We start from the raw sequence: 56270 nt of genomic DNA on the forward strand, positions 1-56270 counted from the left end.
ACTATCGCAAAGTGGCTGAGCTGCACGTCGATTCGGGTTGGGTGCCACGCGACACCAATGTTGATGATTTTGAGTTCGCGATTCGCATGGTATGTGAGCCGATCTTCGCTAAACCGTTGGGTGAGATCTCGTTTGGCCATGTATTGCTAAACTTATTTAATACAGCAAGGCGTTTTGATATGGAGGTTCAGCCACAGCTGGTCCTGCTACAGAAGACCTTGTTGTACATTGAAGGATTGGGGCGTCAGCTCTACCCGCAGCTGGATCTGTGGGAGACGGCGAAGCCTTTCCTAGAAACTTGGATGATGAACCAAGTGGGTCCACAGGCAGTGATTAACGCTGTTAAAGACCGAGCGCCTTTCTGGGCAGAGAAACTGCCGGAATTGCCTGAGCTACTCTACGACAGCTTGCGCCAAGGTAAAGCGATGAACCATCGAATGGACCAGCTTTATCAAGGTTATAGAGAAAGTAAGCGTCAGCAAGCCACAGGTAAATTTTTGTTTGGCGTTGGAGCAACTTTAGTCGTATGCTCCGCAATATTAGTTTCAAGCCCTTACGAGCAGCTATCTATGGGCTGTGGCATCGCAGGTGTCACATTTTGGCTGCTAAGTTGGCGAGCTTACCGTCGTTAAGCGGTAGACTTCCTTAATAATTTTTTTGTAGACAGACCCGAGGACAATGACAATGGGTGGAATCAGTATTTGGCAACTTCTAATCATTGCTGTAATCGTAATCTTGCTGTTTGGAACGAAGAAACTACGCGGTATGGGTGGTGACCTAGGTTCAGCAGTAAAAGGCTTCAAGAAAGCAATGAATGATGAAGAGCCTGCAAAGAAAGATGCAGACTTTGAACAAAAAAACATTGAACAGCAGAAGACTGACGCAACTGCTGAAACTAAGAAAGACAAAGAGCAGGCGTAAGTCGTGTTTGATATCGGTTTTTGGGAACTGGTATTAATATCTGTCGTCGGGTTAGTTGTTTTAGGACCTGAGCGTTTGCCTGTGGCAATTCGTAGTGTCTCCAAGTTTATTGGGTCGGCGAAGAGCATGGCGAACAGTGTGAAAGATGAGCTTTCACATGAACTTAAGGTGCAAGAACTGCAAGAAAACCTGCGTAAGGCTGAGCAAATGGGGATGGAAGATCTCTCTCCTGAGCTGAAAAAGTCGGTGGATGAATTGAAGCAGGCAGCTGCTGAAGTTCAACGTCCATACGCTAAGCCTGAGTCTGATAAGCCAAGTGAGGCTCAAACGAGTCACACTGAGACTGCGGATCATGAATCACTTCAGATCAACAGTGAGGCATCAGCTACGCCAGATAAAAAAGCCGAATAGTCTCGCAAGGAGGAGTCGCGAAGTACTTGAACTGATAAGTATACGTGCGGCTCCTTTTCGATCGTCCTTATTAAGAGGTTTGACATGTCTTCGACTGAGCAGACACAGCCTTTAATCAGTCACTTACTAGAGCTTCGTAATCGCCTATTGCGTGCCATTGTTGCCGTATTGGTGGTGTTTCTAGGGCTGATTTATTTTGCCAATGACATCTATGAGTTTGTCTCGGCTCCTTTAGTAGAGCGTCTACCGGAAGGGGCTACTATGATCGCAACCGATGTTGCTTCGCCGTTTTTTACGCCGTTGAAGCTAACGCTTGTTGCCTCTATTTTTGTCGCCGTTCCATTTATCTTGTATCAGGTTTGGGCCTTTGTTGCGCCGGGCTTGTATAAGCATGAGAAGCGACTGATCATGCCGCTAATGGCATCGAGCTCACTGCTGTTCTACTGCGGTGTTGCCTTTGCGTACTTTGTGGTATTTCCGTTGGTATTTACCTTCTTCACCACTATCTCTTTGGGGCAGGTCGAGTTCGCAACGGATATCTCTAGCTATCTAGATTTCGTACTGGCGTTATTCTTAGCCTTTGGTATCGCTTTTGAGGTACCTGTAGCGATCATCTTATTGTGTTGGACTGGAGCGACGAATCCAAAATCTCTCTCAGAGAAACGTCCATACATTGTGGTTGGTGCGTTTGTTATCGGTATGATGCTGACACCACCAGATATGATTTCTCAGACTCTACTAGCGATTCCGATGTGTATTCTGTTCGAAGTGGGCTTATTCTTTGCTCGTTTCTATGTACGCAAAGATGAAGAAGACGAAGTAGAGTCGTGAGCTTTTTACGCAATTAGTGTTTAAAGACTCGATTGTCGAATCTTTAAGCAAAAAAAGCGGCCTGATGGCCGCTTTTTTTGTTTTATTATTATCGAATTTTTAGCTGGTAGCCACATTTCTGACAGACGTAAATCTCTTTGATACCAATAAGTTTATGCCAAAAGGTTCGATGTTGACGTTGTAAGCTTTGTGCATGGTCACACATAATCAACCACCTCCATATGCAGACGGGTGATATTAGATCGATTGAGCTGCTAACTCAAATAGAAATTGTAACTTTATATCATTTTTTAACAGTATGTTAGGCTATAATTTAAACAGCTGTTTGGCATTCTTTGTTGTGATCGCATCGACTTCTTCAAATGTAATACCTCGCAAATCGGCAATTCGTTTTGCGACAAGTTCTGTATAAGCTGGTTCATTGCGCTTGCCGCGGTTTGGCGTTGGTGCTAGGTAAGGGCAATCAGTTTCTAGGATCACTAGATCCATATCTAGATGTGGAATCACCTTGTCCATCCCAGAGTTCTTGAATGTCGAAACGCCACCCAAACCTAAGTGGAAACCGAGCGCATTGATCGCTTGAGCTTCTTCTAAACTGCTACCAAAGCAGTGGAACACGCCACGAAGGCTGCCATCTTGCTGTTGCTTTAACAGGGCCAAGGTCTCTTCAATTGAATCTCGGGTATGGATAACAACCGGTAGGTCTAGTTCTTTGGCCCACTGCAGCTGAGTCACAAAGGCGTACTCTTGTTCTGCTTTGTAGGTCTTATCCCAATAAAGGTCGATGCCAATTTCACCCACGGCGATAAAGTTGTGTTTGTCGAACCAAGCGCGGATAGTCTTCAGTGTTTCTTCAATATTTCCATCAACATAGCAAGGGTGAAGCCCCATCATTGAACGGCAAACCTCTGGGAATTGACGTTCTGTTGCGAGCATAGGTTCGATTGAATCGAGGTCGATATTAGGCAGTAAAATACGATCAATGCCTTGGGCTAGCGCACGTTGGACTACTTGCTCGCGGTCGTTATCAAATTCACTAGCGTAGATATGGGCATGAGTATCGATCATGGTGGTGTCCTGAAAAGCTGAAGAAACGAGTTGCCAAGAGTATACGGCAGTGTGAGGAGAAGGTCATTTTTTGCCATTTATCCCGGTTTTTACGGGGGATTTAGGTTTTACTGCTAGCGTCTTTAGCTAGCGGTGATATGCTTTTGCCAACTATTTTGCACTTTTTATAATCTAGGTAGTTGTTTACCTAGGCTAGGCAAGGAGAATCACGTGTCTGTATCTATTCAAGGTCAGTTCCCAGGTCGTCGCATGCGTCGTATGCGTAAACACGACTTCAGCCGCCGCTTAATGGCAGAAAACCAGTTATCAGTTAATGACTTAATCTACCCAATGTTCATTCTTATGGGTAAGGACCGTCGTGAAACGGTTGAGTCTATGCCGGGCATTGAGCGCCTTTCAATTGACTTGATGTTGGAAGAAGCAGAATACCTTTCTCAACTTGGGGTGCCTGCGATTGCACTGTTCCCCGTTGTTAACCAAGACGCGAAAAGCCTATGTGCAGCAGAAGCGCACAACTCAGAAGGTTTGGTTCAGCGTGCTGTACGCGCATTGAAAGAGCATGTGCCAAACATTGGTGTGATTACCGACGTAGCACTAGACCCATTCACGACTCATGGCCAAGACGGCATCATTGATGAAGATGGTTATGTGATGAACGACGAAACAACCGAAGTTCTGATCAAGCAAGCTCTGTCACATGCAGAAGCGGGTGCTGATGTTGTCGCACCATCAGATATGATGGACGGTCGTATCGGTAAGATCCGTGAAGCTTTAGAAGAAGCGGGTCACATTCATACTCAAATCATGGCGTATTCAGCTAAGTATGCATCGTGCTACTACGGCCCATTCCGTGATGCCGTCGGCAGTGCATCTAACCTGAAAGGTGGTGATAAGAAAAACTACCAGATGGATCCGGCTAACAGTGATGAAGCGATTCACGAAGTGGCTATGGACCTGAACGAAGGTGCAGATATGGTGATGGTGAAACCAGGTATGCCTTATCTAGACATTGTTCGTCGTGTGAAGCATGAACTGCAAGCACCAACATTTGCATATCAAGTGTCTGGTGAGTACGCGATGCACAAAGCTGCGATTCAAAATGGCTGGCTAAAAGAGCGCGAAACAGTACTAGAATCTCTGTTGTGCTTTAAGCGCGCTGGTGCTGATGGCATCCTAACTTACTTCGCTAAAGATGTGGCTGAGTGGCTAGCAGAAGACGATGCTCAAGCAGCACAGTTTCTAAGAAACAAATAGTCGTCGAGACAAATCTTAAAAGGCCAGCCATTACGCTGGCCTTTATTCGTTTTTAGGAGATTTAAAATGACCGTTGTGGTTCGTGAGGGGACGCTGGAAGAGTGTGTAGCTGTTGTGGAACAGATCGATGAGTTCAGCCACAAAGAGAGTGTTGAATCTCTTTCAGCGCGCCTACAAGACAAAAAACAGCTAGTACTCGTTGCTGAAGAGGATGGGCAACTGCTCGGCTTTAAAATTGGTTATCAGTTAGATGAGCAAACTTTTTACAGCTGGTTTGGCGGAGTCTCTCCTTTGGCTCGAAACAAAGGCGTCGCGCAGCTTCAATTAGATGTTCAGGAGCAATGGGTACGAGATCAGGGCTATAAACAGCTAAAAGTGAAGTCCAGGAACCAGTTTTCTTCGATGTTGAGATTGTTATTGAGAAATGACTACATGATAGAAAATTTCGAACAAAAAGAAGACATTAAAGAGAATAGACTGCACTTTGTGAAGCAGATGTGAGATGAAGGTTTGATGACAATTACAATTAAATGAGATTTATTATCATTTAATTGTTGACTATCAAATGAGAATCATTATTATTAACTGCGTCTTAGGGAATGAGGAAATGTTCACAAGGATGTTTAGTAACTAAGCGCTCCGCTGAGTTACCAACAGAATTCTCGCGAACTTAAACTAAGTTCTTTTTGACACGACATTGCTCACATTGCTTCCAGTGTAATTTATAGCTTTTTGGTTAAGCTGTGGTATTCAATTGAATAGCTTCACCGCTTTTTGCTAGGCGACATCCTCGGGTGTCGCTTTTTTTCTATCTCAATTTCAACAAGATGCATATATAGCACCATAAAGGTGCATGCATAAATCCTCATCAATATTCTTTTCCACAACGCAAGATCGAAAAAAGATCGTTGATCATATGTTCGATCTCTATTTTTATTTAGTTATTTCAATAGTTTATGGTGTATTTTTGTTTCATTTTACCAACTTCTCAACAGGGTGGATAAATAATATAAACAGAGTTATCCACAGATGGAGCGGCTTGTGGAACAAAAAATAACAAGATTCTGTTTATAACAAACACAACCCATTCTACGGATACAGATCGACAACGTGGAATCCCGTCACTATACGTGGCATGCTTACCTCATCATTTCTGTACTTATTACTGGATACACAAACATTATGGCTCGTATTCCTGATAATCCATTGATTCTGATTGATGGCTCTTCTTACTTATATCGCGCGTTCCATGCTTACCCGGGCACCATGAGTAATGGTGATATTCCTACCAATGCCATCTATGGTGTGGTGAACATGTTGCGTAGCATGATGCGTCAATTCGCCTCAGATCGTATTGCCGTTATTTTCGATGCAAAAGGCAAAACGTTCCGTGATGATATGTATCCAGAATATAAGGCGAACCGTCCTCCAATGCCGGATGATCTGCGTTGCCAGATTGAGCCTCTACACAATGTGATTCGTGCAATGGGTCTGCCATTGATCTCGATCCCGGGCGTGGAAGCGGATGATGTTATCGGTACGCTTGCGTCACAAGCATCAAAAGCAGGTATGCCTGTGTTGATCAGTACTGGTGATAAAGATATGGCTCAGCTGGTTGATGATAACGTTACGTTGATCAATACCATGACGAATGTTGTGATGGATCGTGAAGGTGTTATTGAGAAGTTTGGTATTCCACCTGAGCTGATCATCGATTACTTGGCACTGATGGGCGATAAAGTGGATAACATCCCAGGCGTACCGGGTGTTGGTGATAAAACGGCGACTGCACTACTTCAGGGCATCGGTAGTATCGAAAAGCTGTACCAAAACCTAGACGATATTGCAGCACTTGGATTCCGTGGCTCGAAAACCATGGCCAAAAAGCTGGTTGATAACGAAGAAAATGCCAAACTTTCTTATGAACTAGCGACCATCAAGCTGGATGTCGAACTAGAAGAGACACCGGAGTCCTTAGTTAAAGCAACGCCAAACACAGACGAGCTGATCAAGCTTTACGGCCAGTTAGTCTTCAAATCATGGCTCAATGAGCTGCTAGAAGGCGGCACAGGTGTGGTTGAAGCCGATGAAAATTCTGGCGCAGCGGGTGCTACGCGCTCTGCGGCTGCATCGACATCATCAAGCGTTGAGATGGACACCTCTGCAGTGACCATTGATCGCAGCAAGTACGAAACGATTCTGAACGAAGAAGACTTCAATGCGTGGCTAGAAAAGCTAAAAGCAGCGGAAGTGTTTGCCTTTGATACAGAAACTGACAGCCTTGACTACATGGTGGCGAACCTAGTTGGTTTATCATTCGCGACAGAAGAGGGTGTTGCCGCTTACGTACCTGTGGCACATGACTACCTAGACGCGCCAGCGCAGCTGGATCGTGACTGGGTACTAGAACAGCTGAAGCCGATTTTAGAAGACGATAGTCAAGCCAAAGTCGGTCAGAACCTTAAGTACGATGCGTCTGTGCTTGCGCGCTACGGCATTGAGATGAAGGGCATTAAGCATGACACCATGCTGGCATCTTACGTATTTAACAGCGTAGGTGGTAAGCATGATATGGATAGTCTTGCGCTGCGTTTCCTACAACACAGCTGCATCTCATTCGAGCAGATTGCAGGCAAGGGCAAGAAGCAACTGACGTTCAACCAGATCGAACTAGGTGAGGCGTCTCCATACGCTGCTGAAGATGCGGATGTAACCTTGCGTCTGCATAACCGTTTGGTGCAAAACATTGAGCAAGATGAAAAGCTAAAAGCGATTTACGAAGAGATTGAAGTGCCATTGGTGCCGGTGATCTCTCGCATCGAACGCACTGGTGTATTTGTCGATGACATGCTGCTAGGCGCACAGTCGCAAGAAATTGCTGCACGCCTTGATGAGCTTGAACAGAAGGCTTACGAAATTGCTGAGCAAGAGTTCAACATGAACTCACCAAAACAGCTGCAAGCGATTCTATTCGAGAAGATGGGTCTACCTGTGGTGAAGAAGACGCCATCGGGTGCACCATCAACCAATGAAGAAGTACTTCAAGAGCTGGCTCTGGACTACCCACTGCCGAAGTTGATTCTGGAATACCGTGGCTTAGCTAAACTGAAGTCGACTTACACAGACAAGCTACCGAAGATGATTAATGCAGAGACAGGTCGCGTACATACCTCTTACCACCAAGCGGTAACGGCGACAGGTCGTCTATCTTCGACAGATCCAAACCTACAGAACATTCCAATTCGTAACGAAGAAGGCCGTCGTATTCGTCAGGCATTTGTTGCACCTCACGGTTGGAAGATTCTTGCTGTCGATTACTCTCAGATTGAACTGCGTATCATGGCGCATCTATCTGGCGATAAAGCGCTACTTGAAGCCTTCCAACAAGGCAAAGATATCCACGCAGCAACGGCAGCTGAGATCATCGGCGTGAGCATTGATGATGTGACTTCAGAGCAGCGTCGTCGCGCGAAAGCGGTTAACTTTGGTCTTATCTACGGTATGAGTGCCTTTGGCCTTGCGAAGCAGCTAGGTATTCCTCGTGGCGAAGCACAGCACTACATGGACACTTACTTTGAGCGTTACCCTGGCGTAATGCAGTACATGGAAGACACCCGCAGTGCCGCTTCTGAGCAGGGCTTTGTTGAGACGATTTACGGTCGTCGTCTACATCTACCAGAAATCAAATCTCGTAACGGTATGCGTCGTAAGGCAGCGGAGCGTGCGGCGATCAACGCACCAATGCAAGGTACTGCGGCAGACATTATCAAGAAAGCGATGCTATTGGTGGACGAGTGGATTCAAGCTGAAGGCGCAGGTCGCGTGAAACTACTGATGCAAGTACACGATGAACTGGTGTTTGAAGTAGAAGAGTCAGCATTAGCTGAAATTGAAAGTAAAGTACAAGAATTGATGGAATCAGCCGCTGAGCTAGATGTCCCACTGGTTGCGGAAGCTGGCCATGGTGACAACTGGGATCAGGCCCACTAATCACTTTTTAACCTTATTTGCGAAATTAGTATGAGCCAGTGCACAAACACTGGCTTTTTTTTGTCATGAATAAAGCTAGCTACTTCAAGCGTTCGAAGTGTTTTAATAAAACATTCATGAAAAAAAACTACAAAAATTGTTTTCATTTCTGAGCAATTGTTGTACATTAAATCTCGTAGGGTACAGAGGTAAGATGTTCTATCTTTCAGACCTTTTGTTTCACGTTATTGGATTAGGCTGATTCAGCCGCCCCAGTCAGTATTTGACTGGGGCGTTTTTTCTTGTACGGAAGAAAATTTTCTAACCTCTCCTTTCTCGCCGATATTTCGTGTCCTAACTCACCTTTCGCTTATCTATCTGATCTAGAACAGTCTCATCGACAAATACGCAATGATTTGATGTTTGTGGAATAAAGCGATCAAAATGTAACTTTTCATCAAAGCTTCTCAGCCTTGTTTTACCTGAGAAAATAACCTTGTTAAATCTAGGGTGTGCAGCGATTTCGTTATTGTTGCTGTTTTATTTGTTCTGCTCTTCAGTCGTTAACTCTTCCTTAGTATCGCTTTTCTGATCAATGGCTTTCATTAAGTACTGTTGTTTGTCGGTGCTGTATTTCAATGCTTCTGCGGTGATCTGGATGGATTGCGCCATCGCCGAGATATTGCTGGTGGCTTGGACGAGGGTGTGTTGCATCGGTTTCAGAATCAGTAAATAGATAGCAATCAAAGCCAAGATGATGACGCCAACGATAGCGATTAAGGCAATCAAGATTTTGCTTTGGATATCGTCAAGTAGGGTTTGGCTGGTCTGTTGGAAGGTCATTCGTGAGTGTTCAAACACTTCGGGAAGGTGATTGATCGATTGGGTTGTGGATGCGCTCAATTGGTTAATGCTGGCGATTGTTTCATTGAGCGCCTGTTGCTGGTCTTCACTCAGATTAGGGTTATTAACGATCGACTGCAATGACTCTGAGATGACCTGTAGCGACTGGCTGGCTTCCTTTGCATATTTCTCCATACCATCGAGGTCGAGTGTCATGTCGACATTCATTAGAGCTGGCGGCGGAGCCTGGGTCTCTTCAGCATGCAGCGATAGTGGCATTAACAGCAACGGTATCAGCAAACTGACAAGGGCCAAAATTCGCACAGGTACGCATTTTTTTAACATGAGTCTTCCTTTCCCATCATTAAGTTAGATAACAGCGATCTAACCATTGTTATCATCTATTTATTCTATTTCTGACTTTCAGTATGGCTCACTTCAGAGCGCTAACCGATTAAAATTAGGTAAAAAAATACCCCGCTTATATAAGCAGGGTAAGTCTTTTATTCATCAAAGCTAACGAATGTGTCTATTTTAAGCTTCGTCGTTGCGGTCTTCTTCTGCAAGCTCATCGATCATTTGTTCAGCAAGCGCAGGTGCGAACCATTCGTCCATCTTGCTGCGCAGTTGGTCAACGCCGATGCCTTTTAGCGAAGAGAACACGTCAACAGCAACATCACCACCAAAAGATTGCGCATCTTTACGAATCTTGAGTAGTTGTGCTTTACGTGCGCCTTGTTTTAGCTTGTCGGCCTTAGTTAGCAGAACTTGTACTGGGATGCGGCTATCGATAGCCCAGTAGATCATCTGTTGGTCAAGGTCCTTCATTGGGTGGCGGATATCCATCAATACCACCAAACCTTTTAGCGATTCACGCTTTTGAAGGTATTCACCCAGTGACTTCTGCCACTTTTTCTTCATTTCTAGTGGTACTTGCGCGAAGCCGTACCCTGGTAAATCGACAATATGACAACCGTCAGTTACCTTGAACAGGTTGATCAGTTGAGTACGACCTGGGGTCTTACTGGTTTTCGCTAGACTTTTTTGGTTTGTCACGCGATTTAGTGCGCTAGATTTACCAGCATTGGAGCGTCCTGCGAACGCAATTTCGATCCCTTCGTCTTCTGGCAAGTGACGAATATCAGGTGCACTGGTAATGAAATGCGTGTTTTGATAATGAATTTTTACGCTCACTGTTAACTCCATCTCGACTTTGTGTAGTCGATTGATTACTTTTTTGTGAATTTGTGTAAAATAACCGTGCTCGGCATAAGGTCGCCTATTGTACCATGAGTGGCAACATAGAGTGGTACTGGAAGCTTGATAATTATAATGGAATGTCATGAAGAAATTAGCGCTAATTTTGAGTCTATTAGCCAGCTGCTCAGTATGGGCTCAAGGTAGTATTGAAGCTGGTAAAGCCAAATCACAAACATGTGTTGCCTGCCACGGTGCTGACGGCAACAGTCTGATCACACAGTACCCTAAACTGGCTGGTCAACATGAGAAATACCTTGAGAAGCAGTTAAAAGATCTCAAGTTAGGTATGACTAGTGGTGGTAAACAAGGTCGTAATGAACCTGTAATGGGTGCAATGGCGATGCCTCTGTCTGAACAAGACATGGCTGACCTAGCTGCATATTACGCATCTCTGCCTATCTCTAACAACTCTACGCCAGAAAACGTAGTAGAAGAGGGTAAGGTTCTATACACAGCGGGTGACGCTGAACGTGGCGTAACGGCGTGTATTGCTTGTCACGGCCCTCGTGGTAACGGTACAGAGCTATCTGGTTTCCCTAAGATTTCTGGTCAGCATGCAGAATACATCAAGGCACAGCTTGAGAAATTCCGCGATGGTAGCCGTAACAACGACATGAACGCGATGATGCGTGATGTAGCTAAAAAGCTAACAGACGCAGATATTGAAACCTTATCGAAGTACGTTGGTGGTCTACACTAATTTGTCGGTTTCTCGCTCTTAATTAAGAGCAAAGAAATGTACGTTCGAGCAAGATTTAGGATGCGCCCTGGCCATGATTGGCTGGGGCGTTGTCTTTTATATAGCCTTACATTATGTGTGGTGTGATCAAATCAGCATTCTTTATGGGTGTTCAATAGCTGTACAAAAAGTGTGAAGTCGCGCTCTTGTCGTTTTTTGATAAGTGAGTAAAGTATGCGCCATCAGCTTGGAGCTGAAATCGATATGGATGATCGTCTAGTCTAACGGTATAGACAGAAAAGGATCAGGCTAGGATAGCCCAGCGACAAGGTGTTAGAAACGGATAGCCAAAATTCATCAGGGTGATGAACAAAAAACAAATTTGGCAAGGAAAGCACCAATAACAAATGGAGATTTGTGTACCAAGTTGAGTATGCAAATTTTGGCCAATATAGGCAGATTTAGAGAGCGATAGGTTTTCCTATCGCTTTTTTTATTGATTTGATGAAAAAACACCCAATATCTCTCCACTCTAAACGCACTTTCTGGTATGTTTCGCATCCCTGTTTAAGGATGTGCTATGTATACTTGTCCCTTATGCCATCATCTCGATGTGCATCACTACTTTGAAGACAAACGCAGAGAGTATCTGCAGTGTCAGCAATGTGAGTTGGTATTTGTAAAACCTAACCAAAGGTTAGAAGCAAGCGAAGAGAAAGCACACTACGATCTGCATGAGAATGATCCCAGTGATGCTGGCTATCGTAAGTTCTTGTCGCGCATTGCCGACCCATTAACAGACAGAATTTCATCTAACTCACACGGGTTAGATTTTGGTTGTGGCCCAGGCCCTACGCTATCTATCATGTTAGAAGAAGCTGGACACACCATGGAGTTGTACGACATCTACTATCATCCAGAACGCGCCGTTCTCGATAAGACGTACGACTTTATGACTGCCACCGAGGTGATTGAACATCTTTATGAACCCGATAAGGTGTGGCAGCAATGGTTGAATTTAGTTAAGCCAGAGGGCTGGATTGGTCTTATGACCAAGCTAGTAATTGACGTGGACGCGTTTGCTGGTTGGCACTATAAGAATGATCCGACGCATGTGGTCTTTTTTAGCCGCCAAACATTCCAGTTTTTGGCTGAGCGGGATAAGCTCGAACTCGAATTTGTTGGAAATGATGTAATTTTACTGAGGAAGACCCAGTAATGAGCCGTAGCAAAAAATCAAGAAAGCCAGGAGCTTACGGTGCTCCTGAAGTGATCGTAACTCGCAACCGTAGCGAATCGGATGTTGAGGGACGTGAGCGTAAGCGCCTGAAGAAACGTAAAGGTTTAAAATCAGGTAGCCGTCACTCAGACGGTGGCGAAGCGAAACAGCGTAAAGCTGCACAGAACCGCGACCCACGTCTAGGCAGCAAGAAAAAGATTCCATTGGTGATCGAACCGGTTAAGAAGCCGACCAAACAAGAGCGTAAGTTGTCGTTTGAACAAGAGCTAGAGATGCTTGAGAACGATGCACAGCTTAACACCTTGCTTGACCGTCTAGAAGCGGGCGAAAACTTGGGTGCAGGTCTACAGAAACTGGTAGACGAGAAGCTAGATCGCATTGAGTTCCTAATGGATCGTCTAGGACTACTTGAGCCAGAAGAGGAAGAAGTGTTTGATGACCTTCCTGAGTCTGTATCTAAGAAAGCCTCTTCAGATGAAGACCTACTGTCGCAGTTTGAAGACATCGATCTCGATAACTTTAAAGGCTAAGAACCTATGAATGTAACCTTATTAGCAATTGCTGGCGGAATTATCGTTCTCGGCTTGGGCTGTTACGCAGGTTACCTTCTACTTCAAGTGAAGAAGCAGACGGAGTTGCAAAAGCAGCATAAAGCTCTAGCCATCGAGAAGCGTAACGCGAACATCTTCGACAACGTGAACACTCTATGTCTTGCCGGCATTCAAGGTCAGTGTGATTTGTCAGAGATTAGTATCCGCGTGTACAACATCATGGACTTTGTTCAGGGCGATGAACGTGTCGATTTCGACGCCGAATACCCTGCGACCTCTGAGTTGTATCATGTGGTTAAGGACATGGCGCGTGGTGAAGATCGACAAAATCTTCCGAAGCGAGAGCGTATGAAGCAGAACCTGGCTCGACAAAAAGCCGAGTCACGCTTGAACGAATCCATCATTGAAGAGTTGAAGCAGTTACAGAAGAAAGTAAAACCGCTTAATAACCAAATCAACATTCAGATGATCTAATAAAAAGGGCTTATGTGGTGTGGTGTCACATCAAATAAGCCCTCTTACCTTTGTGTTATCTTACATCCCCTAAGTCGGTTAGTGATCAAGCTATCAATTTTGAGCATTGGTGTTCAAAAAGCGAATAGCTGTCAAACGTCCTTACAAGTCGTGTGGCAAAATAACCCGTCTATATTTTAATGTATGTAAAATGATTTGAGAGTACATCAGTATTCGCGGATCTAAATTGGAAATACCATCATGTCGAGCAAGCCAGCAGTAACGAGCCAGCAAATCGTTTGGGATCAAGCCATCTTAGACAAGTACAACTATTCTGGTCCGCGTTACACCTCTTATCCAACTGCGTTGGAGTTCCATGAAGCTTTCACGGTCTCTGATTATGACATGGCGTGTACTCAGTACCCTGAACGCCCGCTTTCTCTTTACGTACATATCCCGTTCTGTCACAAGCTTTGTTACTACTGTGGTTGTAACAAGGTGATCACTCGTCACTCACATAAGGCTGATGAGTATTTGGATGTCATTGAACATGAGATCCGCCAACGCGCTGCACTACTGCAAGGGCGTGAAGTGACACAGCTGCACTTTGGTGGTGGTACACCAACCTTCTTGAGCAAAGCACAAATCACTCGCTTGATGATTATTCTGCGCGATGAGTTCAACTTTACTCAAGATGCTGAGATCAGTATTGAAGTTGACCCGCGTGAGATTGAGCTAGATATGCTTGACCACCTGCGCAGTGAAGGCTTTAACCGTCTGAGTATTGGTGTTCAGGACTTCAACAAAGAAGTACAGAAGCTGGTTAACCGTGAGCAAGATGAAGAGTTCATTATTGCTATGGTGCAGCGTGCCAAAGACCTTGGTTTCCGCTCAACCAACCTTGACCTTATCTACGGCCTGCCAAAGCAGACTCAGGCGTTATTTGCCGAAACATTGAAGCAAGTGCTAGACATGAAGCCGGGTCGTCTATCGGTATTTAACTATGCTCACATGCCTCAACTGTTTGCGGCTCAGCGTAAGATTAAAGATGAAGATCTACCAAAAGCAGAAGAGAAGATGGCGATTCTGCAAGACACCATCGCGACGCTAACAGGCGCAGGCTACCAGTTTATCGGTATGGACCACTTCGCGCTGCCTGAAGATGAGCTAGCGGTAGCACAGCGTGAGGGTATCCTTCACCGTAACTTCCAAGGCTACACCACACAAGGTGAGTGTGACCTGATTGGCTTTGGTGTATCGGCTATCTCTATGGTGGGTGACGCTTACGCTCAGAACCAGAAAGAGTTGAAGAAGTACTACGCTCAAGTGAACGAACTTCGTCATGCTCTATGGAAGGGTGTGGCACTGGATAACGATGACCTATTGCGTCGTGAAGTGATTAAGCAGCTGATCTGTAACTTTAAACTGGATAAGACCCAGATTGAGTCTGAATTCTCAGTGAACTTTAATCGCTACTTCAAAGAAGACTTAGAGCTACTGCAAACCTTCATTAACGATGAGTTAGTTGAAGTGGATGACAAAGAGATCCGTGTAACCCTGCGTGGTCGACTATTGATTCGTAACATCTGTATGTGCTTCGATAAGTACCTGCGTGCCAAAGCGCGTCAGCAGCAGTTCTCTCGCGTTATCTAAGCGAACTCTGCTTTTACACTATCTGTTTTCCCAATAAAAATGCCAGCATTGCGATGCTGGCATTTTTTTATTCTATCAAGAGCAATATTGCTGTTAATTCCTCTGATGTGGCCACTCATCAAATGGCACTGGGCGACTGTAAAGGAAGCCTTGTGCTTGTGGGCATTTCAGCTGTTTAAGCAAATCAGCCTGCTGCTGGGTTTCAACACCTTCAGCCACTAAGTTCACCTTAAAGCCGCGCGTAATATTCACAATCGCAGCCACGATTGAACTATCAAGGTTCTCTTTCTCTAGCTTGTTGACGAAGCTGCGATCGATCTTCAAGCAATCAAATGGCAGCTTTTGCAGGTAGGCTAGCGAAGAGTAGCCGGTACCAAAGTCATCAATTGCAATTGAGATCCCCAGAGCCTTAAGAGCCAACATATTCTCAATGATGGTTGGGTCGTTATCGACGATGCGTGATTCGGTGATCTCCAAGGTGAGGTTACGAGCAGGGAGCTTAGTATCGCGCAGCGTGGTTTTAACCTGCTCAACAAAGCCTGCTTGGCTTAGCTGATCAACGGCTAAGTTAACGTGAATTGAGAAATCAGGCGCCCACATACAGGTTTCAATCGCGATCGCGGTATCACGACAGGATTTGTGCAGAATCTGTTGGCCGATATCACTGATAAGTCCGGTCTCTTCCGCTAATGGGATAAACTCCAACGGTGCGATGACACCTTGCTCCGTTACCCAACGAGCCAGTGCTTCTGCACCAATGGTTGTGCCTGTTTCTAGGTCGATGATTGGCTGGTAGAAGGGTTCAAACTGCTTCTTCTCAATCGCTTTATTGATACGAGCCAACATCTTTGTACGATGTCTTGAGGCATTAGCCATTTCAGGGCTGTAGATGCTAAAGCGCGCCTTGTCCTGTTTTGCGTTGCTCAAAGCGATACTGCTGTTACGCAGCCACAGGGTCATATCGCTGTCTTCACACTGCTGAACAATACCAATTGAAATATTAATCACCACATTTTCTGACTCCATACAGAAAGGGGAGGCGAAGGTTTGTAGCAGCCGGTTTGCCAATAGACCCACTTCCTCTTGGCCTGTCACGTCCGGTGCGTAGATAGCGAATTCATCACCACCTGTGCGAGCCAGTAAGTAGTGCTCTGGCAGGATACCTCGCAGGCGAGCCGCTGCAATGATCAACAGTTGGTCACCATTGTAGTGTCCAAGGCTGTCGTTGATGTCGCGGAAGCGGTCAATACCCACTAGATACAGGGTGCCAGTATTGGCGATGTTGAGCTTTTTCGCAGCATCCACTATACCTTCACGGCTATACAGCTTAGTTAGTGAGTCATAGGTAAGCTGGGTTTGTAGCGCATTGAATGAGGACTTGAGATTGTTGGTCATCTCATTGAACGCCTCAACCAACATACTGGTTTCGTAGATGTTGCCCGGTCGCGGCATAGTACTTTCCCAATCGCCTTTCGCGAGTTGCTTGGCTGCATCCGCGGTTGAGGTGATTGGTCGGGTAACGCGATTAAATGCCAGTAGTCCTAAAGTGATGCCCACAAAGCTCAGCAGTAAGCCTAGAAGCCAACTATTGCGTTGATTCTCTGGCAGCTTACCCAGTAGGTCGGTTTTGGGAATCGACATACCAATGAACCATGTAATACCGTGTTCATCAGAATAAGGGGTGATCTGGTTGTAGAAGCGTTCGCCGTCGAGATCGAAACTAAAACGGTGTACTTGCTGATCATCTGTTAGGTGGAATTGGTCGACGTGGGAGGCACTTTCGCGAATGATTGGGTTCGGGCTTTCCGATGCCAGCAGTCTTTCACCACGATCTGAGTGACGGGTATTACCCCAAGAGACCACGCTGCCACCATCAGAGTGCGCCACCATACGCTGCTCTTTGTCCATGATGTAAACCGAGGCGTTTGTCTTGTCTTTCAGTTGCTTGAGAAAGGCATTGAAGGTGTCGATTTTAATGTCGCTAACGATGACCGCTTTAAACTCACCTTGGTCGTAAATTGGTGCAAGTGCAGAGAGCGTGATCTCCTGTCTTTCATCAGCATTGGTGTAAATCGTTGACCACGCAGGCTTGGTTTTGTGCGCAACAGGTGTGTACCAAGGACGAACGCGTGGGTCGTAATTCGAGATAACAGAGCGAATGTCGTCACTGATTTTTCCGCCACGATAGATGACCAACTGATTCTGAGTGCGGTCATCTTGAACCATCAGCGTATAGCCGTTATTGGCCTCTTTGCGAAAGCCAACGTAATTACTGTCTTCAGAACCAAAGCCGATCACATCCAATTGTTCAATGGTTGAGAAATGCCCAGAGAAGCTCTGCAGAATATAGTCTTGAACCTCACGCAGGTTACCCGGGTGGTAGAGTTGGTGATATCCAATGTTGTGACTTAGAGATAGGTTTGCGTGAAAGGGCTTTTCTAGGAATTCAGCTAGGCTCTTGTGAACATTCTCTGTCAGTGATGTTAATTGACGCGCACTGACATCACGAACCATTTCCTCATAACTGCTCTTCTGAGTAAAAACCATTACACCGATGGTGAAGAGAAAAATCATCACGAACGGCAAAACCACTGCGGTTCTGAGTGTAATTTGGGTTTTTATGGACATCGACGACTAAAACTTTTGTATGTTGTACTGTAATTGTACCGACTCCATCCCAGTCAAGCGACACTTTTTTGATTAAAAAGTAACTGCAATTTTGAGCATATCTAAGCTAGTACAACTCTTTTAGCTTCCTAGTTAGGGTATTTCGTCCCCAACCGAGCACTTTCGCAGCATCTTGTTTGTGACCATTAGTATGGTTCAAAGCCGCTTCAAGTAGTATACGTTCAAACTCTGGAAGCGCATAAGAGAGCAGCTCTTTTTCTCCGGAATCCAGCGCACATTTTGCCCAATTCGCTAGAAGATTCTGCCAACTATCCCCGCTATCGCTGGTGGTCACCGTTTTCTCTTCGAGCAATTCTGGCGGAAGGTCTGATGGCAGTATTTCACTACCACTCGCCATTACTGTTAGCCAGCGACAGATATTCTCTAGTTGGCGCACGTTACCTGGCCAGTTGAGTTGGTTGAGTTTAGCGATGGTCTCTGGGTGTAGCGCTTTCACCTCAACGCCAAGCTCTTCTGCAGCTGAGCTTAGGAAGTGTTGCGTTAGTTTTTCGATATCCTGCTTACGTTCGCGCAGTGCAGGGATATGGATGCGAATGACATTGAGACGGTGGAACAGATCCTCACGGAAGTCGCCTTCGTGCACTAAACGCTCTAAGTCTTGGTGGGTTGCTGCAACGATACGAACATCGACCTTCACCGCGGAATGGCCACCAACACGGTAGAACTGTCCATCTGAAAGCACACGCAATAGACGCGTTTGGATGTCGAGTGGCATATCACCGATCTCATCCAAGAACAGGGTGCCGCCGTTAGCCTGTTCGAAACGACCTTGGCGCACGCTATTGGCACCGGTAAACGCGCCTTTTTCGTGACCAAACAGCTCTGACTCGATCAAGTCTTTTGGAATCGCGGCCATGTTGAGGGCGATAAACGGTTTAGTCGCGCGTGGACTATGGCGATGCAGAGCGTGGGCAACCAGCTCTTTACCTGTTCCTGATTCACCATTGATCAACACAGAGATTGAAGAGCGAGACAGACGACCGATGGCACGGAACACCTCCTGCATCGCTGGTGCTTCACCAATGATTTCTGGTGCATCGGTATCGACAACTTCATTGGCTTGTTCGCGTTTTTGCTCATGGCTGTGGGCAATCGCACGTTCAACCAGAGTGAGGGTTTCATCGATATCGAATGGTTTAGGAAGATACTCGAAAGCACCTTTCTGATAAGCGTTAACTGCTGCGTCGAGGTCCGAGTGCGCGGTCATGATGATGACTGGCAGATCCGGTGAGCGTTGCTGAACTTGATTAAGTAGCTCGATACCGTCGATACCCGGCATGCGGATATCTGAGACTAAGACATCAGGGGTTTCGCGCTCCAGTGCCATGAGCACGCTCTCTGCATCCGCGAAGGTTTCACATTTAATGTCCGCCGAAGAGAGCGTCTTCTCAACGACCCAGCGGATAGAGCTGTCGTCATCGACGACCCATACATATCCTTTACTCATAGTTCCATTCCTTTGCAGCCAATTCTATTGTGATGATCATTGTTGTTTTTATGCTGTTATATCTTGTTGCCAACACCACCCAAGCAGCTCTCTGGTGATGCCGATAAATCTATTAAATCGGTAGATAAATGGTGAAGGTGGTATTCCCCGGCCAGCTCTCTACATCAATTTTGCCGTTATGTTGATCAATCAAGTTCTGCGAGATTGATAATCCAAGGCCTGTACCGCCTTCTCGTCCACTGACCATTGGATAAAATAGGGTATCTTTGAGTTCATCTGGGATGCCCGGCCCGTTGTCGCAAATCTCAATGCGTGCTGCGAGTTTGTGTCGCTGCCCATGAATGTTCGCCTGATGCACCGTTCTGGTGCGAATGGTGATTTTGCCCGATTCTTGTGAGCTCAAAATCTGCGCTGCATTGCTCACAATGTTAAGCATCGCTTGCTCGACTTGTGCTGAGTCCATCAAGATGTCTGGCAGGCTCGGATCATAATCACGCTCAATAGCCAATGAAGAGCCTGACTCTAACTCCACCAATTGACGCACCTTCTCCAGAATTTGGTGGAGGTTCTCTTCACTTTTCTTACCCGGCTTTTGCGGGCCAAGTAGGCGGTCGACCAATGCTCTTAAACGGTCGGCCTGCTCGATAATAATTTGGGTGTATTCGTTCAGGGATTGGTCTGGCAGCATCTTACCAAGAAGCTGCGCCGCGCCGCGTAGTCCACCGAGTGGATTCTTTATCTCGTGAGCTAGACCGCGCACCAAAAGCTTGGCCGCCTGTTGCTGGGCATGCTGGTTGAGTTCTTGGCTGAGGCGTCTTTGCTGGTCTATCTTGCGCATCTCTACCAACAGCAGAGTCTCACGCTGCCAAGTCATTGGACTGACGGTGACTTCCAGCATTAGCGGGCGGTTATCGACTACAAAGGTTACGTCGCTGTCAGTGATGCTTTGACCACTCTGCAGAGGCTGTGTAAGTAGTGCGAGATCGAGAGAGGCGTGCTGAATGAGTTGACTGAGTGGGTGATCAACAATGCGTTTGGCACTCTGTGAGAACAGCTGCTCGGCAGCTGGATTGGCATAACGCACATAGAGCTGCTCATCGAGCATCAAGGTGGCCGTCACCATATTGTCGAGTATGGCGTTAGATAATTGATGTGTCTCTATGCTGTCGCTTTGCGCTGATCGATTCACTGTTGCATCCTTGAACTGAGATTATTTCCTTGCACCAAATTGGTGCGTTGATAAGTTCAAGTATGGCGCATCTCAACCAGAAGCTAAAGATAATTCCTATCTGTTGCCTTAAAGTGGTCAGTATCCGGTGAAAAACAGACAAACTGGGCTTGTTTTGTGCACATTGGCCTACTTGATCGTTGCACGGTGTAAAAACACAGTGACTGGAGTAGTAGATGCAATAAGCTTGCCGCTTCTATGTGCTTGAATAGCAATGGTATGTGCACCACGATCGATGTTTTTTAGTGCCCATGTTGATGTGGTTTGTGGTGCACCATAACGGCGCCCGTCTAGCATTAACTGAAGCTGCTCCCCAATACCCAGTTTTCGGTTGAGCTCTATTTCAATCGCAATCAAACCTCGATTGCTGCGCAAGGTCTGGTCATGCTGAGGAGTGATTAAAGTCAGCATGAGCGGAGGCGGAGTATCAGGCTTATCTGACGAAGATGCTTCCTGAGTGGAAGTGGCAGTTGGCAAAGGCTCTGTAGGTTTAAGGTCAACTGGCGAGGCGCTATCAAATTTAGGGGCCGGAGCCACAGCTTGAACATCGGGTAGGTCCAGTGCCTTGGCTTTGCTGTTGTCTGGTGTATCACTAAAGTGCAGCACACCCTTGTCGTCTTCCCAGGTGTAGACCGTTTGAGCACTCACCATACCTGAGAGTATTGCCCCAATTAATATCCATATCGCTTTCATGATGATGACCTTTTCAGATGCTGTGAATGCATGCGTTGTAGCAGTCGGAATGAGCTGGTTTGATAGGGAATGGTACGAAGCGAATACGGGAGGAGGAATATAAAAAAGGCCCGCCTGCGAGGCGAGCCTAATATTTAGTTAGCGATTCTTACAGAGTTTCAGTAAGAAAGCTTCTCTACCAGAGATTAAACAGAGTAGTACAGTTCAAACTCAAGTGGGTGAGTTGTCATGTTCACTTTCTCTACATCTTGAGACTTAAGGTCGATGTAAGAGTCGATGAAGTCATCAGAGAATACGCCGCCAGCTGTTAGGAACTCACGGTCAGCATCTAGACACTCTAGAGCTTCTTTTAGTGAGTACGCTACTGTTGGGATTTCTGCTGCTTCTTCAGCTGGTAGGTCGTATAGATCCTTATCCATAGCTTCGCCTGGGTGGATCTTGTTCTTAATACCGTCAAGACCAGCCATTAGCATTGCTGCGTAGCATAGGTATGGGTTCGCTGCTGGGTCACCGAAACGTAGCTCGATACGACGTGCTTTAGGGCTTGGTACCACTGGGATACGGATAGAAGCAGAACGGTTACGTGCAGAGTAAGCAAGCATAACTGGTGCTTCGAAGCCTGGTACAAGACGCTTGTACGAGTTTGTTGCTGGGTTAGAGAATGCGTTGATAGCGCGAGCGTGCTTGATAACACCACCGATGTAGTAAAGTGCTGTTTCAGATAGACCGCCGTACTTGTCACCAGCAAATAGGTTAACACCGTCTTTTGCTAGAGATTGGTGAACGTGCATACCAGAACCGTTATCACCTACAAGTGGCTTAGGCATGAATGTCGCTGTTTTACCAAATGCGTGAGCAACGTTGTGTACAACGTACTTGTAGATTTGAGTTTCGTCAGCTTTCGTTGTTAGCGTGTTGAAGCGAGTTGCGATTTCGTTTTGACCCGCAGTTGCTACTTCGTGGTGGTGCGCTTCAACAACTAGGCCCATCTCTTCCATTACTAGACACATTGCAGAACGGATGTCTTGAGATGAATCAACTGGAGCTACTGGGAAGTAACCGCCTTTAACGCCTGGACGGTGACCTTTGTTACCACCTTCTACGTCAGAACCTGTGTTCCATGCAGCTTCGATGTCGTCGATCTTGAAGAAAGAACCAGACATGTCAGTTGCAAATTTAACGTCGTCGAATAGGAAGAACTCTGGCTCAGGACCGATTAGAACTGTGTCTGCGATACCTGTAGAGCGCATGTACTCTTCAGAACGTTTTGCGATAGAGCGTGGGTCACGGTCGTAGCCTTGCATTGTTGCAGGCTCAAGGATGTCACAACGGATGTTTAGCGTTGCATCTTCCGTGAATGGGTCAAGAACAGCAGATGATGCGTCTGGCATCATTACCATGTCAGATTCGTTGATGCCTTTCCAACCAGCTACAGAAGAGCCGTCAAACATCTTACCTTCTTCAAAGAAGTCTGCGTCAACTTGGTGAGCAGGTAGAGAGATATGTTGCTCTTTACCTTTAGTATCTGTAAAGCGTAGGTCTACAAATTTAACTTCGTTCTCTTGGATCAGCGATAGTACGTTTTCTACTGACATCTTGGATAACCTCCAGTGTTATTAATTTGGTTTGTGCTCGATTCGGTCGAAACTAGCATTGATTAATGTCTTTCGGTGCATTAATCGATGCTGTTTTAACTAAAGCTAAAAGCGTGCCAAAAAAATTAATCCATTAATTTCAAGGGTTTAGTTTGTTTGTGTTTTTCTTGGTGCGTTTCTTTGCACCAAAATGATCATGCGATGCACGATTGTGGTGCAATTGTTTTGTTGTGCACCATAATGAGTCACAAACGAGTACCATTCAGCAACGATTTGCATGGGTTGTCAATCCACTTTTTCATTTTACGAAGAGATTTCACCAGCTTGGCCGAGGTAAATGGAAGGCAGAGCCATTTCGAATTGAGGGCGCCTGATGGCCGGTTATTTATCGGGAATAAACGCCTGTGGAAAAAGGCTTTGGTTCAGATCACATATTTCTGGGGTTTTTGCTAGAATCTGGTATATTATTGACCGTTTTTTTAATCAAGCTAGTGGCACTTACCCTGATTGTAGAGGTTATGTGCGGCTACTTTTATGAGTGAATCGAGAATCCATGTCTACTCCACAGATTGATAAGTTAAGAAATATCGCGATTATCGCGCACGTTGACCACGGTAAAACAACGCTGGTTGATAAACTGCTACAACAATCAGGCACACTAGAATCTCGTGGTGAGACTGAAGAGCGCGTAATGGACTCGAATGACATCGAGAAAGAGCGTGGCATTACCATCCTTGCTAAGAACACAGCAATCGACTGGAACGATCACCGCATCAACATCGTAGATACTCCGGGACACGCGGACTTCGGTGGTGAAGTAGAGCGTATCATGTCTATGGTTGACTCTGTGCTACTGATCGTTGACGCAGTAGATGGCCCAATGCCTCAAACTCGTTTCGTAACGCAAAAAGCATTCGCACACGGCCTTAAACCAATCGTTGTAATCAACAAGATCGACCGCCCAGGCGCGCGTCCTGATTGGGTTATGGATCAAGTATTCGACCTATTCGACAACCTAGGTGCTTCTGACGAACAGCTAGACTTCAAAGTAGTTTACGCTTCAGCACTTAACGGTTGGGCTTCTCTAGAAGAAGGCGAAACTGGCGAAGACATGGAACCGCTATTCCAAACTATCGTTGAAGAAGTAGCAGCACCACAAGTTGACCTAGACGGTCCACTACAGATGCAAGTTTCTCAACTAGATTACAGCTCTTACGTTGGTGTTATCGGTGTTGCTCGTGTAACTCGTGGTTCTGTTAAACCAAACCAGCAAGTAACTATCGTAAGCGCAGACGGTAAAACTCGTAACGGCAAAGTTGGCACAGTAATGGGCTACCTTGGTCTTGAGCGTCACGAAGTTGAACAAGCGAACGCAGGTGACATCATCGCGATCACTGGTCTTGGTGAGCTAAAAATCTCTGACACTATCTGTGCACAAAACGCAGTAGAAGCGCTTCCAGCACTGTCTGTAGATGAGCCAACAGTAACAATGACGTTCCAAGTAAACACGTCTCCATTCGCTGGTAAAGAAGGTAAGTTCGTAACTTCACGTAACATCCTTGAGCGTCTAGAGAAAGAACTGGTACACAACGTTGCACTACGTGTTGAACAAACAGACGATCCAGACAAATTCCGCGTATCAGGTCGTGGTGAACTTCACCTATCTATCCTGATCGAAAACATGCGTCGTGAAGGCTTCGAGCTAGCAGTATCTCGTCCAGAAGTAATCATCAAAGAAGAAGATGGTCAACTAATGGAACCGTTCGAAACTGTAACTATCGACGTTATGGAAGAGCACCAAGGCGGCATCATGGAGAACATCGGCCTACGTAAAGGTGAGCTGACTGATATGTCTCCAGACGGTAAAGGTCGTGTACGTATGGACTTCGTTATGCCATCTCGTGGCCTAATCGGTTTCCAAACTGAGTTCATGACTCTAACTTCAGGTTCTGGTCTTCTTTACCATACATTCGATCACTACGGTCCACACAAAGGCGGCGAAATCGGCCAGCGTGTTAACGGTGTACTAATCTCTAACGGTATGGGTAAAGCGCTAACTAACGCACTATTCAACCTACAAGAGCGTGGTCGCATGTTCATCGGTCACGGTGTTGAAGTATACGAAGGCATGGTTGTTGGTATCCACAGCCGTGACAACGACCTAACAGTTAACGTACTGAAAGGTAAGCAGCTAACCAACGTTCGTGCATCTGGTACTGATGACGCACAGGTTCTTACTCCGCCAATCATCATGACTCTTGAGCAAGCTCTAGAATTCATCGATGACGACGAGCTAGTAGAAGTAACACCTGAAAGCATCCGTATCCGTAAGAAGTTCCTAACGGAATCGGATCGTAAGCGTGCTTCACGTGCAGCGAAATAATCAGATTTAACTGATTGAGTTTAAAAAGCCCCGAGTAGCGATGCTGCTCGGGGCTTTTGTTTTGTATGAGAGTAGATGCGAGTAAGCGGGATGCGAGATACGAAGAGCGCGTACCATTTCAGTTTATTGAGTCGTCATTCCAGAACCGAGGGACGAGGTGTCTGGAATCTTTCTTCTACGGTATTGAAGAGATTCCCTATCATGCTCGTGCTTCGCTGTAGGGAATGACGGTGGTCTGTTTAGATTCGAGTAAACGGGATGCGGGATGCGAAGAGCGCGTACCATTTCAATTCATCGGATCGTCATTCCAGAATTGAGGAACGAAATATCTGGAATCTAGTTTTTGATTCCTAGATGACTTTCAATGAAATGAACACGCTCTTCAACTGACATAAACGGCACTTCAATCACCTCATAACCCAGGTTCTGGTATATCGCCACCAAACTATCGTGAATCTCTAAAGCACCCTCAAACGGATAAGGGCGTACCTCATCTTGCACGTAAATGCTCGCTTCTGGGCGACACACAAACACTTGAGGGTGGTAACCCTGACTCGCCTTTAGGTACTTCTCATCAATCTCTAGCTCTGCTTGAGATAGATAGCCACAGATATCAGGCACGGCGCGGTCGAGAAAAGCGATTGAGTGCTGGCTAGCCTGCGCCTTCTGTTGACTCATTACTTCTAAACAGAGTGCAGCAAAGCCGGGCAGGTCGACCCAAGGCAATATACCACCCTCAATTAGGCTCTGCTGTTCAATCAGCTGGCGAGACGCCTCGGCAAAGGTAGCATAGTGGCGTTGTGCGAGTGCGTTAACCAAGGTCGTTTTCCCCGCACCGGGGCCACCACTAATGATGATAGGTTGCATTAAGTTGTGCTATTTACTTCTGGTTTAGCTGAGCAAGAAACTTATCTGACTCGGCAATCGCTTCATTCATCTGTTTGATTGCAAAGGCGATATCTTTCTCTAGGCTCATGAACTCACCTTGCAACGAGCCGACCGCACTCGCATTTAGGTTATGCTTAAGGTAGAGCGTATTGTCGCGCAGCGTATTGAGCACTGGGTCCATTTTCTTTTCAGCACGTTTCATCGCAGACAGCATGGTTTGATAAGAGGACTTGGTTTCTCGCAGCTTTTGCTCACTTGAACGGCGCAGCGAAGCGCTGGTGTAGAGGTCGAGTTCATCTTGCCACTCGGCGAATAGGGCATCCGAGACATCTTCGATTGCAGAGATGCGGTCACTGACATTCTGTGCTGCCTTTTCGCTGTCTTGGTATTTGTCGTTGATCTTGTTGTACATATCTTCAAGGTCACCGCCGTTGAAGTTGGTTAGGCTGCTAAGCGCTTCTAGAGCACTGGTGAACTCTTCTTGAGCATCTTGCTGCGACTCTTTGGCGTCTTCGACACGGTCGACCATAATGTCACGCTTGTGGTAGCCCACTTGCTCCATAGCGGAGTAATACGCCGACTGACATCCCGTTAGGGTAAAAATAGATAGCACTAAGGCGAGAAAATAAGGCATCCTTGGTTCCTATATACAAATAATCAACATTATTAGGACTATGAACGAGTTACATGGGAGTTACAAGTTGAAGATCCAAAAGACAACCGAACTCGGACTCGCGTTCTCGCACTACCTGATGGCGCGAATGAAACACGATAGAGTGAACGTGAATGCGGGCTATTTGGCTTACATCACTTTGCTATCAATAGTGCCTATGTTGGCGGTATTGCTGTCGATACTCTCTTCCTTCTCTGTGTTTGCAGATGTTGGGGTTGTGATTCAGAAATTCATCATCAATAACTTTGTCCCTGCCTCTGGAGATGCAGTTCATAACGCTTTGCAGGAGTTCGTGGCGAATACCGGCAAGATGACGGCTGTTGGTAGTGGATTCTTGTTTATTGCAGCGATGATGCTGATCTCGAACATCGATAAGAACCTGAATTATATTTGGCGAGTGAAAGCAAAGCGTCGTCCAGTGCATTCGTTCTCTATGTATTGGATGGTGTTAACTCTGGGGCCAATCTTAGTGGGTGCAAGTATTGCTGCGACGTCTTACGTGACTTCGCTTACCCTGCTGCAAAACGAGACCGTATCTGGGCTTTATAACTTTGTGATTCGCAAGCTGCCATTAATCCTCTCTTTCTTCACTTTCTTTGGCTTGTACTTGCTGGTCCCAAATAAAAAGGTCAACTTCTCACATGCGGCGGCGGGGTCGCTGGTGGCAGCACTTCTGTTTGAACTGAGTAAAAAAGGCTTCGCGGCTTACATCACCCAGTTTCCCTCTTATCAATTAATCTATGGTGCACTGGCTGCGATTCCGATTCTGTTTGTCTGGGTTTACTTGTGCTGGTTGATCGTTCTGGTGGGTGCCGAGGTCACTGCGGCACTTGGTGAGCGTGAACAGTGGAGTGAGGCGAAAGAAATGGTACACTCTACCGATAATCAAGAAGTTCCAGAACAAGGAAATCACAGTGATAGCACTGATTCAAAGAGTAAGTGAAGCTGCCGTTCGTGTAGATGGTGAGGTAGTTGGCGAAATCGATAAAGGCTTATTGGTGTTGCTAGGTGTAGAGAGAGACGACGACGAAGCTAAAGCGAAACGTTTAATGGAAAGGGTGACGACTTATCGCGTCTTCGGGGATGAAGAGGATAAAATGAACCTTAACGTGAAGCAGGTTGATGGCAAGGTCTTGGTTGTTTCTCAGTTCACGCTACCGGCAGACACCAAAAAAGGCACGCGTGCTGGATTCTCTCGCGGTGCACACCCTGCCGATGCTGAGCGTCTTTATGAATACTTCGCGGATCAATGCGCTGCTGTACTGCCAACGGAACGTGGCCGATTTGCTGCAGATATGAAGGTTTCTCTGGTCAATGATGGCCCTGTGACATTCTGGCTACAGGTTTAAGCTTAAAGGAATAAGCATGTTTAAACTCATTACTCCGACCACGGAGAATCAACTCAATAAGTATTATCACTTTCGCTGGCAGATGCTGCGCGAGCCTTGGCGCATGCCAGTTGGTTCGGAGCGTGATGAATATGATGGTATGAGTCATCACCGAATGATTGTTGATGGTCGTGGTCGACCGATGGCAATTGGTCGTCTCTACATCACTCCAGATCTCGAAGGTCAGATCCGCTATATGGCGGTGAAGAACTCACGCCGTAGCAAGGGTATGGGTTCTCTTATCCTGGTTGCACTGGAATCTCTGGCTCGCCAAGAGGGCGCGAAACGTTTGGTGTGTAATGCGCGTGAAGATGCGATCTCATTCTATGAGAAAAACAGCTTTGAGCGTCGTGGTGAGATTAACGATCAACGTGGTCCGGTGCGTCACCAGCAGATGGTAAAACATCTCGACCCAATGGCAGACGTATTGCGTAAACCTGAATGGTGTAATGAGCTACAGCAGCGTTGGGAACACCAGATTCCTATCAGTGACAAGATGGGCATCAAGATAAACCAATACACAGGTTACCAGTTTGAGTGTAGCGCTCAGCTTAACCCTAACCTCAATCCTCATAACACCATGTTTGCGGGCTCAGCGTTTACTCTGGCGACACTGACGGGGTGGGGTATGACGTGGTTGCTGATGAAAGAGCGTGGCCTGACAGGTGATATCGTGCTGGCTGACAGCAACATTCGCTATCGTCATCCAGTTGAGCAGAACCCAGTGGCTTCAACCTCTCTAGATGGAATCAGTGGCGATTTAGACCGACTCGCATCCGGGCGCAAGGCGCGAATCATCATCCATGTGACGATTCACAGTGGTGATGTGGCGGCGGTTGAGTTCACTGGAACCTACATGCTGATCCCAGACTATAAAAAGGTTCTTAGTTCCACGCAAAACGTCTCGGAATAATGCATTTTAATCTCTTAAACAACGCCACTCTTTTGAGTGGCGTTTTTTATTGGCAGCTCTCTTTGTTCACGAGCTGCGCTTGGGTGATTAAACCAGAAACTTCGTAGCATTCACTCGACAGCGTAAGCGTTAAACTGTGCGTCTGTGGTGTCACGAGATCGAGCTCTCCAGCGACTTCACCAGTCAGTGTTACGGGCTGTGGTTGGTCGCCTTGTCGTGTTGCACCAATAATGTGCAACGGCGTTAATGATAGGTGGCCGCGGTTTAAGTCGGCTTTGATATCTGCGATCTCGAAGTCCACTATCTTGGGTTGCACGGCTTCATTTTCTAGGGTCTCATTAGCTTTGGTGTCGTTAGAAGCGAAGTTAATCACGCCATTGCGAATACTGCCCTCAAGGCTCGCTGTGGCGGAATGTCTGAGCATAAGGTCATCGCCTGCTAAACCAGATGCTTGCAGCTCAAACTCGCCGATACCAGAGGCATCAAAAGGTAACGCCAAGTAAGGAATGAAGGGCGACAATGGAACACCATCGGCACTGATGGTTGCTTGCCATGGCTGACTGACCTGATTGAAATCGACTGTGGCTTGAGCCTCAATGTAACCTTGTTTCAGTGGAGCAAACAGTCGCTTAAGCTGCCATTGGCCTTGATGGCTGCTCATTTCAACCACGGGCTGGGCAGACAAAATGCTCTGATAGCTCGCATCATTGGCACTAGCGTTTAACTCACCTTCCCACAGTCCCCATTTGCCTTGTTCTATCAAGGTCAGCCCTTGACCCTCTATGTGTAATCCAGAGACCTGCCAATATGGCTGGTTAGCCAACTGAATGCGTTGGCTTCTCTCGACATTGAGCTGCGAGATCGAGAGGGAATCAACTTCTTTTAGCCAAGGTTGCAATACTTCAAGCGGCGCTCTCTCTTCCGCTGGTTCTGTCACCCACTTTACGCCGCGGACATCCAACTCTTGGAGCTTGATGGAGCGAGGTCCTATTTGACCATTGAGTTGGACACTGCCTTGCTGCCATTGGCTGTAAAAGTCATTAATCTCGATCTGATCGTCTTGTAGAGTCAGTTTTAGGTTGGGTTCAATCCACTGTTCGTCTTGTAGAGAAAGACTCTCAGCTTGCAGTGAGAAGTAACCCTGTTGTTGCTGCCATATCTCAAAAGGCAATTTGATGTTTTCAAATGATGCACTGAAGGCGGCGAGATGACCGCCTTGCCAAGCGACGTCACTTTTCAGGATATCTAGGCTATTGATATGGCTGATGTTGAAGTTTGGAATCTGCCATTCTGATTTCAGCAACTGTTGAGTTTGCTTTTGATTAAGATGCAGACTATCGATGGTGACGTTAATCAGAGACCATCCGCTTGGGTATTGCTCTGCCTGCCCTGAGATTTTAGCGCCACGCCAGTCGAACGATGCACCATAGAGAGTGCTGTCATGCGTTTTTAGGTCGAGGTCGATAAGGAAGTTATCTAGGGCCTCGTTTTGCCAAAAGATCTGTCCCGCCTTGAGCTGAATTTTTCCGTTGGGTAATAACTGCTGGGAGTGCGCCCAATCTGGGTTCGCGATTTGAATATCAAGGTCGCGAGCACTGAATTCTGGTGTTGAAAAGTCGAGATTGTTGATTGCGAGTTGATGAAGCTTAACTTGTGGCTGAGTGAGCTGCGTCTTTAATAAGTCCAACTCTTTGGATTGCCACTGAACGCCACTGATGAGCAGTGAGTCGAGCTCTAGCTGCGCCGTGAAAAAACTATTGGGATTGAGCCAAAGTTGAAGTTTATCGATATAGAGCGGTTCGGGCTCACCATCGATTGAGTCGGCAGTAATGCCTTGCAGCGTCAGTTCGTAAGGCGCCTGATAATCGACGTCTTCGACTGTGATCGGGTGAGATATCGAGTGCTTGAGTAGGAAATTAGCGATATCAGTGCGGTACTGGGTCTGCAAGCCAAGCAACAGCGTTGCGACAGCTGCGATGAGGACAGACAATACAATCCCAACCACCATGATGACTCTTTTCATTCCTAGCGCACCTTCCATTTCTTCGTTGCTCAAAATAGAGTGGAACAAAATACGCGCTGCGGCAACAAAAAAGCCCCTCAAAAGAGGGGCTTGCTACAAAAATATCGTTTTTAAGAGGGTGTTAGCCTTATCGCTTTGCCCTCAGAGCAGAGTGAACAATTAGTCCAGTTGTGGGCCTGCAGAAACAAGCGCCTTACCTTCATCGTTGTCGGTGTACTTATCAAAGTTGTTGATAAAGCGTTCCGCAAGGTCTTTCGCTTTGCTTTCCCACTGTAGTGGATCCGTGTAAGTATCACGTGGATCTAGGATTGTTGGGTCAACATCGTGCAGTGCTAGTGGTACTTCTAGGTTAAACATAGGGATAACCTTAGTTTCCGCATCGTCGATTGAGCCATCTAGGATTGCGTCGATGATACCGCGAGTATCTTGGATAGAGATACGCTTACCACTGCCGTTCCAGCCTGTGTTCACTAGGTACGCTTCTGCACCAGCAGCTTCCATACGCTTCACTAGTACTTCTGCGTATTGAGTTGGGTGTAGAGTTAGGAACGCTGCGCCAAACGCTGCAGAGAACGTTGGAGTTGGCTCAGTGATACCACGCTCAGTACCTGCTAGTTTCGCTGTGAAACCAGATAGGAAGTGGTACTTGGTTTGCTCTGGAGTCAGCTTAGAAACTGGTGGTAGAACGCCAAATGCATCCGCAGTCAGGAAGATAACCTTCTTCGCGTGGCCCGCTTTTGAAACTGGCTTAACGATGTTATCGATGTGATGGATCGGGTAAGAAACACGTGTGTTTTCTGTTTTAGAGCCGTCATCAAAGTCGATAGAGCCATCACCACGTACCGTTACGTTTTCTAGCAGTGCATCACGACGGATTGCGTTGTAGATCTCTGGTTCTGCTTCTTTCGATAGGCGAATAGTCTTCGCGTAACAGCCACCTTCGAAGTTGAAGATACCGTCGTCATCCCAACCGTGCTCATCGTCACCGATAAGTTGACGTTTAGGGTCTGTAGATAGCGTTGTTTTACCTGTACCTGATAGACCGAAGAATACCGCTACGTCGCCTTTCTCGCCGACGTTCGCGCTACAGTGCATAGATGCGATGCCTTGCAGTGGAAGTAGGTAGTTCATCATTGCGAACATGCCTTTCTTCATCTCACCGCCGTACCAAGTACCACCTATGATTTGTACACGCTCAGTCAGGTTGAACGCCACAAAGTTTTCAGAGTTTAGGCCGTGTTCTTGCCATTTCGGGTTAGTTGTTTTCGCGCCGTTCATTACAACGAAGTCTGGTTCAAATGTTGCCAGCTCTTCTTCAGTAGGGCGGATAAACATGTTCTTAACGAAGTGCGCTTGCCACGCTACTTCAGTGATAATACGTACGCTCAGGCGCGTATCAGGGTTAGCACCACAGTAACCGTCAATTACAAATAGGCGTTTGCCAGATAGCTGTGTAGTCACGAGTTCTTTAAGGTCGTTCCACACTTCAGTTGTAATCGGTTTGTTATCATTCTTACCTTGATCCGACCACCACATAGTGTCGCGAGTCGTATCGTCTTTAACAATGTACTTATCTTTTGGTGAGCGGCCAGTAAAGATACCAGTGTCAACAGCAACAGAACCCAGCTCGGTAACTACGCCTTTTTCGTAGCCTTCTAAGCCTGGAAGAGTTTCTTCCACGAACAGCTGCTCATAACTTGGGTTACGCAGTACTTCAGTTACGCCAGTAAGTCCGTGTTTAGTAAGTTCAATTTGTGCAGCCTTTGTATGTTCCATAACGGTCATAGGTGCTCCTTGTAGGATATTTTGTAGGGATTTTGTATTAATTTTTTGTTGTTATCTGCTCACCATGCTAGCAACGAGACATGGGGGAAACAGGGATATAGTTCAAAAATTATCCATATTTTCCATGGGGTTTTAAGTGTCTCGTCACATATTGGCCTAACTAGTCTATCCTGTACGCAAACCTTTGCGCTAGGGGCTTGAACATTATTAATTGATTAAAATTAAGCAGTGATTTTATTACGAGATGTTACGAGATTTGCGCTAATTTGATCACAAAAAAGGCCAGCTTTGCGCTGACCTTTTTGGTTTAAATTACGTGTTTTTAGAACGGCGTAAATTAATGAACCGTATTGTTGCCTTTATCTGCCGCTTCTGCGAACAGAGCATCAACATCGTTCTTGTCGAAAGCGTAGCTTGTGCCACAGTAATCACAGTGAAGAGCAACGCTACCTTCAGTGCTGATGATGCTGTAAATCTCTTCTTGAGCCACAGTAATGATAGCTGCGCCACTGCGTTCACGTGAACAACCACAGAAGAACTCAACCGGTTGAGGCGTAAACAGCTGAACCTTCTCTTGGTTGTATAGACGGTATAGAAGCTCGTTCGCCTCTAGAGAGAACAGCTCTTCATTTTTTACCGTTGCGGTTAGCTGTTCTAGATGTTCAAAGTCATCTGGCGTACCTGTACCGTCTGGCATTACTTGTAGAAGCATACCTGCTGCATGTGGTTTGCCTTCGTGCTCACCCGTACGTAGCCATAGGCGTGTTTTAAGCTGCTCAGAGTTTGCGAAGTAGCCTTCCAGAACGTCTGCTAGCGTGTCGCCTTCTAGTGCTACGATACCTTGGTAACGCTCACCTTTTTTAGGATCGATAGTGATCACTAGGTAGCCTTTACCCATTAGGTCATGCAGGCCAGCATCATCAGCGATATCGCCTTCGAATCGCGCTACACCACGGATCTTCTGGTCGTGATCACCATTGATTACTGCTAGAGATACAGGGCCATCACCTTGTAGTTGTATAGTGATAGAGCCTTCAAACTTTAGAGTCGCAGTAAGAAGAGTCGTTGAAACTAATAGCTCACCAAGAAGCTTTTGAATAGCCGCTGGGTATTCCTTGCTAGAAATAATTTGTTGGTACGCTTCGTCCAGTTGTACCAATTCACCACGTACCGATAGGTCTTCAAATAGGTAGCGATTTAAAACATTGTTTGCCATTTGGCGGTTCCTTCTAGCTTATTGATGCTTGAACTTGATGATGTCACGACGTTGCTTTTTGTCAGGACGACGTTCAGGGCTTGGGTTATGTGCATGTAATTTACGCTGTTGGGCGTGTGCTTCACGCTTTGCCAAGCTTTCTTTCGTTTCGGTATAAAGGGTTTGAGCTTCTGGAGCTCCACGGCGCTGATCGGAAATTTTATCGATCGTGACCGTCTTTTCTTCATTGCCTTGACGCAGTGAAATCACTGCCCCAAGTTCTACGATTTTGCTTGGTTTGCTGCGTTGACCATTATAGTGGACTTTACCACCATCGACCATATTGCGAGCAATAGAACGAGTTTTGTAAAAGCGTGCTGCCCACAACCATTTATCTAGTCTGACAGCTTCATTAGCGGTTTTCATATGGCGCTGTGCCCTTAAAGTGAAAAAATGAATGTGGTTTAACTGAGTAAAATCAGTTCGCAACTTGTCATAGATGATGCTTATCACATTTGGTAGAAGCTAAAGTGGTGGCAAATGTGTTTTTTTTCAAGGCATACTGCAAAATAGCTCACGTTATGATTTTTTATGCGTCGGCTATGATATAGTTTTGGATCCTATGTCAAATGAGTAGTTGGCGTAGCATTTATGTACAAAAAAGCTGAGAGCTTAATGATTTAGCGCTCTCATCTTCACAAAAGGGTTTAGGCAAGTGAAGTTATTGGAGCTCAAAAATCGCATGGGAAATTCTCCCTTGTTGAGCCGATTAATAGAGAATGGATTTGTATTTCAGCAAAAGCTGAGCCTGATAACTTGCTGTGTATTGATTGCCATTTCTGCATGGATACTGGGTCAGTTGGCTTGGTTGATTGAACCTGCAGAGCAGTCTGTTACGCCATGGAAAGCGCAAGCCTCGTCATCTTCTCGACCGCAATCTACGCTCGATATTTCCTCTCTCCAGAAGAGTAATCTTTTTGGTGAGTATAATGCTGAAACGCCAAAAGTGGTTGAGCAGCCAGTTATCCAAGACGCCCCTAAGACACGACTTAATCTTGTATTAGTGGGTGCTGTTGCTAGTTCTGATGCACAGCGCAGCCTAGCGGTGATTGCCAACCGTGGGAAACAAGCGACTTATGGTATTAATGAAGAGATCGAAGGGACACGCGCCAAACTTAAAGCGGTACTGATTGATCGCGTCATTATTGATAACTCTGGCCGTGACGAGACCTTGATGCTAGAAGGCCTCGAATACAAACGTTTATCGGTTTCTGCGCCAGCGAAGCCTCGTGCTTCTGCATCGGTACGTGGTAATAACCCAAGATCAGCCGAAGAGAAGCTTGAAGAGATTAAAGCGAAGATCACCAAAGACCCGCAACAAATCTTCCAATATGTGCGTCTTTCGCAAGTAAAACGCGACGGCAATGTGATTGGCTATCGCGTCAGTCCTGGAAAAGATCCCGAACTTTTTAAATCTGTTGGGCTCCAAAGTGGAGACATCGCGACTCAGCTTAATGGACAAGACCTGACCGATCCGGCTGCTATGGGCAGTATTTTCCGCTCTATTTCTGATTTGACCGAACTTAACTTAGTGGTTGAAAGAGACGGGCAGCAGCATGACATTTTTATCGAATTTTAGAACATTTCGCTTACCGAAAGGCGAGAGTGTAGGAGTAGTACGTGAAGCATTGGTTTAAGAAAAGTGCATGGTTACTAGCAGGAAGCTTAATCTGCACACCAGCAGCCATCGCTAATGATTTTAGTGCCAGCTTTAAAGGCACTGATATTCAAGAGTTTATTAATATTGTTGGCCGTAACCTAGAGAAAACGATCATCGTTGATCCATCGGTGCGCGGTAAGATTGATGTACGCAGTTATGACGTACTCAATGAAGAGCAGTATTACAGCTTCTTCCTCAATGTTCTGGAAGTTTACGGCTACGCCGTGGTTGAGATGGAATCGGGCGTTCTAAAGATCATCAAAGCTAAAGATTCTAAGACGTCTGCGATTCCTGTAGTTGGCGATCGTGAAAACATTCAAGGCGATAGCGTGGTCACTCGTGTTGTGACGGTTCGCAATGTTTCTGTTCGTGAGCTTTCACCACTGTTACGTCAGCTAAATGACAATGCGGGCGCGGGTAACGTAGTGCACTACGACCCAGCCAACATCATCCTAATCACTGGTCGTGCTGCGGTTGTGAACCGTCTTGCCGAGATCATCAAGCGTGTTGACCAAGCAGGTGATAAAGAGATTGAAGTAGTAGAGCTGAAAAACGCTTCTGCTGCCGAAATGGTGCGTATCGTTGATGCGCTAAACAAAACTACTGATGCGAAAAATACGCCTGCATTCCTACAGCCTAAGTTGGTAGCGGACGAGCGTACTAATGCTATCCTGATTTCCGGTGACCCTAAGGTTCGTAGTCGCTTAAGAAAGCTGATTGAACAGCTCGACGTTGAGATGGCAACCAAAGGCAACAACCAAGTTATCTACCTTAAGTATGCGAAAGCGGAAGACTTAGTTGATGTGCTTAAGGGCGTGTCAGACAACCTGCAATCAGAGAAACAGAGCTCAAGTAAGAACCGCAGCAGCAATCGTAACCAAGTAATGATTTCTGCGCACGCAGAGACCAACTCCTTGGTCATCACCGCGCAGCCAGACATCATGAATGCGTTGCAAGATGTGATTGCTCAGCTGGATATTCGTCGTGCTCAAGTTCTGATTGAAGCACTGATCGTTGAGATGGGTGAAGGTGATGGCGTTAACCTTGGCGTACAATGGGGTAACCTCGATACTGGTGCGATGATCCAATATGGCAATACTGGGGCATCTATTGGTCAGGTCATGGTTGGCTTAGAAGAAGCTAAGGACACCACGAAAACTACCGCTGTTTATGACGACCAAGGCGATTTTGTTCGAAACGAGACCACCACAGAAGAGGGTGATTACTCGACTCTAGCTTCAGCATTAGCAGGCGTTAACGGTGCTGCGGTAAGTGTTGTAATGGGCGACTGGACGGCACTAATCAGTGCGGTTGCAACCGATTCGAACTCGAACATCCTATCTTCTCCAAGCATTACCGTCATGGATAATGGCGAAGCCTCTTTCATTGTTGGTGAAGAAGTTCCGGTACTGACGGGTTCTACCGCGGGCTCAAGTAACGACAATCCATTCCAAACCGTTGATCGTAAAGAAGTTGGTATCAAGTTAAAAGTGGTTCCTCAAATCAACGAAGGCGACTCTGTTCAACTAAACATTGAGCAAGAAGTGTCTAACGTATTAGGCGCAAACGGTGCTGTTGATGTACGTTTTGCTAAACGTCAGCTGAACACTTCTGTGATTGTCCAAGACGGCCAAATGCTTGTATTGGGCGGTTTGATTGATGAGCGTGCACTAGAGAGCGAATCTAAAGTACCGCTACTGGGTGATATTCCAGTGCTTGGCCACCTATTTAAATCAACCAGCACTCAGGTTGATAAGCGTAATCTGATGGTATTCATCAAGCCGACCATTATTCGTGATGGTATGACAGCGGATGGTATTACTCAGCGTAAATACAACTTCATTCGTGCAGAACAACTGTTTAAAGCGGAACAGGGCTTGAAGCTACTGGATGACGACAATATTCCAGTACTGCCTAAGTTTGGTGAGAGCTTTAACCACCCTGCAGAAATTCAAGCGTTCATCGATCAAATGGAAGAGCAATAATGGCAGAGATGGTTGAGCCTGTTCGCAGCTTTCAGCGTTTGCCATTCAGCTTTGCAAACCGCTACAAGATGGTGCTCGAGTATCAACACCCAGAGCGCCCGCCAGTTCTTTACTATGTAGAACCTCTTAAAGCCGCGGCGATCTTAGAGGTGAGCCGCGTGATGAAAAGTGGCTTTACTCCACAAGCTATTGTCTCTGATGAGTTTGAGAAAAAGCTGACTGAAGCTTATCAACGTGACTCATCGGAAGCGCGTCAATTGATGGAAGACATCGGCGCTGATAACGACGACTTCTTCTCGCTAGCCGAAGAGCTGCCGCAAGATGAAGACTTGTTGGAATCAGAAGACGATGCGCCAATCATCAAGTTAATTAACGCGATGTTGGGTGAAGCAATCAAAGAGGGCGCCTCGGATATCCATATCGAAACCTTTGAGAAATCACTCTCTATCCGTTTCCGTATTGATGGTGTGTTGCGTGATGTATTAGCGCCGAGCCGAAAACTAGCACCTCTGCTGGTATCGCGTGTGAAGGTTATGGCTAAGCTTGATATCGCAGAAAAGCGTGTGCCACAAGATGGCCGTATTTCACTGCGTATCGGTGGCCGTGCTGTGGATGTACGTGTATCGACGATGCCATCGTCACACGGTGAGCGTGTGGTAATGCGTCTACTTGATAAGAATGCCACACGTCTTGATCTGCATAGCTTAGGCATGACAGCGCAAAACCACGAGAACTTCCGCAAACTTATTCAGCGTCCGCACGGCATTATCTTGGTAACCGGTCCGACAGGTTCTGGTAAATCGACGACCTTGTATGCGGGCTTGCAAGAGCTTAACAGCAACGAGCGTAATATCCTGACCGTAGAAGATCCGATCGAATTTGATATCGATGGTATTGGTCAAACTCAGGTAAACCCTAAGGTTGATATGACCTTTGCTCGTGGTCTGAGGGCGATTCTTCGTCAAGACCCAGACGTAGTAATGATTGGTGAGATCCGTGACTTGGAAACGGCAGAGATTGCGGTTCAAGCATCTTTGACGGGTCACTTGGTAATGTCGACCCTCCACACCAATACCGCCGTTGGTGCGATTACTCGTCTGCGTGACATGGGTATCGAACCCTTCCTTATCTCTTCCTCGTTGCTAGGCGTTTTGGCACAACGACTGGTTCGTACTCTGTGTAACGACTGTAAAGAACCATATGAAGCGGATAAAGAGACCAAAAAGCTGTTTGATTTGAAAAAGAAAGACAGCCTAACGCTTTACCATGCCAAAGGGTGTGAAGCGTGTAATCACAAAGGTTATCGCGGCCGAACAGGTATTCATGAGTTGCTAATGGTCGATGAGTCAGTGCAAGAATTGATTCACAGCGAAGCCGGAGAGCAAGCGATCGAAAAAGCGATTCGTAGTACCACGCCAAGCATTCGTGATGATGGCCTAGCCAAGGTTCGTCAGGGCATCACTTCACTAGAAGAAGTGATGCGCGTGACCAAGGAAGTCTAGTATGGCGGCATTTGAATACAAGGCACTGGATGCGAAAGGCAAAACTAAGAAAGGCTCGATAGAGGCAGACAACGCGCGTCAAGCTCGTCAGCGTCTCAAAGAGCAGGGTTTGATGCCTGTTGAAATGGCTGAAGCCAAAGCAAAAAGTAGCAAAGGAGGCAGTGCGCCTTCGAGTAGCTTTAAGCGCGGTATCAGTACGCCCGATCTTGCTTTGATTACGCGACAGATTTCGACTCTGGTTCAGTCTGGTATGCCGCTTGAAGAGTGTTTGAAAGCAGTAGCCGAGCAGTCTGAAAAGCCTCGTATTCGCACCATGCTGTTAGCCGTTCGCTCTAAAGTGACAGAAGGCTACACCTTAGCTGACAGTCTTGCTGACTATCCTCATATCTTCGATGAGCTGTTTCGTGCCATGGTGGCAGCTGGTGAAAAATCCGGTCACTTAGATGCAGTTTTAGAGCGCTTGGCTGATTATGCTGAGAATCGTCAAAAGATGCGTTCTAAGCTGATGCAAGCGATGATCTATCCGGTGGTGCTGGTGGTCTTTGCGGTGACGATTGTCTCTTTCTTGCTAGCGACCGTAGTACCTAAGATTGTTGAACCTATCATTCAGATGGGTCAAGAGCTTCCTCAATCAACACAATTTCTGTTGGCCTCGAGTGAGTTCATTCAGAACTGGGGTATTCAGCTATTTTTATTGATCATTGGCTTTGTTGTATTGGTGAAAACGGCACTCAAGAAGCCGTCGATTCGTCTGAGCTGGGATAGAAAACTTCTGAGCATCCCTCTGATTGGCAAGATTGCTAAAGGGATCAATACCTCACGCTTTGCGCGCACTCTATCTATCTGTACTTCAAGTGCGATACCTATCCTCGAAGGGATGAAGGTAGCGGTGGATGTTATGTCGAACCACCATGTAAAGCAGCAAGTCCTGCAGGCTTCAGACAATGTACGTGAAGGTGCGAGCCTTAGAAAAGCACTCGATCAAACCAAGCTGTTCCCGCCAATGATGCTGCATATGATTGCCAGTGGTGAGCAGAGTGGCCAGTTAGAGCAGATGTTGACCCGTGCGGCTGATAACCAAGATCAGAGCTTTGAGTCTACGGTCAACATTGCCCTAGGTATCTTTACTCCAGCTTTGATTGCGCTGATGGCAGGCCTGGTACTGTTTATCGTCATGGCGACTTTGATGCCAATGCTGGAAATGAATAATTTAATGAGCGGGTAACCTCGCTGGTTTAATCTATTAGTTTTAGATTCTAGTTTTAGTTTTTAGATTCGGAGAGAGGCGCATCTGCTAAACTCTCCGGCTGTCATTTGGAGAAAATAATGAAAAATAAAATCAAAAAGCAATCCGGCTTTACCCTATTAGAGGTAATGGTGGTTGTGGTTATCCTAGGTGTGTTGGCGAGCTTCGTTGTGCCAAACCTTCTAGGCAACAAAGAGAAAGCGGATCAACAGAAAGCGATCACTGATATCGTTGCTCTAGAGAATGCTCTTGATATGTACAAGCTAGACAACAGCGTGTACCCAACAACCGATCAAGGCCTAGACGCACTGGTTTCAAAACCAAGCAGCCCAGAGCCGCGTAACTACCGTGATGGCGGCTACATCAAGCGTCTACCAAAAGACCCATGGGGTAATGCATACCAATACGTAAGCCCTGGTGATAACGGTACGATTGATATCTTCACGCTAGGTGCTGACGGCCAAGAAGGCGGTGAAGGTGCAGCGGCAGATATCGGCAACTGGAACATGCAAGACTTCCAATAAGCACTCGCTTATTGTGAACGCATGTCGTGATGGTAATACGAAACGTGAGAAACTCTGTTCAATCCCGCAACATAACGCGTTTGCGCGGGTTTACTCTAATAGAAATTCTGCTGGTTCTCGTATTACTGTCACTGACCGCAGTGGCGGTGATCGCTACTATTCCTACCAATGCCAAAGATGTCGCCAAGCAATACGCACACAGCTTTTATCAGCGTGTCCAGCTACTTAATGAAGAAGCAATTCTCAGCGGCTTAGATTTTGGCATTCGTGTCGATGAGCAAAAATCCACTTATGTCCTGATGAGCTTGAACTCTGAAGGTTGGCAAGAAGTTGAGTTTGAAAAGATTCCTTCGACGACTGAGCTCCCTGAAGAGTTGTCTCTTTCATTGAAACTCGGTGGTGGTGCATGGCAAGACGATGATCGTCTCTTTAATCCGGGCAGTCTGTTTGATGAAGACATGTTTGCAGACCTCGAAGAAAAGAAGAAACCTAAACCACCTCAAATCTATATCTTGTCGAGTGCCGAGTTAACGCCTTTTACCCTCTCATTCTATCCAAATACGGGTGATTCGCTGCAAGATGGTTGGCGTATCCGAGTGCAAGACAATGGGGTTATTCGTCTGCTCCAGCCGGGAGAAGAAGATGAAGAGGAGTAATCTTAGCTCAAAGTCTCAGCGTGGCATGACACTGCTTGAGGTGCTGGTGGCATTGGCTATTTTTGCAACTGCAGCGATCAGTGTTATTCGCGCGGTAACTCAGCATATTAATACGCTGAGTTACTTGGAAGAGAAAACCTTCGCAGCGATGGTGGTAGATAACCAGATGGCGATGGTAATGCTGCACCCTGAGAAACTGAAAAAGACACAGGGAACCCAAAAGCTCGCAGAGCGTGATTGGTTCTGGACCATAACACCTGTGCCAACCAGTGATAATCTTTTGAAGGCCTTTGATGTCAGTGTGGCAACCAGCAAGAACGCATCACCTGTAGTGACGGTACGTAGTTATGTCTCAAAGTAAACGCGCCTGTGCTACTCGTAGTAAAACAAAAGGCTTCACGCTAATTGAGGTGCTGGTCTCGATTGCGATATTCGCTACTTTGAGTGTGGCGGCGTATCAGGTGGTGAACCAGATCCAACGCAGTAATGACGTCTCTATAGAACGTAGTGCTCGATTGAATGCACTGCAGCGTAGCTTGGTCATTTTAGATAATGATTTTCGCCAAATGGCGCAACGTCAGTTTCGCACTAACGGTGAAGAAGCATCATCTAAGCTGATCTTAATGCAGGAGTACCTGCTCGATTCAGATACTGTCGGTGTGATGTTTACCCGCTTAGGGTGGCACAACCCACAACAACAATTCCCGCGAGGGGAAGTGACCAAGGTGGGTTACCGAATTAAAGAAGAGACACTTGAGCGTGTATGGTGGCGCTACCCTGATACCCCAACCGGGCAAGAAGGCGTGGTAACTCCGTTACTCGACGGTATTGAAGCCTTTAGCTTAGAGTTCTACAACGGAAGTTCATGGCTAAAGGAGTGGCAGACCGATCGCGCGCTGCCAAAAGCAGTAAGGCTTAAATTGACCCTTAAAGATTACGGTGAGCTTGAGCGTGTCTACTTAACACCAAATGGCAGCATTAATACTAGCGACAGCAGTGATAGTTCCTCATCGAGTGGGGGCAACAATGGTTAAGCGATACCAAATTAGGAAGCCCAGCAAGCAACGCGGTGTTGCTTTGATCGTGATACTGATGCTGCTCGCGATCATGGCGACGATTGCAGGTAGCATGTCTGAGAGGCTGTTTACGCAGTTTAAACGTGTGGGCAACCAGCTCAATTATCAGCAAGCTTATTGGTATAGCATTGGTATTGAAGCTTTGGCTAAGGTAGGTATTGAGCAGAGCTATAAAGACAGCGATACCATCAACTTAAGTCAGCCATGGGCACTCGAAGAACAGGTTTATCCGCTCGACTATGGTCAAGTGGTGGGTCACATTCGAGATGGTCAGGCGTGTCTAAATTTGAATGCGTTGAAGTCAGTTGCCAGCACCACAGATAACACATCACCTTACCTAGTATCTGTGTGGCAAACCCTGTTAGAGAATCTGGAAGTGGACTCTTACCAAGCAGAGGTGATCGCCAACTCGACATGGGAGTTTGTCGATGAGGATACGCGCAGTGTTTCTTCTGTAGGTGTGGAAGACAGTACCTATGAAGCGATGAAGCCCTCTTATCTGGCAGCCAATGGCTTGATTGCAGATGAATCTGAATTGCGTGCCGTGTATCAAGTAAGCGGTGAGGTGATGGATAAGGTACGCCCTTACGTGTGTGCTCTGCCGAGTGATGACTGGCGTTTGAACGTAAACACACTCAAGGTCAAACAAGCTCCGCTTCTAGAGGCGATGTTTGCCCCTAACTTGAGTGAATCTGACGCCAAAGCGTTAATTGAAAACCGCCCCTTTGATGGCTGGGATAGCATTGATGACTTCTTAGCTGAGTCGAACTTATCGAGCGTCAGTGCCGATGTGACCAAGAAAGCCAAAGGGTATTTAGCGGTAGATAGTAGCTACTTCGAGCTGGATGCCGAAGTATTAGTGGAGAAGTCGCGAGTTCGAATTCGCACTCTCTTTTATAGTAGTAATCGAGAAACAGTGACGGTAGTGCGCCGTCGCTTTGGAGGAATCAGTGAGCGAGTTTCTGACCGTTCGACTGAGTAGCGAACCACAAAGCCCTGTGCAGTGGTTAGTTTGGTCGACAAGCCAGCAAGAAGTGATCGCAAGTGGCGAGCTTGCGAGCTGGCAACAGCTTGATGAGCTGACACCCTATGCTGAGAAACGGACCTGTATTGCGTTGCTCTCGGGCAATGACTGCCTATTGAAGCGTGTTGACATCCCAAAAGGGGCAGCACGTCAGTTTGAGTCGATGCTGCCATTTTTATTAGAAGATGAAGTTGCTCAAGACATTGAAGATCTGCACTTTACCATTCTAGATAAAGGCGCTGAGTCGGCCGTCGTTTGTGGCGTTGAACAACAATGGCTCACTCAGGTGATGAGCGCATTCTCAGAGGTTGGCATTACCATTCGCAAAGTACTGCCTGATACGCTTGCTCTCCCTGTTGATGCTGAAGGCGTGACTGCATTGAAGATTGATGACCAATGGTTATTACGCCAAAGCACCTTTCAAGCGGTCTCTATTCGCCAAGCATGGCTGCCGATGTTTTTGAACAGCGATTGGCTTGTTACTGAAGACGATGTTAAGCCTACGATCTTTAGTTATACCGCACTGCCAGGTGAAGAAGCTCAGCAACAGAGTGGGGTTGAGTGGCAAGCAAAACCAGCGGAATTGGTGATGTCGGTACTCAGCCAACAGGCGATTAACAGCGGAGTTAACCTGCTGACGGGTCGCTTTAAAACTAAATCTTCATTCACTAAATACTGGAAGATTTGGCAAAAGGTGGCAATTGCAGCGTGTTTGTTGATAGCAGTTATTGCAACCCAGCAGACACTCAAAGTACAGCGCTATGAAGCGGAAGCTCAGGCTTATCGTGCTGAGAGTGAACGTATTTTCCGTCAGGTGCTACCGGGTAAACGCAAGATTCCAAGTGTCAGTTATCTGAAGCGCACAATGAACGAAGAAGCGAGCAGATATGGCGGCTCCAGTGATGGTGCGACTCTGCTTGGTTGGCTGACTCAGCTACCAAGTACGCTAGGGCAGGTGACGTCTATTGAAGTGGAAAGTATCCGCTATGATGGCAACCGCTCTGAAGTTCGTCTGCAAGCGAAAAGCTCGGACTTCCAACACTTTGAGACAGCCCGCACTAAGCTTGCCGAGAAGTTTTCTGTTGAGCAAGGACCGCTGAACCGAAATGGTGATGCTGTGTACGGCAGCTTTACACTTAAACCATTACAGTAACTCACGTTAGGAGATCAATGATGAGAAATATGATTGAGCCACTCCAAGCGTGGTGGACATCAATTAGTCAACGCGAACAGAGGCTTGTGATTGGGTGCTCTATTTTGCTAATCGTCGGTGCAGTGTATTGGGGTGTGCTTCAACCGCTCAATGCTCGTGCAGAGCTAGCGCAAAGCCGTATTCAGAGTGAAAAGCAGTTGCTGGCTTGGGTTAGCAACAAGGCTGATGAAATCGTCGAACTGCGTGGCAGTGGCGGTGCCAAAAGCTCTGAGCCTTTGAACCGTTCTGTACCAGCTTCAATGCGCCGTTTTAAGATTGAATTGATTCGAGTACAACCTCGTGGCGAAATGCTGCAAGTGTGGGTTAAGCCGGTACCATTCAATCAATTTGTCGATTGGCTGACGTACCTGAAAGAGCAACAAGGCGTTGAAGTAGAATTCATGGATATTGACCGCAGTGACACGCAGGGCGTGATTGAAGTCAAGCGATTACAGTTCAAGCGAGGTTAGTGTGAAGCGAGGCTCTTCTCTAAAATATGGCTTACTTTTCAGTGCCATTTTTATCGTGTTCTTTTCAGTCAGTCTGCTTTTGCACCTACCTGCCACGTTTGCTCTCAAGCATGCGCCTAAGGTGAGAGGGCTGCAAATTGATGGTGTGCAAGGCTCTATTTGGCAAGGCAGTGCCAGCAATATCGCTTGGCAGCGTGTTAATTATGGCTCAGTACAGTGGGACTTTCAGTTCAGCCAGCTTTTCCAAGGCAAGGCAGAGCTTGCTGTTCGATTCGGTCGTGATAGTGACATGAACCTACGTGGTAAGGGTTATGTCGGCTACGGCATGAACGGTGCCTACGCGCAGAATTTGGTAGCATCATTGCCAGCTGAAGACGTAATGAAGTATGTACCGAATATTCCAGTGCCGATCACCGCTGTCGGTCAGGTGGAATTGACGATTAAACACCTTCAACAAGGCCAACCTTGGTGTCAAACCGGTGAAGGTACCCTAGCTTGGTCAGGCGCTGGCGCAGATACTCCGCTGGGTTCTTTGGACTTTGGCCCTGTGATCGCCGATGTAACCTGCCAAGATAATACGATTGCTGCAAAAGGCACTCAGAAAACCGCGCAAGTTGAGAGTGAGTTTGAGGCAAGCTTAACGCCGAACCGCCGCTACGCAACCAGCGCATGGTTCAAACCGGGCGCCGAGTTCCCACAAACGATGCAGAGTCAATTACGTTGGCTAGGCAAGCCAGACAATCAAGGTAAGTACCAATTTACTTATCAAGGGCGTTTGTAGCGCTTCATTCAATATGAATGCAAAAAAGGGCGATAGAATTAAATTCTATCGCCCTTTTGTTTATGGATTGGTTGCTACTTTGAGTCGTCTACATATTGATAAGCAACGATAATTTCAGATCCTTGCGCTGGAATAGCGGTGCCCGTAAATACGATGGATTCAGATAGTGGGTAATATTGCCAACCATTTGAAGAGTTACGATCCACTCTTGTGCCATCAACAGTTACTAGGATAGACGATGAAAGAACATGTTGAGCTTCAGCTTTAGAAAGTTTGTAACCCGCACTTGAGGCACCCGCATTTTTCGCCATTACCTCAACAAATGCTTTATATTCAGAAGTAACATTGATGTTTAGAGTTTTACCTAGAGTTGCTGTTGCGAGGTCATCATACTGACTCTTATCAGCATGTGATGGGTCGACGATAGAGTACACTCGATAGCCATTATCAAGGAATAAGTTGTTGTTAGGATCAAACTCTGGAGTGTTGTATCTCTCGTACTGGCTTGGCTCATCACTCATGATAACGACTGACAATGAAGCACCAACTCTTGGGTACCCTGCAAGTTCAACCGTTCCCCCTTTTTGGAGTGCAAGTTCTGAGTAATAGATCCCGCGTTCCGTAGTGCTGCCGCCGATGCCTGGTTTAAAATCTTTGGCAATTTGAATTAAATCACTAGTAAAGCCATTTCCGCGAAGGTTGTCTGAATCTGTGGTAATGGTACCAACCATGAAGTCCACACCCGCATTTTGAATTGTTTCTGTAAAGGCTACAGTTAAATCACTGATCGCTTGCTGCTCGCCCCCCATACTACCTGAGTTGTCGATAACAAATAGGAAGTCAGCTTTAGAAGTCGTTTGGTCAAGCGCAGAAAATTTATCATTTTGCAGTTGCAGTGTTGCATCTTTAGATGCTTGGATACTTTCTGAAGTCGTTGAAACAATCAGATCCGAATACTTTACAACTTTATCATTTTGCACCAGTGTGCTGGTAATCACGGCACTGTCTGCAACCTTGTTGTAGCTAGTTGTTATATCAAGTTGGTACTCAGTTTGTATTACTTCAGAAGCAGCAGGAACCAGGGCACTTGCTGTCCCCCCAACCTTATTTACGGCTACTTGATTGATAAGGGTATTGAGAATATCAGTAAGCCTTAATCCTGTTCTCAATGTGATTTTGTAGGTTGCATTAACATCACCATTTTCCAAAGTGGTTAGAGATGTTTGCACTACTTTTGCACCGTATAGCTCTGACGCAAAAGCACCAACGCCAGCCACAAGGATCTCTTGAGCTGTTGTTTGGCCTGTTAATGCCCCTCTCTCTGCAACAAAACCTGCAAGTTCAGTGTTATCTGGTGTTGGGAGTGAGCTTCTCGTCGAAGCAGCCGCTGCGGTAGCCACAGGCTCAGCATAGATAATGGTACCTGTTACATCACCAGTAAGAGCACTGGTTGTATAACCTTCTGGTAAGAACACTTGTTGGCTGTCGAGAACGACAGACTGTGTTGGTGCTGGCGCTTCAGCAACGGTGATGATGATCTCTTTGGTTTGCAGTACGGTTTGACCTTGATCGTTGGTCGTTTCAATACTGAGTTGATACTTCTCTTGGCCAACAGCAGCACCTGCCAGAACAGTAACTTGGAGTGGGTTGGATGTGGTTAATTCATCCCCATTTGCGTTGTACCAAGTGACTTTGTCGCTCGCCTGAAGGTTACTGATGGTTGCAGTTAGCGTTGTTTGTGCGCCTGCAGCAACGATTGCCGGATTAGCTGTGATTGAGTTGATGACGGCACTTGGCGCGAAATCAGCCCCAATACTACACAATACTTCTGATGACTGAACTTCACTGTTGTCGAGAATACTATTGTTGTTGGTATCTACCCCGAGAGTAACAAGTTGTCCACCAGCATCACATCTACTGTCCGTTTTCGCTATTAAAGCAACTGACACCAGAGCTTGATTGAAGATATCGCTACCTTCTTGTTGGGTATTATTGGTGCCATCGTGACAAATCGTTTTGTTAGAGACATGTTCACTATCTTCAAGTGTGCCATTTTCATTGTCATCGTAGCCAGCGATAACTTTGAGGCCACCATTAGCACACTCGGCGTCACCGGCAGGTAGAGTTAATGTTGAAATTAAAGCGTCTTTTTGAACCGTGCCACCGTTTGAGGAACTATCGGAAGAGCTACTATCGCTTCCACAGCCAGAGAGTAAAATTGATGCAATAGACGTTGCAATGAGTGTTTTTTTAGAAAGCCTAGCATTGACGTTCATTATCATATCCTTGTGATATATGAATTAATATAGATATATAAGAAGGACGTTTTTATAGGACAGATCTAGCTTTGTAAATGAAACAAGTATGATATTGCCAATAACTTTGAGCTACTTAACCTTATGAATGACAATGATAATTTCATCAATTTCAATTTATAAAATTGGCATGTTGATTCAGAAAGTAGAAAAGAAAAGCGCCGCTAAGGAACGGCGCTTAAAGAGGGTTTAATCTTTACCTTGCAATATTTCTTCCCAAGGTAGGTCGGCGTCACCGAGTACGATGAAGTTTGGATTCTCTAGGGTTTCGCGTTCGTTGTATGACAGTGGCTCTAGGTGAGTGCTGAGAATGCGTCCACCTGCTTCTTCAACGATGCATTGGGTTGCGGCTGTATCCCATTCACCAGTTGGACCTAATCGTAGGTAGCAATCTACTGCCCCCTCTGCAACTAGGCAGGCTTTAAGGGCTGCTGAACCAAGCGGTACTAGGTCGTAGTTCCATTTCGGGCTCATGCGGCTGGTGATACGGTTGATGTCTTGGCGGCGGCTGATCGCCATCGCTATTGGTTGATTCGGTAGCTCATGGCGATGAGTCTTGATCTTCACACTGTCGTTCAAATCTGGAATCTTCCATGCGCCTTTGCCGTCGTAAGCATAGTAAGTCACGCCTGACACAGGGCCGTAGACCACCCCCATCACGGGTTTGTTATGCTCAATCAGTGCGATGATGGTGGCAAAGTCTCCGCTGCGTGCGATGAACTCTTGGGTGCCATCAAGTGGGTCTACCAACCAATAGCGATCCCATTGCGAACGCTTTTCTAGGCTAATGTCTGCCGCTTCTTCCGATAACACTGGGATGTCAGGGGTAAGTTCACTCAACCTTTGTGAGATTAATTTGTGCGCTGCAAGGTCGGCGCTAGTGACGGGGGTATCGTCACTCTTGGTGTACTCTTCGTAATCTTTCTTCTCGTAGATCTCTAAGATCAGTTGTCCTGCTGAGCGAGCAACTTCAATCACGGAAGGCAGTAAGTGGGATAAATCTTTTGTCATTGGCATAAAAAGTCTCTTACTCTTCGTCAGATTGTTGTTTTAGTAGTCGAAGAGCCAGTAATAAAGCAGTGATGGAGCGAGCTTCACAGAAGTCGAGATGTGTAAGTAACTCTTCTCCTTGAGCCAGCGGCCAGCGCACAACATCCAGTGGTTCTGGTTCGTCACCTTCTAGCTGTTCCGGGTAGAGATCTTCGGCAATGAACAGGGTCATTTTGCTCGAAAAGTAAGAAGGGGCGAGAATCACTTCCTTGAGTGGCGTCAGTTTGCGAGCGCCAAAACCAATCTCTTCTTTTAACTCTCTTACCGCCGCTTCGTTGGGCGTTTCATCTTGGTCGATGAGACCCTTAGGGAAGCCGAGCTCATAGCGCTCTGTACCTGCAGCGTATTCACGTACCAATAGGATGTCGCCTTGCTCAGTAATCGGGACCATCATTACTGCGTTGCGACCGCTTGGTTTCATGCGTTCGTAGGTACGAAGCTCACCGTTAGAAAACTTGAGGTCGAGAGATTCAATAGAAAACAGTTTTGATTGAGCGACAGTTTGCTTAGCCAAAATTTCTGGCTTGGTCCTTTTTGTCATGCGCTCGCTCCTTAGCTTTTTGGGAAGTCTTTCTAATATAGGGGAAATGGCGATGACTTCCTAGAGGTGAGTTTTTATATCATGGAATTATTGAATGGGAAGCGATTGCAATGGCAGTTATATAGTTTAGAACGCCATTCTATTGATTTTGTTAGTGAAGTTGATTGTGAACCTGATGCGGTGAGATAGGCTTATCAATTATCTGGCGACTAGAAAACAAAAAGGCCGATGTTTTCACATCAGCCTTGGTCTCTAATCTTAGGTGTGATTAGTAGTAAGAGTGCTCACCACGATCGTGCTCAGTTGCATCACGAACGGCTGTTAGTTCACCCTCGAACTGTTGTAGAAGTTCTTTCTCGATACCTTCTTTTAGAGTCACATCAACCATAGAACAACCGTTACAACCACCACCAAACGCGACGATAGCAACGCCTTCATCAGTGATTTCAACTAGGCTTACATGACCGCCGTGGCCTGCTAGTTGTGGGTTTACTTGAGTCTGGATTGCGTATTCAACGCGCTCTAGAAGAGGTGCGTCATCCGCCACTTTACGCATTTTTGCGTTCGGTGCTTTTAAAGTTAGCTGAGAACCCATTTTGTCTGTAACGAAGTCGATTTCAGCTTCGTCTAGGAATGGTAGGCTTAGTTCATCTACGTAAGCAGAGAAGCCTTCAAATGCTAGTTCAGTATCAGATGCTTCTACTGCATCTGTAGGGCAGTAAGAAACACCACACTCTGCATTTTGCGTACCTGGGTTTACCACGAATACGCGGATGTTGGTCCCTTCTGGCTGCTGTGAAAGCAGATTAGCAAAATGAGTTTGAGCTGTTTCTGTAATAGTAATATTTGACACGACGAATACCTGAGTAAATTTGTAGGCTATTCTGCCATTCTACTCCTGTCGGGGCGGTAATTCAGCCCTTTTTTGCTGAATTGATAGACAAGTTTCGTGGGAAATTGACTAAGACGCGGGTTCAGGAGTGCGGCAGATGCAGTAAATATCAATCCTTTTAACGCCCACTTCAAGTAGCAATTGACATAATTGATACACAGTACTGCCTGTGGTGACAACATCATCCATTATTGCAACATGGGCGTCGCCTTTTGCTATCACTTTCATCACATCCCTGTTTCTAAAAGAAAAAACATTACGCAGGTTGTTCTGGCGTTGTGTCTTGCTTAGCCCCTGCTGAGTCGGGGTGGCACGTTGACGACGAAACAGCGCTAGGCTTTGGCTGTTAAGCTCGTGCGCAAGAGCATCGGCTAGCAATGCGCTTTGATTAAATCCGCGATGTAGGTAGCGCCGCCAATGCAGCGGCACACTAGTGATAATAGGGGCGGGCTGCTCAATATGGTTCGCCAGCAGTTTGACTAAGTCTCGACTTAACCAAAATTGACCACTGTATTTCATCTGGTGGACGTAATGGCTGAGTGGAAAATCGTAATCTCCAACACAATAGAGCCGATGCCATGGTGGTGGTTTTTTTAAACACGCCCCACATATGGTGGCATCGATATCAAGCTTGATACCGCAACGTTGGCAGCGATGTTGTGGTGAGAAATGAGAGAGACAGCTATCGCACCATTTGGGGTGAGTATCTAACGGTAACTTTGGCAGTTTGCAGAGGTGGCATTGTGGTGTGACCAAGCGTGGTGTGTGTTTTTGGAGCCAATCAGATAACATAGCGAGCACAAGTGCATTGATGATGTAGGTTTGGATAGCCTAGCCAGCAAGGTCATCATTGTTGGATGAGAATAGTAGGGAAAATCACGAGATGAGCGACAAACTGTATTGGCATGTGTCTGGACAAGGGCCAGATTTGGTTTTGGTCCATGGATGGGGAATGAACGGTGCGGTGTGGCAGCAAACCGTAACGGCGCTTGAGACCGATTTCCGTGTCCATGTAGTTGACCTGCCAGGTTATGGTCACAGCAGTCACTGCCATGCTGATACGCTCGAAGGTATTGCCGAGCAGTTGATGGAAGAGGCGCCAAAGCAGGCGATCTGGGTCGGTTGGTCTTTGGGTGGCTTGGTCGCGACTCACATGGCGCTGCATCATACAGATTATGTTTCTAAACTTGTCACGGTTGCGAGTTCTCCGAAATTCGCCGCAGCCAAAGAGCCGGTGCTATGGCGCGGTATTCAACCTAACGTTCTGAGCAACTTTACCGAGCAGCTGGTGGAAGACTTTCAAACCACCATCGAGCGCTTCATGGCGCTGCAAGCGATGGGCAGTCCGTCGGCAAGACAAGATGTAAAACAGCTAAAACAGGCGGTATTGTCGCGTCCGATGCCTAACCCAGACTCGCTGCTTGCCGGATTAAAAATGCTTTCAGATGTCGATCTGCGTGAGCGTTTACCTGAGCTAACAGTACCTATGCTGCGCTTGTATGGTCGATTAGATGGTTTAGTGCCGATTAAGGTGGCGAAAGATCTAGAAAAAGCGCTACCAAACACTGAGCAATACATCTTTACCCAGTCTTCGCATGCGCCGTTCATGACAGAAGCGGACGCTTTTTGCTGTGAGCTGATCAGCTTCGCCGAGAAATAATTGCTAAAATTATAGACAACGTGGTCGATATATAATCTAACCAAGGCACTGAACGATGCTCAGCCCTCTCTCTCACCTGAGCAGAACACAGTAGTTTGGGCTATGCCTGTTGTTCTTACTGGATTCAACGGTGCCATGGCAATAGCGATGGGCGATTCTTGAGGAGAGTTCGCAATGATTGTGTCACCTGCAACGGCAGTAAGTGTGCCACTGATCGCCCCATCCGTTAATGTGCAAACTGAGCAAGTTGCGCGTGAAAATAGAGTTCGAGAGCCTGTTGCTCCAGCCGTCGCATTGGCCAAAACCAATGCAGAGCGCAAGGTAAAATCGGACGATAAACGAAGGCAGCAATCAGCTTGGGATCCCTCTGACCATCCCGGTTATGAGATGGATAACGAGCAGGAAATAAATGCGGTAAACCAAGAAGAGCCTAAAGATCCATTTGATAGGTTGTTCAGCTTATTGGCACTGAGTAGTTATAGTGCTGATCAAGGAAAGGGTTACACCATGCGTTTTCGATTGCCCAAGCACATTCTTGATGCGGCGATTCGAGAAGGGCAGATGGAACAACGACGTAAGGTCATTAAATATCACTATGGCCATGCTGTTGCGCCTCATAAGCCATCTGAGGTATTGGTTGTGCTCTAGCGCTGTCAATATCGCCAAACCTTTTTGAACCTAATAAAAAACCTGCATGCCAATGGCGATGCAGGTTTTCTGTTTTTAGGAGCAAGCTTGTATATCTAGAAGGGCGTTCCCATGTCTAGGAATAAGCTCTTACAGCTTTAGGTCTACTATGATCTAAACGCTTTTCTAGTTGCTCACTCCCTTATCGTGAAGCGTTATTTCTTCGCTTTTGCAAAGGCAGCAGCAAACGCGCCACCCATAGCGCCGTTTTGTTGTGGCTCTTCGCGACGACGCTGACCGCCTTGCGATTGACGACCTTGAGAGCGAGGTGCAGATGAATGTTGAGCACGGTTATCTTGTCCCGGCTCGTCTTTCATGCGCATGCTTAACGCAATACGCTTACGCTGTACGTCGACTTCCATCACTTTCACTTTGACGATATCGCCCGCTTTCACCACTTCACGTGGATCAGAAACGAATCGGTCAGTCAGTGCTGAAATATGTACCAGGCCGTCTTGGTGAACACCGATATCAACGAAAGCACCAAAGTTGGCTACGTTAGAGACCACGCCCTCTAGAATCATGCCCGGCTCTAAATCAGACACAGAGTTAACGCCTTCCGCAAAGGTCGCCGTTTTGAACTCAGGGCGCGGGTCACGACCCGGTTTGTCTAGTTCTTTAATGATATCTGTGACGGTTGGAACACCAAAGCTATCGTCGGTGTAATCGACCGCGTGCAGGCCTTTTAAGAAGCCAGAGTCGCCGATCAGTGTCTTAATGTCTTTGTTGTTCTTCTCAGAGATCGCTTTTACCACAGGGTAAGCTTCAGGGTGAACCGCAGACGCATCAAGTGGGTTCTTGCCACCCATGATACGCAGGAAGCCAGCACACTGCTCAAAGGCTTTTGGCCCAAGACGTGCGACTTTCTTCAGTGTGGTGCGTGCTTCAAAGCGGCCGTTCTCATCGCGGTAATCAACAATGTTCTGCGCGATGGTGCTAGAGAGACCAGCTACGCGGGTTAGAAGTGCGGCAGAGGCAGTGTTTACGTCAACACCGACGGCGTTCACACAGTCTTCGACGATCGCGTCTAGACGTTTCGCAAGCATGGTTTGGCTTACATCATGTTGGTATTGGCCAACACCGATCGATTTCGGGTCAATCTTCACTAGCTCTGCCAATGGGTCTTGTAGACGACGAGCAATCGACACGGCCCCACGCAACGACACATCCATATTCGGGAACTCTTTCGCTGCAAGTTCAGATGCTGAGTAAACCGATGCGCCAGCTTCGCTCACAATGATTTTCTGTACTTTTAGGTTGTTGCGCTTAATCACGTCAGCCACAAAGCTGTCGGTTTCGCGTGAAGCTGTACCGTTACCAATCGCAATCAGGTCAACATTGAACTGACGTACCATCTGCTCAACAATGTGTGCAGATTTGTCGTACTGCTTTTGTGGTGGGTGAGGGTAGATGGTTTCGGTTGCGAGCACTTTACCCGTTGCATCAACTACAGCGATTTTTGAACCTGTACGTAGACCCGGATCGAGACCTAGCGTTGCACGAGGACCAGCCGGAGCGGCCATTAATAGATCTTTCAGGTTAGTCGCGAATACTTCAATCGCTTCGACTTCTGCGCGCTCTTTCATTGCGCCCATCAACTCGGTTTCCATGTGCATCGATACTTTAATGCGCCATGCCCAGCTGATCACCTGTTTACGCCATGCATCGGCAGGGGCGCTGCTAAGAGTAATACCATAGTGATCAGAGATGATGTTTTCACAGTAAGAACCACGCACACCCTCTTCTTGCTCTGGGTCAGCGTTCATAGTCAGGGTTAGGAAGCCCTCATTACGACCACGCAGCATGGCTAGTGCACGGTGTGAAGGCACTTTGCTTAGCGTCTCGTCGTGTTCGAAGTAATCTTTGAACTTCTCGCCTTCTTGCTCTTTACCTGCAACAACGCGCGCGCCCAGTGCTGCGTTACGTGTTAGGTGCTGACGGATTTTCTCAAGCAGGTTTGCATCTTCTGCGATGCGTTCCATGATAATTGCGCGAGCGCCATCCAGTGCGGCCTTAGTATCTTCAATGCCTTTTTCACTATTCAGGTACTGAGAGGCTTCACTTTCTGGATCGTGTTGCGGCTCGTTCCACAGCGTCTCTGCTAGCGGTTCTAGGCCTGCTTCAATCGCAATTTGACCTTTGGTGCGACGCTTAGGTTTGTAAGGCAGGTATAAATCTTCTAGGCGGGTTTTGCTGTCGGCTTGAGTGATCTCTTTTTCAAGCTCAGCGGTCAGCTTGCCTTGGTCTTGAATTGATTTGAGGATCGTTTGGCGGCGATCGTCGAGTTCACGCAGATAAGAAAGTCGGCTGTCTAGATTACGTAATTGGGTGTCATCAAGGCCGCCCGTTACCTCTTTACGGTAACGTGCAATAAAGGGAACCGTGTTACCGTCATCGATTAGGGTAACTGCTGCGGTCACTTGATCGGGGCGAACGCTCAGCTCTTGAGCGATCTGTCTACAGATAGCTTGGCTCATCCGTTGAATCTCTTTTTGATTATCGTGCCCACATATATGGGGGTGAACCTTAGCTTTTTCTAGCTTTACTAAGTCAATTTCCTGTTTGTTCGGTGATTTCCCGATCTGATATACCCTTTGTGCGAGATCTCTTACAAGTGATGTGCGACTAAATCACTTTGTGCATGCTGTTTTTACTGTGCATGACTGTAACTAGTTGATATTTAAAGATTGTAATTGCGATGTGATCGATGTCATATCATTTTTTTGTTGGCAGATATCTGGGATGCCATCGGATTTCGCGTAATATTTAACTTGTCGACAGGGAGTTGGCAGGAACAGGAAAAAGCCTAACGGATTAGGTATCTTCAGGATGAAGATTTGATTGCTTAGGATGAGTGGTCAGCAAGGATGTAAAACACTGATTGAGTTTGATGTGGCTAGGATGGTTACTGATGCTG

The 56270-nt window shown here is 46.6% G+C and carries 51 protein-coding genes (1 of these 51 only partly in view); 31 read left to right on the forward strand and 20 right to left on the reverse strand.

Features of this window, described 5'->3' with window-relative positions:
* The 4 genes from ubiB to tatC all read left to right on the forward strand — a co-directional run.
* Positions 1-632, forward strand: partial view of a ubiquinone biosynthesis regulatory protein kinase UbiB gene (gene ubiB, locus AC6R05_RS17095; protein ID WP_032551063.1) — the final stretch only. The gene continues 1003 nt to the left of window position 1, outside the view; the window shows 632 of its 1635 coding nt (coding positions 1004-1635); its start codon lies off the left edge, out of view; its stop codon occupies positions 630-632.
* 52 nt (positions 633-684) lie between these two features.
* Positions 685-921: a Sec-independent protein translocase subunit TatA gene (gene tatA / locus AC6R05_RS17100; RefSeq protein WP_032551065.1), complete on the forward strand. Its 237-nt coding sequence runs from the start codon at positions 685-687 to the stop codon at positions 919-921.
* 3 nt (positions 922-924) lie between these two features.
* A complete protein-coding gene (gene tatB / locus AC6R05_RS17105) occupies positions 925-1332 on the forward strand; it encodes a Sec-independent protein translocase protein TatB (RefSeq protein WP_032551068.1) in 408 nt (135 codons plus the stop codon).
* Between the two features lie 84 nt (positions 1333-1416).
* Positions 1417-2163 carry a twin-arginine translocase subunit TatC gene (gene tatC / locus AC6R05_RS17110; RefSeq protein WP_150870542.1) on the forward strand — a complete coding sequence of 249 codons (747 nt, stop codon included), beginning with the start codon at positions 1417-1419 and terminating at the stop codon, positions 2161-2163.
* A 306-nt stretch (positions 2164-2469) separates the two neighbouring features.
* On the opposite strand, the gene AC6R05_RS17115 is transcribed toward tatC, so the two are convergent.
* Positions 2470-3231 (reverse strand): TatD family hydrolase, encoded by a 762-nt coding sequence (locus AC6R05_RS17115; protein WP_500648108.1) that lies wholly within the window; start codon positions 3229-3231, stop codon positions 2470-2472.
* Between the two features lie 210 nt (positions 3232-3441).
* Between AC6R05_RS17115 and hemB the strand changes: the two genes are divergently transcribed.
* From hemB to spfP, 4 genes are all read left to right on the forward strand, one after another.
* Complete coding sequence (gene hemB / locus AC6R05_RS17120; RefSeq protein WP_150870538.1) at positions 3442-4485, forward strand: porphobilinogen synthase; 1044 nt, start codon at positions 3442-3444, stop codon at positions 4483-4485.
* A 66-nt stretch (positions 4486-4551) separates the two neighbouring features.
* On the forward strand, positions 4552-4986 hold the full coding sequence (locus AC6R05_RS17125; RefSeq protein WP_500648109.1) for a GNAT family N-acetyltransferase: 435 nt from the start codon (positions 4552-4554) through the stop codon (positions 4984-4986).
* 681 nt (positions 4987-5667) lie between these two features.
* Complete coding sequence (polA, locus tag AC6R05_RS17130) at positions 5668-8475, forward strand: DNA polymerase I (protein ID WP_500648131.1); 2808 nt, start codon at positions 5668-5670, stop codon at positions 8473-8475.
* Between the two features lie 193 nt (positions 8476-8668).
* Positions 8669-8716 carry a small protein SpfP gene (gene spfP / locus AC6R05_RS17135; protein WP_438356636.1) on the forward strand — a complete coding sequence of 16 codons (48 nt, stop codon included), beginning with the start codon at positions 8669-8671 and terminating at the stop codon, positions 8714-8716.
* 278 nt (positions 8717-8994) lie between these two features.
* Here the strand turns inward: spfP and AC6R05_RS17140 are convergent, their stop codons facing one another.
* Together AC6R05_RS17140 and yihA are read right to left on the reverse strand one after the other, a co-directional pair.
* Entirely contained in the window at positions 8995-9642 is a 648-nt protein-coding gene (locus AC6R05_RS17140) for a GTP-binding protein (protein ID WP_500648110.1), read from the reverse strand.
* A gap of 189 nt (positions 9643-9831) precedes the next feature.
* Positions 9832-10491 (reverse strand): ribosome biogenesis GTP-binding protein YihA/YsxC, encoded by a 660-nt coding sequence (gene yihA / locus AC6R05_RS17145; protein WP_500648111.1) that lies wholly within the window; start codon positions 10489-10491, stop codon positions 9832-9834.
* A gap of 148 nt (positions 10492-10639) precedes the next feature.
* Here yihA and AC6R05_RS17150 point away from each other — a divergent pair, with 148 nt between their 5' ends.
* The 5 genes from AC6R05_RS17150 to hemN all read left to right on the forward strand — a co-directional run bounded on the left by AC6R05_RS17150 (position 10640) and on the right by hemN (position 15133).
* Positions 10640-11257 (forward strand): c-type cytochrome, encoded by a 618-nt coding sequence (locus AC6R05_RS17150; RefSeq protein ID WP_032551078.1) that lies wholly within the window; start codon positions 10640-10642, stop codon positions 11255-11257.
* Between the two features lie 559 nt (positions 11258-11816).
* On the forward strand, positions 11817-12455 hold the full coding sequence (locus AC6R05_RS17155; RefSeq protein ID WP_500648112.1) for a class I SAM-dependent methyltransferase: 639 nt from the start codon (positions 11817-11819) through the stop codon (positions 12453-12455).
* Positions 12455-13006: a Der GTPase-activating protein YihI gene (yihI, locus tag AC6R05_RS17160; RefSeq protein ID WP_032551082.1), complete on the forward strand. Its 552-nt coding sequence runs from the start codon at positions 12455-12457 to the stop codon at positions 13004-13006. The genes AC6R05_RS17155 and yihI overlap by 1 nt, the downstream gene beginning before the upstream one ends.
* A gap of 6 nt (positions 13007-13012) precedes the next feature.
* Positions 13013-13501 carry a DUF2489 domain-containing protein gene (locus tag AC6R05_RS17165; RefSeq protein WP_032551083.1) on the forward strand — a complete coding sequence of 163 codons (489 nt, stop codon included), beginning with the start codon at positions 13013-13015 and terminating at the stop codon, positions 13499-13501.
* Positions 13502-13741: 240 nt separating this feature from the next.
* Positions 13742-15133 (forward strand): oxygen-independent coproporphyrinogen III oxidase, encoded by a 1392-nt coding sequence (gene hemN, locus AC6R05_RS17170; RefSeq protein ID WP_500648113.1) that lies wholly within the window; start codon positions 13742-13744, stop codon positions 15131-15133.
* A 93-nt stretch (positions 15134-15226) separates the two neighbouring features.
* Here hemN and gepA read toward each other — a convergent pair whose 3' ends face one another.
* The 5 genes from gepA to glnA all read right to left on the reverse strand — a co-directional run bounded on the left by gepA (position 15227) and on the right by glnA (position 22784).
* Complete coding sequence (gepA, locus tag AC6R05_RS17175; protein ID WP_500648114.1) at positions 15227-17761, reverse strand: phosphodiesterase GepA; 2535 nt, start codon at positions 17759-17761, stop codon at positions 15227-15229.
* Positions 17762-17867: 106 nt separating this feature from the next.
* A complete protein-coding gene (gene glnG / locus AC6R05_RS17180; protein ID WP_032551086.1) occupies positions 17868-19268 on the reverse strand; it encodes a nitrogen regulation protein NR(I) in 1401 nt (466 codons plus the stop codon).
* Positions 19269-19380: 112 nt separating this feature from the next.
* Positions 19381-20457, reverse strand: a complete 1077-nt coding sequence (gene glnL / locus AC6R05_RS17185; RefSeq protein WP_239842199.1) for a nitrogen regulation protein NR(II) — start codon at positions 20455-20457, stop codon at positions 19381-19383.
* A 168-nt stretch (positions 20458-20625) separates the two neighbouring features.
* On the reverse strand, positions 20626-21189 hold the full coding sequence (locus tag AC6R05_RS17190) for a DUF4124 domain-containing protein (RefSeq protein WP_500648115.1): 564 nt from the start codon (positions 21187-21189) through the stop codon (positions 20626-20628).
* A gap of 185 nt (positions 21190-21374) precedes the next feature.
* Complete coding sequence (gene glnA, locus AC6R05_RS17195; RefSeq protein ID WP_032551090.1) at positions 21375-22784, reverse strand: glutamate--ammonia ligase; 1410 nt, start codon at positions 22782-22784, stop codon at positions 21375-21377.
* Positions 22785-23337: 553 nt separating this feature from the next.
* Between glnA and typA the strand changes: the two genes are divergently transcribed.
* A complete protein-coding gene (gene typA / locus AC6R05_RS17200) occupies positions 23338-25167 on the forward strand; it encodes a translational GTPase TypA (protein ID WP_032551091.1) in 1830 nt (609 codons plus the stop codon).
* A gap of 336 nt (positions 25168-25503) precedes the next feature.
* Here the strand turns inward: typA and AC6R05_RS17205 are convergent, their stop codons facing one another.
* Together AC6R05_RS17205 and AC6R05_RS17210 are read right to left on the reverse strand one after the other, a co-directional pair.
* On the reverse strand, positions 25504-26034 hold the full coding sequence (locus AC6R05_RS17205; RefSeq protein WP_500648116.1) for an AAA family ATPase: 531 nt from the start codon (positions 26032-26034) through the stop codon (positions 25504-25506).
* 13 nt (positions 26035-26047) lie between these two features.
* Positions 26048-26689, reverse strand: coding sequence for a DUF2959 domain-containing protein (locus AC6R05_RS17210; protein WP_032551094.1), 642 nt, complete (start codon positions 26687-26689; stop codon positions 26048-26050).
* Between the two features lie 40 nt (positions 26690-26729).
* Between AC6R05_RS17210 and AC6R05_RS17215 the strand changes: the two genes are divergently transcribed.
* From AC6R05_RS17215 to AC6R05_RS17225, 3 genes are read left to right on the forward strand one after another with little or no spacing between them, the layout of a single operon-like run.
* Positions 26730-27671 carry a virulence factor BrkB family protein gene (locus tag AC6R05_RS17215; RefSeq protein ID WP_152467951.1) on the forward strand — a complete coding sequence of 314 codons (942 nt, stop codon included), beginning with the start codon at positions 26730-26732 and terminating at the stop codon, positions 27669-27671.
* Positions 27643-28077 carry a D-aminoacyl-tRNA deacylase gene (gene dtd, locus AC6R05_RS17220; protein WP_285466751.1) on the forward strand — a complete coding sequence of 145 codons (435 nt, stop codon included), beginning with the start codon at positions 27643-27645 and terminating at the stop codon, positions 28075-28077. The genes AC6R05_RS17215 and dtd overlap by 29 nt, the downstream gene beginning before the upstream one ends.
* Positions 28078-28093: 16 nt before the next feature.
* On the forward strand, positions 28094-29029 hold the full coding sequence (locus AC6R05_RS17225) for a bifunctional GNAT family N-acetyltransferase/hotdog fold thioesterase (RefSeq protein ID WP_032551099.1): 936 nt from the start codon (positions 28094-28096) through the stop codon (positions 29027-29029).
* A 46-nt stretch (positions 29030-29075) separates the two neighbouring features.
* On the opposite strand, the gene AC6R05_RS17230 is transcribed toward AC6R05_RS17225, so the two are convergent.
* From AC6R05_RS17230 to hslR, 4 genes are all read right to left on the reverse strand, one after another.
* The gene (locus AC6R05_RS17230) at positions 29076-31052 is read right to left on the reverse strand and encodes an AsmA family protein (protein WP_500648117.1); all 1977 of its coding nucleotides are present in this window, start codon (positions 31050-31052) and stop codon (positions 29076-29078) included.
* A gap of 159 nt (positions 31053-31211) precedes the next feature.
* Positions 31212-32837: a phosphoenolpyruvate carboxykinase (ATP) gene (gene pckA, locus AC6R05_RS17235; protein ID WP_500648118.1), complete on the reverse strand. Its 1626-nt coding sequence runs from the start codon at positions 32835-32837 to the stop codon at positions 31212-31214.
* A gap of 337 nt (positions 32838-33174) precedes the next feature.
* On the reverse strand, positions 33175-34053 hold the full coding sequence (hslO, locus tag AC6R05_RS17240; protein ID WP_150870509.1) for an Hsp33 family molecular chaperone HslO: 879 nt from the start codon (positions 34051-34053) through the stop codon (positions 33175-33177).
* 18 nt (positions 34054-34071) lie between these two features.
* Positions 34072-34458 carry a ribosome-associated heat shock protein Hsp15 gene (gene hslR / locus AC6R05_RS17245; RefSeq protein WP_032551104.1) on the reverse strand — a complete coding sequence of 129 codons (387 nt, stop codon included), beginning with the start codon at positions 34456-34458 and terminating at the stop codon, positions 34072-34074.
* 316 nt (positions 34459-34774) lie between these two features.
* On the opposite strand from hslR, the gene gspC reads away from it, so the two are divergent.
* The 12 genes from gspC (at position 34775) to AC6R05_RS17305 (ending at position 46208) form a co-directional block, all read left to right on the forward strand.
* Positions 34775-35671: a type II secretion system protein GspC gene (gene gspC, locus AC6R05_RS17250; RefSeq protein WP_500648119.1), complete on the forward strand. Its 897-nt coding sequence runs from the start codon at positions 34775-34777 to the stop codon at positions 35669-35671.
* A gap of 41 nt (positions 35672-35712) precedes the next feature.
* Positions 35713-37737 carry a type II secretion system secretin GspD gene (gene gspD, locus AC6R05_RS17255; RefSeq protein WP_150870507.1) on the forward strand — a complete coding sequence of 675 codons (2025 nt, stop codon included), beginning with the start codon at positions 35713-35715 and terminating at the stop codon, positions 37735-37737.
* A complete protein-coding gene (gspE, locus tag AC6R05_RS17260; RefSeq protein WP_032551107.1) occupies positions 37737-39239 on the forward strand; it encodes a type II secretion system ATPase GspE in 1503 nt (500 codons plus the stop codon). The genes gspD and gspE overlap by 1 nt, the downstream gene beginning before the upstream one ends.
* Before the next feature lies 1 nt (position 39240).
* A complete protein-coding gene (gspF, locus tag AC6R05_RS17265; protein ID WP_500648120.1) occupies positions 39241-40464 on the forward strand; it encodes a type II secretion system inner membrane protein GspF in 1224 nt (407 codons plus the stop codon).
* A 101-nt stretch (positions 40465-40565) separates the two neighbouring features.
* Positions 40566-41009, forward strand: a complete 444-nt coding sequence (gene gspG / locus AC6R05_RS17270) for a type II secretion system major pseudopilin GspG (protein WP_500648121.1) — start codon at positions 40566-40568, stop codon at positions 41007-41009.
* Between the two features lie 71 nt (positions 41010-41080).
* Entirely contained in the window at positions 41081-41665 is a 585-nt protein-coding gene (gspH, locus tag AC6R05_RS17275) for a type II secretion system minor pseudopilin GspH (protein WP_408692530.1), read from the forward strand.
* Positions 41652-42026: a type II secretion system minor pseudopilin GspI gene (gene gspI / locus AC6R05_RS17280; RefSeq protein WP_032551110.1), complete on the forward strand. Its 375-nt coding sequence runs from the start codon at positions 41652-41654 to the stop codon at positions 42024-42026. The genes gspH and gspI overlap by 14 nt, the downstream gene beginning before the upstream one ends.
* Entirely contained in the window at positions 42013-42699 is a 687-nt protein-coding gene (gene gspJ, locus AC6R05_RS17285; protein WP_500648122.1) for a type II secretion system minor pseudopilin GspJ, read from the forward strand. Before gspI ends, gspJ begins: the two co-directional genes overlap by 14 nt.
* Complete coding sequence (gspK, locus tag AC6R05_RS17290; RefSeq protein WP_150870501.1) at positions 42692-43723, forward strand: type II secretion system minor pseudopilin GspK; 1032 nt, start codon at positions 42692-42694, stop codon at positions 43721-43723. Before gspJ ends, gspK begins: the two co-directional genes overlap by 8 nt.
* Positions 43692-44918: a type II secretion system protein GspL gene (gene gspL / locus AC6R05_RS17295; RefSeq protein WP_500648123.1), complete on the forward strand. Its 1227-nt coding sequence runs from the start codon at positions 43692-43694 to the stop codon at positions 44916-44918. The genes gspK and gspL overlap by 32 nt, the downstream gene beginning before the upstream one ends.
* Before the next feature lie 20 nt (positions 44919-44938).
* Positions 44939-45427, forward strand: a complete 489-nt coding sequence (locus AC6R05_RS17300; RefSeq protein ID WP_150870497.1) for a type II secretion system protein M — start codon at positions 44939-44941, stop codon at positions 45425-45427.
* A gap of 1 nt (position 45428) precedes the next feature.
* On the forward strand, positions 45429-46208 hold the full coding sequence (locus AC6R05_RS17305; RefSeq protein WP_500648124.1) for a type II secretion system protein N: 780 nt from the start codon (positions 45429-45431) through the stop codon (positions 46206-46208).
* A 74-nt stretch (positions 46209-46282) separates the two neighbouring features.
* Here the strand turns inward: AC6R05_RS17305 and AC6R05_RS17310 are convergent, their stop codons facing one another.
* The 5 genes from AC6R05_RS17310 to AC6R05_RS17330 all read right to left on the reverse strand — a co-directional run bounded on the left by AC6R05_RS17310 (position 46283) and on the right by AC6R05_RS17330 (position 51798).
* Positions 46283-48484, reverse strand: a complete 2202-nt coding sequence (locus tag AC6R05_RS17310) for a DUF7151 family protein (protein ID WP_500648125.1) — start codon at positions 48482-48484, stop codon at positions 46283-46285.
* A gap of 228 nt (positions 48485-48712) precedes the next feature.
* Positions 48713-49540 carry a 3'(2'),5'-bisphosphate nucleotidase CysQ gene (gene cysQ / locus AC6R05_RS17315; RefSeq protein WP_032551115.1) on the reverse strand — a complete coding sequence of 276 codons (828 nt, stop codon included), beginning with the start codon at positions 49538-49540 and terminating at the stop codon, positions 48713-48715.
* Positions 49541-49550: 10 nt separating this feature from the next.
* A complete protein-coding gene (gene nudE, locus AC6R05_RS17320) occupies positions 49551-50114 on the reverse strand; it encodes an ADP compounds hydrolase NudE (protein WP_500648126.1) in 564 nt (187 codons plus the stop codon).
* A gap of 268 nt (positions 50115-50382) precedes the next feature.
* Entirely contained in the window at positions 50383-50967 is a 585-nt protein-coding gene (nfuA, locus tag AC6R05_RS17325; RefSeq protein WP_032551117.1) for a Fe-S biogenesis protein NfuA, read from the reverse strand.
* Between the two features lie 108 nt (positions 50968-51075).
* Entirely contained in the window at positions 51076-51798 is a 723-nt protein-coding gene (locus AC6R05_RS17330; RefSeq protein WP_500648127.1) for a ComF family protein, read from the reverse strand.
* A gap of 91 nt (positions 51799-51889) precedes the next feature.
* Between AC6R05_RS17330 and bioH the strand changes: the two genes are divergently transcribed.
* Together bioH and AC6R05_RS17340 are read left to right on the forward strand one after the other, a co-directional pair.
* Entirely contained in the window at positions 51890-52666 is a 777-nt protein-coding gene (bioH, locus tag AC6R05_RS17335; RefSeq protein WP_500648128.1) for a pimeloyl-ACP methyl ester esterase BioH, read from the forward strand.
* A 174-nt stretch (positions 52667-52840) separates the two neighbouring features.
* On the forward strand, positions 52841-53314 hold the full coding sequence (locus tag AC6R05_RS17340) for a hypothetical protein (RefSeq protein ID WP_032551121.1): 474 nt from the start codon (positions 52841-52843) through the stop codon (positions 53312-53314).
* 194 nt (positions 53315-53508) lie between these two features.
* Here the strand turns inward: AC6R05_RS17340 and AC6R05_RS17345 are convergent, their stop codons facing one another.
* On the reverse strand, positions 53509-55830 hold the full coding sequence (locus AC6R05_RS17345; protein WP_500648129.1) for a Tex family protein: 2322 nt from the start codon (positions 55828-55830) through the stop codon (positions 53509-53511).
* Between the last annotated feature and the right edge of the window lie 440 nt (positions 55831-56270).

The sequence above is a fragment of the Vibrio sp. R11-SG3-ISO9 genome (assembly GCF_059834255.1).

Coding starts and splice junctions, on each gene's coding strand:
- AC6R05_RS17300 (WP_150870497.1), top strand. CDS start 44,939: ATGAGAAATATGATTGAGCCACTCCAAGCGTGGTGGACATCAATTAGT.
- AC6R05_RS17330 (WP_500648127.1), bottom strand. CDS start 51,798: ATGTTATCTGATTGGCTCCAAAAACACACACCACGCTTGGTCACACCA.
- yihI (WP_032551082.1), top strand. CDS start 12,455: ATGAGCCGTAGCAAAAAATCAAGAAAGCCAGGAGCTTACGGTGCTCCT.
- AC6R05_RS17210 (WP_032551094.1), bottom strand. CDS start 26,689: ATGCCTTATTTTCTCGCCTTAGTGCTATCTATTTTTACCCTAACGGGA.
- hemN (WP_500648113.1), top strand. CDS start 13,742: ATGTCGAGCAAGCCAGCAGTAACGAGCCAGCAAATCGTTTGGGATCAA.
- tatC (WP_150870542.1), top strand. CDS start 1,417: ATGTCTTCGACTGAGCAGACACAGCCTTTAATCAGTCACTTACTAGAG.
- hslO (WP_150870509.1), bottom strand. CDS start 34,053: ATGGCAAACAATGTTTTAAATCGCTACCTATTTGAAGACCTATCGGTA.
- AC6R05_RS17215 (WP_152467951.1), top strand. CDS start 26,730: ATGAACGAGTTACATGGGAGTTACAAGTTGAAGATCCAAAAGACAACC.
- glnG (WP_032551086.1), bottom strand. CDS start 19,268: ATGAGTAAAGGATATGTATGGGTCGTCGATGACGACAGCTCTATCCGC.
- gspJ (WP_500648122.1), top strand. CDS start 42,013: ATGTCTCAAAGTAAACGCGCCTGTGCTACTCGTAGTAAAACAAAAGGC.
- AC6R05_RS17205 (WP_500648116.1), bottom strand. CDS start 26,034: ATGCAACCTATCATCATTAGTGGTGGCCCCGGTGCGGGGAAAACGACC.
- cysQ (WP_032551115.1), bottom strand. CDS start 49,540: ATGCCAATGACAAAAGATTTATCCCACTTACTGCCTTCCGTGATTGAA.
- hslR (WP_032551104.1), bottom strand. CDS start 34,458: ATGAAAACCGCTAATGAAGCTGTCAGACTAGATAAATGGTTGTGGGCA.
- AC6R05_RS17165 (WP_032551083.1), top strand. CDS start 13,013: ATGAATGTAACCTTATTAGCAATTGCTGGCGGAATTATCGTTCTCGGC.
- AC6R05_RS17310 (WP_500648125.1), bottom strand. CDS start 48,484: ATGAACGTCAATGCTAGGCTTTCTAAAAAAACACTCATTGCAACGTCT.
- AC6R05_RS17340 (WP_032551121.1), top strand. CDS start 52,841: ATGATTGTGTCACCTGCAACGGCAGTAAGTGTGCCACTGATCGCCCCA.
- AC6R05_RS17150 (WP_032551078.1), top strand. CDS start 10,640: ATGAAGAAATTAGCGCTAATTTTGAGTCTATTAGCCAGCTGCTCAGTA.
- glnA (WP_032551090.1), bottom strand. CDS start 22,784: ATGTCAGTAGAAAACGTACTATCGCTGATCCAAGAGAACGAAGTTAAA.
- gspE (WP_032551107.1), top strand. CDS start 37,737: ATGGCAGAGATGGTTGAGCCTGTTCGCAGCTTTCAGCGTTTGCCATTC.
- AC6R05_RS17125 (WP_500648109.1), top strand. CDS start 4,552: ATGACCGTTGTGGTTCGTGAGGGGACGCTGGAAGAGTGTGTAGCTGTT.
- AC6R05_RS17140 (WP_500648110.1), bottom strand. CDS start 9,642: ATGTTAAAAAAATGCGTACCTGTGCGAATTTTGGCCCTTGTCAGTTTG.
- tatA (WP_032551065.1), top strand. CDS start 685: ATGGGTGGAATCAGTATTTGGCAACTTCTAATCATTGCTGTAATCGTA.
- nudE (WP_500648126.1), bottom strand. CDS start 50,114: ATGACAAAAAGGACCAAGCCAGAAATTTTGGCTAAGCAAACTGTCGCT.
- gspC (WP_500648119.1), top strand. CDS start 34,775: ATGGGAAATTCTCCCTTGTTGAGCCGATTAATAGAGAATGGATTTGTA.
- AC6R05_RS17115 (WP_500648108.1), bottom strand. CDS start 3,231: ATGATCGATACTCATGCCCATATCTACGCTAGTGAATTTGATAACGAC.
- pckA (WP_500648118.1), bottom strand. CDS start 32,837: ATGACCGTTATGGAACATACAAAGGCTGCACAAATTGAACTTACTAAA.
- AC6R05_RS17190 (WP_500648115.1), bottom strand. CDS start 21,189: ATGAAAGCGATATGGATATTAATTGGGGCAATACTCTCAGGTATGGTG.
- AC6R05_RS17230 (WP_500648117.1), bottom strand. CDS start 31,052: ATGAAAAGAGTCATCATGGTGGTTGGGATTGTATTGTCTGTCCTCATC.
- AC6R05_RS17155 (WP_500648112.1), top strand. CDS start 11,817: ATGTATACTTGTCCCTTATGCCATCATCTCGATGTGCATCACTACTTT.
- AC6R05_RS17345 (WP_500648129.1), bottom strand. CDS start 55,830: ATGAGCCAAGCTATCTGTAGACAGATCGCTCAAGAGCTGAGCGTTCGC.
- AC6R05_RS17225 (WP_032551099.1), top strand. CDS start 28,094: ATGTTTAAACTCATTACTCCGACCACGGAGAATCAACTCAATAAGTAT.
- bioH (WP_500648128.1), top strand. CDS start 51,890: ATGAGCGACAAACTGTATTGGCATGTGTCTGGACAAGGGCCAGATTTG.
- gspF (WP_500648120.1), top strand. CDS start 39,241: ATGGCGGCATTTGAATACAAGGCACTGGATGCGAAAGGCAAAACTAAG.
- gspG (WP_500648121.1), top strand. CDS start 40,566: ATGAAAAATAAAATCAAAAAGCAATCCGGCTTTACCCTATTAGAGGTA.
- gspI (WP_032551110.1), top strand. CDS start 41,652: ATGAAGAGGAGTAATCTTAGCTCAAAGTCTCAGCGTGGCATGACACTG.
- gspK (WP_150870501.1), top strand. CDS start 42,692: ATGGTTAAGCGATACCAAATTAGGAAGCCCAGCAAGCAACGCGGTGTT.
- gepA (WP_500648114.1), bottom strand. CDS start 17,761: ATGTCCATAAAAACCCAAATTACACTCAGAACCGCAGTGGTTTTGCCG.
- typA (WP_032551091.1), top strand. CDS start 23,338: ATGTCTACTCCACAGATTGATAAGTTAAGAAATATCGCGATTATCGCG.
- polA (WP_500648131.1), top strand. CDS start 5,668: ATGGCTCGTATTCCTGATAATCCATTGATTCTGATTGATGGCTCTTCT.